This is a genomic window from Azospirillum sp. TSH64, from assembly GCF_003116035.1.
In the GTDB taxonomy this organism is placed as follows: domain Bacteria; phylum Pseudomonadota; class Alphaproteobacteria; order Azospirillales; family Azospirillaceae; genus Azospirillum.
Window position 1 is genome coordinate 3,301,658 of sequence record NZ_LGQW01000015.1, and the last position, 56,324, is coordinate 3,357,981.

The following is a 56,324-nucleotide window of genomic DNA, read 5'->3' on the forward strand; positions in this document are numbered from 1 at the left end:
AGGGAGATGGGACATTGCGGCTGCTCATTGCAGGGCGCCGCGGTAGACCGCGGCGGTGCGGGCGGCGATCACCGGCCAGTCGAAGCGGCTGCGGACCAGGGCTCGGCAGGCGTCCGCATCCGGCAGGCGGCGGACGCCGGTCAGCGCCTCCGCAAGGCCGATGCCGATGGAGCGTGCGTCGGTCCCGGCGAGCACGAGGTCGCCGTCCAGCCCCTCCACCACCTCCGGCAGGCCACCGACCGGAGTGACCATCACCGGGGTGCCGGCCGCCAGCGATTCCAGCGCGGTCAGGCCGAACCCCTCGAGCGCCTGGGACGGCATCACGCACAAATCGGCGGCGCGGTAGGCCAGCGGAAGATGCGCATCGGGTACGAAGCCCAGCAGCCGCACATGCTCCTCCAGCCCCAGCGCGCCGATGCGATCCTGAAGGGCTGCTGCCTCCGGCCCGCGTCCGGCGACGACCAGCAGCACGTCCGGCACCCGGCGGCGCAGCTCCACCATGGAATCGACCAGCGCCGTCAGCCCCATGCGCTTCACCAGCCGCCGCACCGTCAGCACCGTGGGGCGCCCCAGAGGCCAGCCGAGCCGGGCGCGCGTCCGCTGCCGGCTGTCGGGAAGGTCGTGGCGGTCGGCATCGACGCCGCCCGGCACCCGGTGGATGCGCTCCGGCGGCACGCCATAACGCTCGGCCAGGATGGTGGCGAAGGACCGGGACAGCACGACGAAGCGGGTGGCGCGGTGATAGACCAGCCGCTCCACCATGAATTTCAGCCGGACCGCCAGCGGGCTGGCCCCCTCCGCCGCACTTTCCAGCGCCCAGGGGCCATGGAAATGGACGACCATCGGGCGATTGCGCAGAGCCGGCAGGGCCCCCACCGTGTTCAGGGCGAAATGCGAGGCGACAAGGTCCGGCGCCTGCCGGCGCAGCGCCTCCGCGATGGCGGTCCGGGCCGCCACCATCCGGCGCGGCAGCGAGGCCGAGGGAGGCGCAAAGCTGGCGATGCGGGCGCCATTGTCCAGCGTTTCGGAGACGGTGCCCAGCACCAGCCCGGAGACGGCGATGCCCTGCTGCGGCAGATGGCGGGCGAGGTGGTAGAACATATTCTCCGCCCCGCCATGGGTTTCCGGAAACCAGCCCAGCCCAAGCTGGAGCACACTGGCCTCCCGCATCTCTTCCGGCAGGGTGCCGGGCAGGATCAGGCTTCCGTCCATTGCTTGTCCTCTTGGAATTGGCTTGCCGCGGGTTGCTGGACGGCGGCTTGCTGGGTGGCGAGCCCATGGTTCTTGGCGGCCATCGCCATGCCCAGGAAGAACCAGAATCCGACGCCCGTGACCTTCACCAGCGTGTGCTCGAACACCATGCAGATGAGGATCGTCAGCGCCGCCGTTTCGGCACAGCGGGCAAAGGGGTCGGGCGGCGCCCCGCCGCGGCGCAGCATGCCCACCGTCAGCGCGATGATCCCGGCGACATAGCCCAACGTGCCAGGCCAGCCCAGCTCGTAAGGCACGCGCAGGATGCCGCTGTCGAAGAAGGCCATGGCACCCAGCTGGCCGTCCTCGTTGGTCAGCTTGGTCGCGGTGTCGATGGTGCCGAGACCGGCGCCGCGCACTTCGGTCAGCGCCTGGATGAGGAAGCGGCCGTAGAATTCCTGCCGCTCCTGATAGCTGCGGTCGTTCTCCATCGAATTCAGCGTGTCGAAGCGGGAGACGATGGCCTGGTTGACCAACGGCACGCTGAGGAGCGGCAGGGAGCAGAGCACCAGACCGACGCCGACCGCGACCAGCCTCAGCCGGTGCCGGCCGGGCATGGTCAGCAGCAGCCAGGCGAAGGTGAACAGCCCGGCCAGCCACGCCGCCCGCACCAGACTGAGCAGCAGCGACCCCAGCGCCAGCGCGCCGGCGATCGGCACGAGGATGCCGCGTGCCGCCGGCAGCACCGCCAGCCCGGTCACCAGCAGGAAAGCCAGCGGGCCGGAGGAGTTCAACGTGCTGAACACCCGCACCTGCATCGGCAGCGGCATGCCCTGGTTGGTCATGCCGACATTGATCAGCCAGCGGGCATCCCAGGCCGGCATGAAGAAATACTGGATCAGTCCATAACCGCCGACCAGCGCCAGCCCCAGAACGAAGGCGCGCAGCACCGCGTCGCGGATCTGCGGGTAGAGCGGCCAATGCAGGGCGACATAGAGCCCCAGCGTCACCGGCACCAGCCAGTTGAGAAGCGCGAAGGTCGCCGCCGCCACACCGGCCTGGGTGATGCCGTTGAGGTAGGCGTAGAAGATGCCCAGCATCACCGGCACGAAGCCGAAATAGGCGCGGTAGCGCAGCATCGGCAGATATTGCGCGATCACGGCCCAAGTCATGGCGCCGACGGCGAAGGGCGTCACCATGACCGGGCTGATGACGCTCCAGCCAGCCTGGTAGTCGACCAGCCGGCGCACCTCCGGTGTCAGGAACCACAGCCACCAGGTGAAGGCGGCGAAACGGGCCGGGTCGCGCGTCACCAGCAGCGCGCCGACGGCCAGCGCCCCCACCGGGAAGATGATCTCCAGCAGGCCGGCCTTGCCGACCAGCACCGGCATCAGGACCAGGAACCAGAAGACCGGGGCTGCCAGCTTGCCCAGGGACGGCAGGCCGCCAGCGCCGTGATGGGTATGGGACAGTTGACTCTGGTCCTGGCCGGCTGTGGCGAAGGTCATGCCACCGTCTCCCGCCAGTCCCGCATTCCCGCCAGCCGGCCGCGCAGCGTGGCGCGCAGCTTCGCCCCGGCATGCCGGTCACCGCGCAGCCGCAGCCTCGCCCATTGCGCCAGCCCGGGAAACTCGCAGGTTCCCACCAGCATCGCCCAGGCGGCGAAGGCGGCGCGGTTGGCCGGGCCGAAATGGGCCATCAGCGCCAGCGTGTCGTTGAAGGTCGCGTTCTCCTGCGCCAACGGATGGAAATGGTCGCTGCCACGCTGGTCGATGTCGAAACGGACGGCCGGAAAATGGTCGACCGCGACCAGAGGATCGTAGACCAGCCGCCAGCCCTGGCGGGACAGGCGCAGGCAGAAATCCACCTCGTTGCGGACCTGGGCGCCGCTGCCGCGCAACCTCGTGTTCAGCCGCTGGCCGGCGATGGCCGTTCGGCGGAAGCTCCAGTTGGCCCCTTTCAGAACGTCGACTTCCTGCGCCGGGCCGACGCCCAGATGGTGGTTGCCGATGACGCGGCCGAACCATTGCAGCCGGCCGACGATTTCCGCCTCCCCGGTTTCCGGCACGTCACCGTGAAAGACATGGTCACGGCCGCCGACCCCGCCGATGCGGGGATCGGTGCGATACCAGGCTTCGATCCGCTCCACCCAGTCGGGATGCGGAACGGCGTCGTCGTCGGTGATGGCGACGATGTCCCCGACGGCATGGTCCATGCCGCGGTTGATGGCGGCGACCTGTCCCGGCACGTCGATGCCGACGACCTGGAGGGGAAGGGCGGGGCGGTAGCGGCGGGCGACCTCGGCGGACTCCGGATCGCTGTCGCGTACGGTGACGATCACCTGGACCGGCGCCAGGGTCTGGCGAACCAGCCCGTCCAGGCAACCGGCCAGCTGGTCCGGCCGGCGGTAGGTGGGGACGATCACGGTGACGCCCAGCCGCTCCGTGGCGGCGGGATCCACCGGCACCAGCGAGATCGGACGGGCCGCCATGGAAGGAGTGGTGCCGCCGCTCATGCCGGTGCCAGCTCCCGTCCGCGGTGGCTGATCGCCGTGGAGCGTTCGGGCGCCAGGGAAGCCTCCTCGCCGTTCATCCAGCTGTCGATGGTCTCGCGCAGGCGCGCCTTGAACACGTCGCGGTCGAAGCGGGCGGCATGGGCGCGGATGGCGGCAGGGTTGAAGCGTGACTCCTGCGCTTCGAACAGCTCCACCGCCTCGATCAGCCCCTCTGGCGTCTGCTGGTCGAAGAACAGGCCGGACAGGCCGTCGCGCACCGTCTCGGTGGCGCCGCCGCGGTTCAGAGCGATCACCGGCCGTCCGGCGGCCATCGCCTCTACCGGAACGATGCCGAAATCCTCGTTGGCGGTGAAGATCAGCGCCCGGCAGGACGCATAGTGGCGGTCGAGGTCGGCCGGGGAACAATGGCCGACCAGCTCCACCGTCGGTCCGGCCATCTGCTTCAGGCGCCGGAACTCCTCTCCCTCGCCGACGACCACCAGCTTGCGGCCCATGCGGTTGAACGCTTCGATGGCGATGTCGGCGCGCTTGTAGGAGACGAGCTGGCTGACGAACAGGTAATGGTCGCTCCCGTCGCCGCCGCCGGGGGAGGTGACGGTGGCGAAGCGCTGCGTTTCCACCGGCGGATGGATGACGGTGGCGTCGCGGCGATAGACCCGCCAGATGCGCTGCGCCACCGTGTGCGAATTGGCGATGAAGCGGTCGACCCGTGCCGCCGTCGCCAGATCCCATTGCCGCAGGCGGTGGATGGCATAGGGCATCAGCGGCCGGACGATCGGGCCGGCCGAGTGCAGGTAATCGTGATAGCCGCTCCACACATAGCGCATCGGCGTGTGGCAGTAGCAGACATGCAGCGCGTCGGGCCGCGTCAGCACACCCTTGGCCGGTCCGGATTCGCTGCTGATGACCAGATCGTAGGCGCTGAGGTCCAGTTGCTCCAGCGCCAGCGGCATCAGCGGCAGGTATTTCTGGTACATCCGGTGGGCCATCGGCAACCGGTCGATGAAGGTCGTGGTTACCCGATGGCTGCGGATGATCGGCGACATGCGTTCCGGCCGGTAGACATGGGTGAAGATGTCCGCCTCCGGATACAGCTCGCACAGGGCTTCGACGACCTTCTCGCCCCCGCGCATCCCAACGAGCCAGTAATGGACGATCGCGACTTTCATGGTGGGTTCTCCAGAAAGGGACCGGCGCTTGCCTGAGGCCAAGGGTTCGGTCTCAGGCGATGCGGCGCAGGCGATAGGAGCGGCCGCTGGGCGGGCGGGCGCCATATTCGAGATTCGCGTGTTCGCGGGCGTTGACCATCGACAGCACCGCCCCGCCGATCCGCCCGCCGACCTGCCGCACCTGCTTTATGCCGGCACTGGCGAGGCTGGAAGCGGTGCGCGCCCAGCGCACGACGTAGAGGACACGGTCGGCCAGCGGCGCCAGGATCAGCGCGTCCGACACCGACAGCACCGGCGGCGTGTCGAGGACGACGACGTCGTAGCGTTCGGCCAGCTCGACCAGCAGCGACAGCATGGCCTTGGAGCCGAGCAGGATCTGCGGGCGGTCAACCGGCCGGCCGGCAGCGATCACCGACACCCGGCGGCGGTCGTCGATGTGCAGAACCTGATCGAGCGTCGCGTCGCCTTCCAGCAGGTCGGTCAGCCCCTTGGGCGGGCGGACGCCGCCGAGAAGCCGGTGCACGGCCGGACGGCGGGTGTCGCAATCGACGATGACGACGCGCCGGCCGGTGTCGGAAAGGAAGGCGGAGAGTGCCACGGCCAGCGTCGTCTTGCCCTCTCCCGCCACCGACGAGGTCAGCATCACCACCTCGCCGCCCTTGACGCTGGCGGGCTCGGCCCCGGTGCGGACCAGATGCAGCCGGGCGCAGAGCCGCCAGACCGCCTCGGCGAAATCGCCGCCGCCGGTGTTGGAGTAGGGATCGCGGGCGTCTTCGCCACGCGCGGACCGCTTCACCCGGCCGAGCAGCGGCACGATGCCGACGGCAGGCAGGCCCAGCAGCGCTTCGACCTGATGGGAGCTGTAGACGCCGCGCTGCCGCATGGTCCGCACCAGGGCGACGCCGGTGGCGATGGCACCGCAGACGACCGCGGCCAGCCCGGCGAGCACCGCCTTGCCCGGCCCGACCGGGCCGCCGGGAACGGCGGCGGCTGACACGATGCGCACGTCCGGCGTCATCTCCAACGCCTGGAGCACCTGCGTCTCCTTCAGGCGGGTGACGGCGCGGCGGTAGTTGTCGTCCGACGCATCGGCCTGCCGCTGAAGATCGCGCAGCCGCACGTCGGCCTGGAGTGTGTCGAAGGATTCCGCCCTCAGACCCTCCAGCCGGCGGGACAGGTCCTGGATCTTGGCGACCTGCTGTTCCACCTCGCCCCGCAGGCTGCGGACCACGCGGTCGATTTCGGTGGCGAGGGTGGCGTTCAGCTCGCGCAGTTCCGCGGTCGGCCGGTTCAGCGCCGGGTGGCGGTCGCCGTACTGGGCCCGCAATTCCGCGAGCTGGGCGTTCAGCGCCGCCTGACGCTGGCGCAGGGTGGTGATCAGCGGATCGCCGCCGATGTCGGCGCCGGTCAGCGATTCCGGGTTGCCGGGCCTGACCGACTGCAACTGGCGCAGCCGGGCCTGGGCATTGGCATGGGCGGTGCGCGCCTCCGCCAGCTGCCCATTCAGGGCAGACATCTCCTCGTTCACCAAGGGGGCGTCGCGGCCCTTCACCATGCCGGTCTCGGACCGCATCGCCTCGACCGCGGCGCGGCCGGTGGTCGTCATGTCCTGGCGCAGCTCGTCCAGGCGGCTTTGCAGCCATTCGCTGGCGTTCTGGGTGGCCTTGCGCTTCGCTTCCACCTGGATGGCGAGATAGGCGTCGGCGACGGCGGTGGCGGCGCGGGCCGCAAGCTGCGGGTCCTTCGCCTCCACCGTGATGCGGATCGCGCGGGACTGCACGCCCGGGCTGATGCGCAGATTCTTCTGGAACGCCTCGGTCAGGCGGTCGGCTTCCCTGTCCTGCGCGTTGCCGGTCGGGGCGGCCGGGCGCGGCGGCGGCGTCAGCAGCACGGCCAGAGACTCAGGCAGCATCGCCGTCACCTCGGTCACCAGGGTACGGCCTTCCTCCATCAGCGGGCTGAACAGGCCCGGCTTGTTGGTGGGGGCGGCGTATTCGGGTTCCTGCCCCAGGTTCAGCGCCTCGACCACGCGGGCGGCGAGATCGCGGGAGCGCAGGATTTCGACCTCGGTGTTGACGGTGTCGAGATAGATCCCCATCGGCTCGGAAACGGAGGGGATGTTGATGACGCGGTTCGGATGCGGGTCGATCACCACGACGGTGGAGGAGCTGTAGAGCGGGGTCATGGCATTGATCAGCAGCACCGCCGGCAGCCACAGCACCGCGGTCAGCCCGAGGATCAGCCATTTCTGGCGCCACAGCATCTGCACCAGCCGGCTGACGTCGACCTTGTCGGCGCCCGTTCCGACCGGCGGCGCGACAAAGCCGGCGGCGAGACCGGCCGTGCCTGACGGCAATCGGTGTTCCGGTGCGTCCATGGGCTCAACTCCTTCATAGCGGGCGAACGGTGCACGGTTTTGCTGATGCGGCTGGGCGGCTCAGGCGACCTCTGCCGGGTCGCGGGTGGGCTGGCGGGTTTCCGGCGCTGCCTCCGGTGCCCGTTTGCCGCCGACCTCCGGCGGGCGCGCGGGAGGCGCGGTGGCGCCGTGTCCGGCCTTGGCCTCGGCCAGGATGCGGGCATAGCGGGCGACGGTGTTGGGGGTGACGTTGACCAGCGTCCCGGTCCCGCCGCCATTGGCGACGATCTGGGCGACCTGGAACAGCGCGCGTCCCTTTTCCAGAACCTCTCCGGGCAGCATCCACAGAATGGAATCGATGTTGGAGGCCAGCCATCCCGGCTTCCCGCTGCGCGTCAGGCGGCGTTCCGCCGACCGGACCTGCGCGGTGTTGCGGATGGTGTAGAAGGGCGACCAGCCGTCCCAATCGCCGGCGGTGAAGGGGAGCGCGACAAATCCGCCGTCCGTCACCACCGCCTCGGCGGCACCGAAACCAGACTTGGTCCACATGTAATCGAAGCCTGCGGAGCGGACGGCGGCGGCGACCTCAGGCCGCAGCGGACCGGGGCGGGCGCTGTCGTAGGGCCGCCACGCCTCGTAGAAGCGGTCGAGCCGGTAGCGGCGCAGCGCGTTCCCGATCAGGCGCCGGGCGTCCATCGCCGGCGCGCCGCTCCGCTTTGCCGTGCGCAGCGTGTCTTCCGGGGCCGCCTCGACGCTGGCTGCCGGAATTTCCGATGGGCGCGCGCGCGGGGAGATGCGCAGGACGGGGCGGCCCTCCTCCCAATGCAGGCGCGGGGTGTGTCCGGGCACCAGGGGGGAGTCGACCAGCGGCCACCAGCCGCGCGGCATCAGCCCTGGCGGCAGCATGGTGGCGATCTCCGCACGGGCATCGGCCAGCAGGCGGGTCAGCTCACCGCCCTGATTTTCGAGGCCCGGCATCTCTCCCTCGGCGCAGACGCCGCGGCCGGTGCTGCCCAGCAGAAGCTCCACCCGGCCCAGCACGCCGCCGCGCTCCTCCGGCACCGCCAGCAGGGCGAGGTCGGCGGGGCTGGACTGGGTCAGGCTGTCGACGGTGACCACCAGCCCGCAGCGCAGGCCGGTCGCCGCCACCAGATCGAGAATGCGCGGGATGCAGTGCAGCTCGCGGATCATGCCGGACCACAGGACCAGCGTGGTCAGCACCCGTCCCTCCGCCGCCCAGCGGCGCAGGGTGGCGTCGTCGGGCTCGAAGTCGGTGAAGGGGCGCGGCGGCGCGGCGATGCGCAGCGGCACCGCGGCGGTGCTGGCGAAGGGCGGATCGGGATCGACGATCTGCAAGCCGCGGCCCAGACGGCCGAGCGCGAAGAAGTCGTGATCGTCGAACTGCCGGCCATAGACCGGGTCCGCCCCGGCCTGGATCAGGTCGGCGGCTCGCTCGATCACGTCGGTCTGCGGCCGCCCATAGAGCGGCAGAAGCCTTTTGCTCGCAGCCAGCGGCAGTTGCGCCGCGATCAGGTCAGGGTCGCCCAGCAAGGTGCCGCGTCCCCATGCGGCGTGACGGCGGGCCAATGCCACGCTGAAGCTGGCATAGCTCTCCCCCGCCACCTTGCCCTCGACGGTGTCCAGACCGCCGGGAAAGGTGCGGGCGCGCACCGGGTCGACGCAGTGGCCGGTGAAGCGCCGGGCGCCCAGCGTCTCCAGCCGTTCCCGCAGCCCGGCATCGGCACTGGCGTCGATGCCCAGGCAGGGCTCCGCCATCAGCTGCGGATAGAGGAACGGTGCCGCGACGATGCCGAGCAGGGTCTGCGGCGCCATGTCCAGCACCGCGACCTCCTGCGGGAGCGGCTGCCCCAGCAGGCGGAAGGCGGCGTCATACAGGGCGGCCGGATCGGTGCTGCGCAGGGCGCATTCGCCGCCCGCCTCCACCACCGGCCAAAGCGGAGAGGCCGGGTCGCCCAGCGCCACGACGCGGAAGCAGGTCGTCAGCCACAGCGCATGGTCCAGATGCCGGCCGCCGGCCATCAGGCTGCCGGTGCCGGTCGCCTCGGTGCGGTTGCCGTCCTCCCAACCGCCGAAATGCCGGCCGCTGCGGCGTCCGTCATAATAGAGGTCGAAGGTCCATCCGGCGCGTTCCGCCGCGGCGGCCAGCACCGGCGCCATGGCGACGCGGTGCGGATCGCCGCCATGGGCGAGGAAGAGGAGAAGGGGCGGTTTGGTCACGACGCTTGGCCCTCCGTGCCGCCGCCGCCGCGCCGGCACCACCACAGGTGCCATTTCGCCACCCCCGGCGGGCCGAAGTGATCGGTCTTCTGCAGGGTCAGGCCGGTGGCGGCGATGGCCTTGCGCATCTCCGGCGCCCAATGATGGCGGACCAGCGCCTTCCATTCCGGCAGCACGCCATGGCAGCGCATGGTCGCCAGCAGCCGGTCGGGCCGCCAACGGTAATAGCGGGGATAGGCGATCACCCACAGCGGGTTGGCGTTGGTGGTGTCGCAGACGATCCGGCCGCCGGGCTTGACCACCCGCTGCAACTCGCGCACGCCGGCTTCCAGATCCGGCAGGTGGCAGAGCAGGTCCATGGCGATGACGAGGTCGAAGCTGTCGTCGGGGAAGGGCAGCTTGCGGGCGTCGGCCTGCTGGACGGTCAGGGCGGGGAAGCGCTCCTTTGCCTCCGCCAGCATCTCGTGCGAGATGTCGACCAGCGTCACGTCGTGACGGCCGGCGAAGGGACCGGTGATGCGGCCGTAGCCGCCGCCGACGTCGAGGATGCGCATCCGCGGCAGCCGTTCCAGCTCCGCCGCCACCGCACGCCGCTTCTCGTCATAGATGCGGTAGAAGGGGGTGGTGGGGTGGTCGGGGCGGAAATGGCGGCGGTAACCGTTGTTGTAGATGCCGGAGCCGGCGGCCTGGGTGCGTTCCGCCTTGGCATTCTCCAGCAGGACGGCGACCTGGGCGGCGACCGTGTCGACGTCGAACGTCTTCGCATGCTCCAGACCGGCCGCGGCGACCGCCTTCAGCCCCTCGCGGTCGGCCAGCCGGGCGATCAGCATGTCGCGCAGCGGTTCGGCTTCCCCCGGTGGTACCAGCCAGCCGGTGCGGCCGTGCTCGATGATTTCGGGGAAGCCGCCGCAGTCGCTGGCGACCACCGGCACGCCCAGCGCCATCGCCTCCACCACCACGAAGCCGAAGCTTTCCCACAGGGAAGGGACGACCGCCATCTCGGCCCGCGCCACCACGGCCAGCGCGTCGTTGCGCGGCAGGGCGCCGGTGAAATGGACTCGGTCGGCGACCGGGGCGACGTCGCGGCGGAACTGGTCGATGACGACGGCGCTCGCCGAATCTTCGCCGCCGATCATCATCAGGTGCAGGTCGGGGTTGGCGGCCAGGACGCCCGGGATGGCGCGGCCCAGTGTGGCGATGCCCTTGCGTCCCTCCAGCCGGCCGAAGAAGGCGATGAAGCGTTTCGGCAGCGGGATCGGTGGTTCGGCCGTCCGGTTCGCCGCCACCGCGGCGATGTCGATGCTGTTGGGGATGACCTGGATCAGCTCCGGCGCGATGCGCCAGTAATCGGCCACCCGCCGGGCAATGGCGCGGGTGGAGGCGTAGATCGCGGCGCTGCGCCGGGTCTGGTCGCGCTCCAGCGCGTTCAGCAGATGGGTGTGTGGAACCCAGGGTTGGCTGTTGGTGTCCATCACCAGCCCAGTCGGGGTCGCCAGCCGCGTCACCACCGGGATGGTGCTGAAGCGGGTCAGCCACCAGGCGTCTGCGTCGAACTCCGCCGCATGGACCACGTCGGGACGGAAGGCGCGGACGGCATCGGCCAGCCGGCGGTTGGTCCGGAAGCGGTCGACCACCGCATGCCTGTGCGGACCCGGATCGACGCGCTGCACCGTCACGCCGTCCTCGATGGAGGTGCCGGCCGGCAGGCCGCCGGCCTTCCATGGAGTCACCACCTGGACGGTATGGCCCAGCCGCGCCAGTGCGCGGGCCATCGTATGGGTGTGCGTGGCGATACCGCCGAGCTTTTCGCCGGGTGGGTATTCGGGCGTCAAGAGCGACAGTCGCATTGCGGTTTCCTCGATTCCTAAAGAATGTCCGGTGGGTTCGGTCACTTGGCCACGGGGCCGGCCGGGGTGGCATCCGGAGTAAGGGCCGGAGCGGCTGTCACCGGGGCCGGCTTGTCGAACAGGCGCCGCGGCAAGGCTGCAAGCATCGCCGGGTCGGGAAGGAAGACGCGCCAGGGCAGTCCGGTCGCACGGCGGTAGAGCGTCGCCGCGGTAGCGAACACCAGCGTGTAGGCGACGGTGGAAACGATGGCCGCCGCCAGGATTCCGCCGCCGCGCAGGAACAGCAGCAGCCCGGCCAGCGTGACCACCATTCCCAGCAGATTGGCCAGGGTGGCGGTGAAGGGCCGGTTCTCCGCATAGAGCCCGTTCAGCAGGATCGACGCGGCGGCATAGAGGATGGCGCCCGGCAGCAGCAGCCGCAGCGGCAGCGCGCTGTCGGCGAAGGACGGGCCATAGACCAGCCCGATGGCGATGTCGGCGAAGACGAAGAGCCCGCCGCCCAGGAGACCGCCGATGGCGAAGGTCGCCTGAAGGCTGTTCAGCACCAACTCGCGCCCCGACTGTCCCCGCCGGGTGGCGGCAGGCATGACGACGGTGGCGAGCGCGCCGGACAGGCTGACGATCAGCCAGGACAGGCTGGTCGCCAGCGCATAGAGCCCGACCTGCGTCGCCGACAGGAAGGCCGGGATGATCAGCAGGTCCAGCCGTTGCGTGATGACCCCGCCCACCACGTCGCCGTGGGTGCGCAGGGCATACCAGACGGTCTGCCGGCCGAGCGCCGGGTCGGGGCGGCCGATGCCGTGGCGGCGGACCAGCAGCCCGGTCGCCACCACCAGCACCAGCGTGCTCATCGCCGCCTGGACGATGACGGCGGCCTCCACCGTGAAGCGGCCGGTGGCCCACAGCGCGGCATAGACGATGGCAACACCGGCTGGTTGAAGGAAATTCAGTGCGTTGAAGCTGCGGAAATCCTGATCGCCGAGGATCAGGCCCAGCATCAGTTCGGACAGCAAGGCCATGGCGATCATCGGCAGGTAGAGCCGCGCCAGCGCCAGCGTTTCCGCCGGCTGTGCCGCCAGCAGCGTCGGCAGCAGCAGATAGCCGACGCCGATCGCCACCGCCGCAACCGGCAGCAGGATCAGGGTCCAGGTGCTCAGCAGGCGGCCGCCGGCGGCATGGTCACGCGACAGCGCATAGGTGACCGCCTTGCCGCAGCCCATGCCAAACAGCCAGCCCAGCAGTTGCACGGTGGTCAGCACCGCGGTCAGCGCTCCCCGGCCGTCCGGACCGATGGTGCGGGCGACCAGGATCCCGGTCAGCAGCCCCAGCGCCATCGTCGTGGCGGTGACGAGCACCGTCGCCACGCCATGCCGGGCGAAGCTGTTCCGCTTTGCCGCCGCCTTCCGTCCGGTCAAATCCTTCAACATCGCGCCGTCACCCCCGTTGATGGCCCTGAAACCCGCGCACTGCGTAACCTGCCGTTCTGGAACTCCTGTTTTGATTGCAGCCCCACTCCCGATTTGAAGCGGCTTTCACTTGCCTACTTTTGCCGGCGAAAAATAGTTCGCATCACCAACATTGTTCGACAAATTCAAAAGTTATCGGGAAGAGGAACAATCGTAAAATGCGGCCGTTATTTGATCCGACGCGCATTTTTGTTGTGCGTTGCAAACAGGACGGTAGTGGGGTGTTGGTCCAGGGTCAACGCCGCTTTCGGAACTGTTCTTCCCACACACCAGGGGAGTATTTTTCTTTGAACATCCGTTGGCGAGGACTGTCTGACCTAGCGTATCTTTCGGGCAGCGGTTATCGGCGACGCCCATTTTCCGGCATCGGGATTAGCCCGTTGCTGGGCCGGTCGCACACGGGAGGGGAGGGGGAAGCGCCGTTGCGCCCCGCCGCATGGCGTCGTCGGATCGCCGCCTGACGCCATTGATGTGCGTCTTCAGTCGGCCGCGGCCATCCGTGCGGCGGTGGAGCCGCGCACGATGCAGGTGCCGCCGAGAATGAGGCGGCGGCTGGGACGGTCCGGCGCATCCAGCCGTTCGAACAGAAGGGCCATTGCGGACTGGCCGATGTCCTGCACCGGCTGTTCGATGACGGTCAGGCCGGGACCGACCAGCTCCGTCCAGGGTTCATTGTCGAAGCCGGCGACCGCCAGACCGTCGGGAATCGGCAGATGGAGCCGGCGGGCTGCCTTGACCACGCCCATCAGGAACAGGCTGTTGCTGACAATGAAGGCCTCCGGCCGCTCGCGCTCCGACATCCACGCCACCACCGCCTCTTCCGCCGCATCGGCATGGGGGGCGAGAAAGCGGGCCGCCGGGGCGAGGCCGCGGGCGGTCATGGCGGCGCGGTAGCCCTCATGGCGCTCCTGGCCGGTGGTACTGGTGTTGCCGAACAGGCCGGCGATGCGGCGATAGCCCTGGCCATGCAGATGCTCCACCAGCATCGCCGCGGCACGCGGGTTGTCGAGGACCACGGCATCGTGACGGCCGGTCGGCGCGTTGCGGTCGATCAGCACGACGGGGAAATCGAGATCCAGCCCGTCCAGCCGGTCGAGCGTCGCCCGGGTGGGGGCGAAGATCAGGCCGGTGATCCGTTCCTCCTGCATCAGGCGCAGGTACAACTCCTCCCGTTCGGGATTCTCGTCGCTGTTGCACAGGATCACCCGCATGCCGGCGCGGTAGGCGGCATCCTCCACCGCGCGGCTGACGGCGGTGAAGAAGGGGTTGCGGATGTCGGACACCACCAGCCCGATGGTCTGCGAATGCTGCGAGCGCAGCCGCCGCGCCGACAGGTTGGGGCGGTAGCCGGTGGCGCGCACCGCATCTTCCACCCGCCTGCGCAGGGCGTCGCTTACCGGACCGTTGCTCAGCACGCGTGACACGGTGGCGACCGACACGCCGGCGGCCAGGGCCACGTCCTTGATGCCGACGGTTTTTCCCGAGACGCTCATGTCCAGACCGATCGTGTGGAAGGGTGCCCGATTGGGGAGGCGACCTTAGCCGCATGGGCCGAAGATGACCAGGGCGGGGTATTTTCTGAAAACGTTTCCAGTAGCCTCGGCAAACCATCCTTCATTTTTGTCCGACTGACAAGCCATTCATCCAGAAAAACCCATATGTTGCAACGCAACAAGCGTTGACAGCCGAACTGTAATCGTTTTCAATTGGTTCAACAGCACAAACAAAAGCCCGCGGAGGAGACGGTCGCCATGCTCACCGACACGCACCCCTTGAGCCTTCCCCCCGATCTGATCCGCCTCGGCGCCGCTCCGGCGGGCAAGGAGGCGGCGATCCGCGAGGCGGCGCAACTGCTGATCGCCGCGGGCTGCATCGACCCCGCCTATGCCGACAGCATGATCCGGCGCGAAACGGTGGCGAACACCTTCCTCGGACATGACGTCGCCATCCCACACGGCATGGTGGACGACCGCGATCTGGTCCGCCGCAACGGCATCGCGATTCTGCAGGTGCCGGACGGCGTGGTGTGGAACGACGGGCAGACCGCCCGTCTCGTCGTCGCCATCGCCGCCCAGTCGGACGCCCACATCGCCATCCTGCGCCGCCTGACCCGCCTGATGCAGGACGAGGCGCGGCTGACCGCCCTGTTCACCACCGGCAACCCCGCCGATCTCGTCGCCGCGCTGTCCGACGAGACCGCATCGCCGGCCCCCTCCACCGCCGATGCCGGCGACCTTGCCGAGAGCTTCGAGTGGGTGGTCGATTATCCGACCGGGCTGCATGCCCGCCCCGCTGCCGCCTGGGTCGAGAGCGCCCGGGCCGCGTCCGGCCGGGTCCGCGTCCGCCATGGCGGGGAAAGCGCCGACGGCAAGACGCTGGTGGCGCTGTTGCAGCTGGGCCTGCGTCCGGGCGACCGCATCACCGTGTCCACCGACGGACCCGACGCCCGCGCGGTGCTGAACCGGCTGCGCGCCACCATCACCGGGCTCAGCGCGCGGGAAAAGGCGGATGCCGCCGCCGCGGCGCGCAAGGCGAAGGCCGTGGTGCAGGGCTGGACTCCGCCGGTCTCGACAGGTCGCGAGATGCCCGTGGTTGCCGGCATCGGCGCCAGCCCGGGCCTGACCATCGGCCCGGTCCACGTGATGCCGAAGGCCGACCTGACCGTTCCCGACCGTCCGGCCCCGCTGCTGGAGGGCGGCAACCGCCTGCATGAGGCGCTGAACCTGACGCGCCAGCAGCTGAAGGCGCTGGCCGACGACACCGCCCGCCGGCTTGGACCGGCCGAGGCCGGCATCTTCGCTGCCCAGGCGGAGCTTCTGAACGACACCGACGTCATCACGCTGGCCTGCCAGCTGATGGTGGAGGGACACGGTCCCGGCTGGTCGTGGAACGAGGCGGTGGAGCGCAGTGCCGCCAAGCTCGCCGCCAACCCGAACCCGGTGCTGGCCGGCCGCGCTGCCGACCTGCGCGATGTTGGCCGCCGGGTGCTGACCCGCATCGATCCGGACCTCCGGGGCGGCTCCATCCGCGACCTGCCGGACACCCCCTGCATCCTGGTCGCCGACGACCTGTCGCCATCCGACACCGCAGCCCTCGACATGGGCCGCGTCATCGGTCTGGCGACGGCGCAGGGCGGCCCGACCTCCCACACCGCCATCCTGGCGCGCACGCTGGGCCTGCCGGCGATGGTCGCAGGCGGTGCGGCACTGACCGGGCTCGCCAACGGCACCACCGCCATCCTCGACGGCCAGTCCGGCCGCCTCTATCTGGACCCCTCCGACACCGACGTCGCCGCCGCCCATGGCTGGATCGAGGAGCAGCGTGTCAAAAAGGCCCAGCAGGAGGAGCGGCGCAGCCTGCCTGCCCGCACCCGCGACGGCCACACGGTGGAGATCGGCGCCAACGTCAACCGTCCCGATCAGGTGGCGATGGCCCTGTCGCAGGGCGGCGAGGGCGTCGGCCTGATGCGCACCGAGTTCCTGTTCCTCGAGCGCGGCGATGCGCCCAGCGAAGAGGAGCAGTATGAGACCTACCGCGCCATGCTGGAGGCGCTGGACGGCCGCCCGCTGATCGTCCGCGCGCTCGACATCGGCGGCGACAAGCAGGTGCCGCATCTGCAATTGCCGCATGAGGAGAATCCCTTCCTCGGCGTGCGCGGCGCCCGCCTGCTGCTGCGCCATCCCGAACTGCTGGAGCCGCAGCTGCGCGCGCTCTACCGCGCCGCCAAGGGAGCGAAGCCGGGCGCCCTGCTGATCATGTTCCCGATGATCACCACGCTGCGCGAGATCGGGACACTGCGCGCCGTCTGCGACCGCATCCGGGCCGAACTGGACGCCCCAGCGGTGCCGCTGGGCATCATGGTCGAGGTGCCGGCCGCCGCCATCCAGGCCGACGTGCTGGCCCGCCATGTCGATTTCTTCTCAATCGGCACCAACGACCTGACGCAATACGCGCTGGCCATCGACCGCCAGCACCCCGAACTGGCGGCGGAGGCCGACAGCCTGCACCCGTCGGTGCTGCGCCTGATCCGCCTGACGGTGGAAGGGGCGGAGAAGCACGGCCGTTGGGTCGGCGTCTGCGGCGGCATCGCCGGCGATCCGTTCGGTGCCGCCTTGTTGGCCGGGCTGGGTGTGCGCGAGCTGTCGATGACCCCGCGCGACATCCCCGGCGTCAAGGACAAGCTGCGCGACAGCGACCTCGCCGGCCTGCGGGCACTGGCCCAGCGCGCGCTGGATTGCGAATCGTCAGATGAGGTGCGGGCGCTGGAAGGGGAAGCGTCATGACGAAATCCGGCTTGAAGTCAGTCGTCACCGTCACGCTGAATCCGGCCATCGACCAGACCATCATGGTCGAGGCGCTGAAGCCCGGCAACGTCCATCGCGCCAAGGCGGTTCGCCACAATGCCGGCGGCAAGGGCGTGAACGTCGCCAGCTGCCTCGCCGATTGGGGCACGCCGGTGGCCGCGACGGGCCTGCTCGGCACCGGCAATGCCGCGCCTTTCGAGGCGCTGTTCGAGGCCAAGGGCATCGCCGACGCCTTCCTGCGGTTGCCGGGCGAGACGCGCGTCAACATCAAGATCGCCGACCTCGCGGCCAACGACACGACCGACATCAACCTGCCGGGCCTGAGCGCCGATGCGGGCGCCGTCGACCGCGTCCGCGAGACCGTGCTGGGGCTGGTGGAGCCGGGCACGCCGGTGCTTCTTGCCGGCAGCCTGCCGGAAGGCTTGCCCGCCGACACCTACGCCGCCCTAACCGCCGATCTGGCGGCAGCCGGCGCCCGCGTCGTGCTGGACAGCAGCGGGGCGCCGTTGGCGGCGGCGCTGGCTTCCACCGGTGCGCTGCCCCACTGCATCAAGCCCAACCGGCACGAGCTGGAGGATTGGGCCGGCCGGCCGCTGCCGACGAACGCCGACCTGCTCGACGCGGCCCGCGATCTGCATCGCCGCGGCGTGTCGGTGGTGGTGGTGTCGCTGGGGGCGGACGGTGCGCTGTTCGTCGGTAGCGATGGGGATGGCGCCCGCGCCCTGCACGGCCGGCTGCCGCCGGTCCAGGCGCTCAGCACCGTCGGCGCAGGCGACGCGATGGTCGCCGGACTGATCGCGGCCTTCCAGCAGGATGGTGGACTGGAGGATGTCGCCCGGCTCTCGGTGGCCTTCGCCGCCGCCAAGCTCGGCTGTTTCGGCCCCAACCTGCCCGATCCGTCGACGGTGCGGTCGCTGGCCGCCCAGGTGTCCCTGACCCCGATCGATTGAGATTTCCGGCACCATCGGACTGAAATCAACGCAGTGACAGGCGCGGGCTCGAACCCGCCAGGAGGAAACAATGGCGACCCTGTTGGCCGTGATCGCAGCGGGCGATCTTACCACCCAGGCCGTTCTGGCGGCCGAGGCCCTGCGCAAGGCGGCGGCAAAGGCCGGCCACCGCATCCAGGTGGAGACTCGCACCAGCCTCGGCATCCAGTCTCCGCTCGACGCCGCCGCACTGTCCGCGGCTGACGGGCTGATGCTGGTCGGCAGCGGCGACTTCGACGACGGACGCTTCGCCGCGCTGAAGCGCAGCACCGCCTCGCTCGACGAGGTGCTGGGCAATCCCGCCGCCGTGCTGGAAAAGGCGTTGTCCACATCCTCCGCGTCTGCAACTGCGGCAGCCGGTCCACGCCGGATCGTCGCCATCACCTCCTGCCCGACGGGCATCGCCCACACCTTCATGGCGGCCGAGGGCATCCAGCAGGCGGCGACCGCGCTCGGCCACAAGGTCCGGGTGGAAACCCAGGGCTCCGTCGGTGCGCGCGACACCCTGACCGACGACGAAATCCGCGAGGCGGACGTCGTTCTGATCGCCGCCGACACCCAGATCGACCTGTCTCGCTTTGCCGGCAAGCGCGTGTTCCTCAGCGGCACCAAGCCCGCCATCAACGACGGCAAGGCCCTGGTCAACCGTGCCCTGGCCGAGGCCAAGACCCATGGCGCCGCTGGCGGTGCGGTCCCGCTGGCCGATGCCGTCGCCGCCGGCAAGGCCGAGCGCTCGGCCCAGCGCACCGGCCCCTACAAGCACCTGATGACCGGCGTGTCGTTCATGCTGCCCTTCGTGGTGACGGGCGGCTTGCTGATCGCGCTGGCCTTCGCGCTGGGCGGCATCTACGTCTACGAGGAATCCAACGCCGGCACGCTGGGCTATGCCCTGTTCCAGATCGGCGCCAAGGGTGCCTTTGCCCTGATGGTGCCGGCGCTGGCCGGCTACATCGCCTATTCCATCGCCGACCGTCCCGGCATCGCCCCCGGCATGGTCGGCGGCATGCTGGCCGGCAGCATCGGTGCCGGCTTTCTGGGTGGCATCGTCGCCGGATTCATCGCCGGCTACGGCACCGCCTTCCTCAACCGTCACATCAATCTGCACCGCAATTTGGAAGGGCTGAAGCCGGTCCTGATCCTGCCGTTGCTGGGCTCGCTGCTGACCGGACTTCTGATGATCTATGTCGTCGGCACCCCGGTCGCCGAGGCACTGGCCTGGATGAGCGCCTGGCTGAAAGGCATGCAGGGCAGCAGCGCCATCCTGCTCGGCCTGCTGATCGGGGCGATGATGGCCTTCGACATGGGCGGTCCGGTCAACAAGGCGGCCTACGCCTTCTCCACCGGCCTGATCGCCTCCCAGGTCTACACCCCGATGGCCGCCGCCATGGCCGCCGGCATGGTGCCGCCGCTGGGTCTGGCGCTCGCCACCAAGCTGTTCGCCGACCGCTTCACCGCGGAGGAGCGCGAGGCAGGCAACGCCGCCGCGGTCCTGGGCATCGCCTTCATCACCGAGGGCGCCATTCCCTTCGCCGCCCGCGATCCGCTGCGCGTCATCCCGGCGCTGATGCTCGGCGGTGCGCTGACCGGTGCGATGTCGATGGCCGTTGGTGCCGAGCTGAAGGTGCCGCATGGCGGCGTCTTCGTCCTGCCGATCCCCAACGCGGTGACGCATCTGCTCGGCTATGTGGTGGCTCTGGTGGTCGGCACGGTGGTGACCGCCGTCGCCCTGCGCATCCTGAAGAAGCCGGTCGCCGCAGCGCCGAAGCCGGTGGTCCAGCAGGCCGGCGCGCACGCCTGATCCCTATTCCTTTCCTCTCGGGCGTCCTCCCGAAACTGGCCCCTTTCCGCTTCCGCGGGGAGGGGCTTTCTTTTTCTCTCCACCCGAAGAATCCGCGCCAGCTTTTGCGGTGCCGTCCGTGGGATCGGTCATGACATCGCCCGGAGTGACCGATCCATGCTCGACGAAAAGCCTGATGTGATGCTCGGCAACATGCTTCTGCATGTGAACCTGTTGGCCCTTGGCACGCTGATGACCAAGATGATGGCGGAGATGTTCCGCAAGGACGAGAATCCGGCCGGCAAGGCGGATGAATGGCTGCGCCTGTTCGAGGCGACCGCCGCGCAGATGACCTTCGCCAACGAGACGCCGGAATGGAGCGACCTGACCGCGCAGGAATTCCGCGACGTGCTGATGCAGCACATCCACTGCGCCCGCGCCATGGCGCTGGGGGAGGACTGCGACCCGCGTGCCTATCTGCGCCACCACGGCTGATCGGTGGCGACTGCCGTCCCAGTATTTACCCGTCATCTGCCCTCAGGCCGCCGCACCCTTCGGATGCCCGATCCTTCCATTCCCCCGATCACGGCCATGCGGCGTATTGCCCTATGAGCAATCTCGTCGGGTGTGATGGCCGTCACACGTCGCGGACACTCGCAAAAGCTATCATCCCTTTCACCTTTTTAAAGGTGAGATAGTATTATTCAATCGGGGGATGACAATGTCGGTAGTTTTTGGGACTTCGGAAGCAGATTTCTTGCGTGGTACAGCCAATGACGACGAACTTCTGGGGCTGGAGGGCAACGATACACTATTCGGTGGAAATGGCGCAGATATCCTACGGGGGGGAGACGGAGACGACCGTCTCTACATCGATGCGGCCGATCTGCTGATCGGCGGGGGAGCCGGTGTCGACACAGTTGTCGTGCAGGGGATGGCCGGCCTCACGCTGGATCTCGCCGCGACGGAAGTCGAGCGTGTCTATGGCAGCACTGGCGATGATGTGTTTGTGGCCACAAATGCGACCGCGGGTGTCTTCATCGATGGTCGAGACGGGAACGACACGATCACCGGCAGTGGCTTCAACGACCTTCTGCGTGGTGGTGCGGGTAACGATCTTCTCCAAGGCGGAGCCGGTGACGACACGCTTGTCGGTGGTGCCGGCTTCGACACGTTGTGGGGAGGGGAGGGGAGGGGAACGACCGCTTCTACATCAACGGCTACAGTGATTGGGTGAATGGTGGCGACGGATACGACACCATTGTCGTGCAAGGTAGCGAACCCGTTTACATCGACATGAATGTTTCAAACATCGAACGTGCCTTCGGTGGGGTCGGGAATGATTACATCTATAATGATTACGGTACGGTCGCCGTCGAGGTCAATGCAGGAGCAGGCAACGACTGGATGGTCGGAGGCTCCGCCAACGACACTCTGCGAGGCGGCGCCGGAAATGACTCCTTTGAGGGCGGGTCCGGTGCCGATGTGATCGTTGGTGGAGACGGTATTGATATGGCTTATTTTTCCCGTTCGGCTACAGGAGTTACAGTCAATCTAGGTACTGGCATTGGGAGTGGTGGAGATGCCGAAGGTGACCACCTAAGCGGGATCGAATTTATTCAAGGCTCTTATTACGCCGATACCCTGATCGGAAACGCGACGGCCAACCGGTTGGAAGGATGGGAGGGCAACGACACCCTTTCTGGCGGTAAAGGCGACGACATCTTGATCGGAGGAAACGGCAGCGATCTTCTGATCGGCGGCGCCGGCGCGGACGCTTTCCGTTTTTCGAGCTATGACAATGGCAACGACACCATTCAGGATTTCCAAAGCGGGGTGGATCGTATTGAAATCCTGGGCTGGTCGTACGGCGGTTTGCCTGACGGTGTGTTGAGTGCCGATCTGTTCGCACTGGACGCGCCAGCCGATGACAACGACCTATTCATCTTCAATACCACCACGGGCGTTCTATCCTATGATGCCGATGGCATTGGTTCCCGGGCAGGAGTCGCGATCGCTACGCTGAACGTCAGGACGCTGTCTGCTTCGAACATACTGTCGGTTCCCTTCGGATCATGATGTTTTTCGATAGGTAGGGGGGTGGCGGCGCACAGATGCTTTGTGCGCATGACGATGTGCGCTGCCATGGCTTGGCGGGGCCGCATACCCTCATCGATATTCCGCTCGCCGCGCCAGCCCGTCCTTCAGGTGCCGGATCGCCGCATGCACTTTCGCCGGAACATGCCGCTTCTGCGGATAGACCGCCCACACCGCCGTATTGGGCGGCCGGTGGCGGTCCAGCAGGGAAACCAGCCGTCCCTCGGCCACCGGACCTCTCACATAATAGTCCGGCAATTGGCACAGCCCAAACCCGCGCAGTGCTGCGTCCAGCACCGAGAAGCCGCTGTTGCAGCGCCAGCGGCCCCGCGGCCGGAACAGCCAGTCTTGGCCGTTGTCGTCGAACAGCCAGTGGTCGGAGGTGCCGACCAAACACTGGTGGCCGCCGAGGCTGGTCAGGCTGTCCGGACTGCCGTGGCACTCCAGATAGGACGGGGCGGCGCACAGATGCATCACGCGCGGGGCGATGCGCGTCGCCACAAGGCTCGATTCGCTGAGGCGGCCGAGCCGGATCGCCAGATCGTAGCCTTCCTGCACCAGATCGAGCTGCCGGTTGGTCAGTTCCACCTCGATGCTCAGCTGCGGGTGGCGCTCCATGAGGTCGTTGATCAGCGGCATGACGAACTGCTCGCCATAGGCGGTGGCGCAGGTCATGCGCAGCACCCCCTTCACATCGCTGTCGCTGCCGCCCTGCAAGGCGCCCACCGCCAGGAAGGCGTCGTCGCGCTGCTCCGCAAGCCGCCGGCAGCGGGCGAGGAAGGCGCGCCCGCTCTCGGTCAGGCTGACCTTGCGGGTGGTGCGGTAGAACAACCGGGCCTGGAGCCGGTCCTCCAGCCGCGCCACGCTGCGGCTGACATGGGAGGAGGAGACGCGCAGCCGCTCCGCCGCCCGGGAGAAGCTGCCGGTTTCGGCCACCGCCATGAATTCGTCGATGCCGTCCCAGCCGCTCATGGACATTCTCCCAGGGCCATTGGGCCATTATCCCCATACGGCAAAAATCTATTCCCGAAATCGCCGTTCTGGCAATGACCGGTCGCGGTCTACACTGCGGAAATCAAATGCCAATCCTCATTGGCAAACCCGCTTTCGGGGCAAACCCGTTCTCGGGACCAATCCGACTTGGGGAAGGAAACCCACATGGTTCTGTCGCGCGCCGCCGTCGCCTGGGAAGCCAACCGTCCGCTGGAGATCGAAGAGGTCGAGGTCGCGGCCCCCAAGGCCGGCGAGGTGATGGTTCGCATCGTCGCCACCGGTGTCTGCCACACCGATGCCTACACCCTGTCCGGCAAGGATTCCGAAGGCGTCTTCCCCTGCATCCTCGGCCATGAGGGCGGCGGCGTGGTGGTGGAGGTCGGCCCGGGCGTCACGTCGGTGGCGGTGGGCGACCACGTCATCCCGCTCTACACGCCGGAATGCGGCAAGTGCAAATTCTGCCTGTCCGGCAAGACCAACCTGTGCCAGGCGATCCGCGCCACCCAAGGCAAGGGCCTGATGCCCGATGGCACCAGCCGTTTCTCACTGAAGGGCAAGGAGATCGCCCACTATATGGGCACCTCGACCTTCTCCGAATACACGGTCCTTCCGGAGATCGCGCTCGCCAAGATCAACAAGGCGGCGCCGCTGGAAAAGGTCTGCCTGCTGGGCTGCGGCGTCACCACCGGCATGGGTGCGGTGATGAACACCGCGAAGGTGGAGCCGGGCTCGACCGTCGCCATCTTTGGGCTGGGCGGCATCGGCCTGTCGGCCATCATCGGCGCCACCATGGCGAAGGCCAGCCGCATCATCGGCATCGACGTCAACCCGTCGAAGTTCGAGATCGCCAAGCAGCTCGGCGCCACCGACGTCGTCAACCCGATGGACTTCGACCGCCCGATCCAGGAGGTGCTGGTCGAGATGACCGACGGCGGCGTCGATTACAGCTTCGAGTGCATCGGCAACGTCAAGGTGATGCGGGCCGCCCTGGAATGCTGCCACAAGGGCTGGGGCGAGTCGGTCATCATCGGCGTCGCCGGCGCTGGCGAGGAGATCGCCACCCGTCCGTTCCAGCTGGTCACCGGTCGCGTCTGGCGCGGCTCCGCCTTCGGTGGCGTCAAGGGCCGGTCGGAGCTACCGGAGTATGTGGAGCGTTATCTGCGCGGCGAATTCGAGCTGGACACCTTCATCACCCACACCATGGGCCTGGAGGACATCAACCACGCCTTCGACCTGATGCATGAGGGCAAGAGCATCCGCTCGGTCATCCTGTACAACCAGTGAGGTGACGCTGGCTCTTTCCCTCGCTCCCTTTATCTGGACCGGGGGAGGGAGCCTTCCGGCCATCGTTTTTCAAAAGGCGCTTCCATGACCGATCCCCTGACCACCCTGTCGGAAACCCGCGTCTTCGGCGGCCGGTTGAAGCGGGTGCGGCACCAGTCCGCGGCGGTGGATTGCGAGATGACCTTCGCGATCTTCCTGCCGCCTCAGGTGGAGTCCGGCGCCGCGGTGCCGGTCTTCTACTGGCTGTCGGGACTGACCTGCACCGACGAGAATTTCACCCAGAAGGCCGGTGCCTTCCGCGTCGCGGCGGAGCTTGGCCTCGCCATCGTCGCTCCCGACACCAGCCCGCGCGGCGAGGGGGTGCCCGGCGACCCCGACAATTCCTGGGATTTCGGGCTCGGCGCCGGGTTCTATGTCGATGCGACCGAACAGCCCTGGGCGGGCCATTACCGGATGCACGACTATGTGACGCGGGAGTTGCCGGCGCTGATCGAGGCCAATTACCCGGTCACCGACAAGCGGTCGGTCGCAGGCCATTCGATGGGCGGGCATGGCGCGCTGGTCTGCGCGCTGAAACATCCGGGCTTCTACAAGGCGGTGTCGGCCTTCGCCCCCATCGTCAACCCGGCCGCGGTGCCCTGGGGCGAGAAGGCCTTTGGCCGTTATCTCGGCCCCGACCGCGACCGCTGGCTGGAGTGGGACGCCTGTGCGCTGATCGAGACTGCCACCGAGCGGCTGCCGATCCTGATCGACCAGGGTGACCGCGACGGCTTCTTGGAAGCGCAGCTGAAGCCGGAGACGCTGGTCGCTGCGGCGGAGGCGGTCGGTCACCCGGTGACGCTGCGGATGCAGCCGGGCTACGACCACAGCTACTTCTTCATCAGCACCTTCATCGAGGACCATCTGCGCCACCATGCGGCGGCGCTGCTGGCATGAGATGCCGAACGGGCAGGTGGCAAAAGTCGCCCCCTGCCTCGAGGCCTTCCGTCAGGCCACGCGCCGCGTCAGGTGGTTGTCCCACCGGAAGGCCGGCGCCTTGCGCTCCGGTCCCGCCTCGGCACTCGCCGAGACCGGCTCGATCACGCCGAGACCGCTGGTCGCCAGATAACCGTCGCCGTTCGGCGCCAGACCGCAACCGTCGGCCAGCGCGGTGGAGCCCAACCAAGCCCCGCTCGCCGCATCCCACAGCCCGATGATCCCGCCCATCGGTGAACTGGCTGCCACTGTTCTGCCGTCCGACGCCACGCTGCCGATATAGCCCTGCATGCGCGACAGCACATCTTCCGGCGTGTCGAACAGGCGGATCGCGCCGCCGGGACGGTGGGCGCCGGTCAGCGGCTGAAGCATGCCGATGGGCCGTTCGTCCTGCACGCCGAAGGCGATCCCGCCATCGTCCAGCAGGGCGATGTGGCGCATGCCGAGGTTGCCGTGCTCCTCCGGTAGCCGCACCTTGTCGAGCAGCTTGCCCGTCGCCGCCTCGACATAGGTCAGCGAGCTGTCCATGCTGTCGAGGTTCAGCTTGGCCCGGCCGGTGTCGGGGTGGGTGATGACGCCGCCGTTGGCGACCGCCAGCGTCGTGCCGTCGCGCATCAGGATCAACTCGTGCGGCCCCAGCCCATGGGTGGGGATGGCGCCGATGCGGCGGTAATTGTCGGTGGCGTCATAGATGCCGATGGCGCCCTCTTCGCGCGGCACATCGTCCTCGGCAACGAAGAGGGTGCGACCGTCGGCCGAATAGTCTCCATGGCCGGTGAAGCGGCGGTCGTCCGGCGCCCGCACCACCGGGCCGGGGGTGCCGTCCGCCAGCGACAGCGTCTGGAACCAGCGGCCGGGCCGGCGGGCGAAGACGGCGGCCTCCGCCATGCCGGGCCGGGGCATGATGCCATGGGCGCGGCCGGGGGTGGCGGTGGTGAACAGCACCTTGCCGGTGCGGTCGAGTGCGGCGACGCCGAAGCTCGGCTCCGCCCCGGTGGTGGCATAGGCGTTGAGGTAGAGCGTGTCGGCGTCGGCGGCATGGGCCTTGCCCCTCAGCACCGCCAGCAGCCCACCCGACAGGCCGGCGCCCGAGAGCACGCGCCCACCGAAAACCCTCCCGGCCAGCAGACTCAGGATGTTCCTGCGGTCGACCGCCATCGTCAGTCTCCGTCCAATTCGTTGAAGCCGAGAGTGATGTCCAGCAGCGGCGCCAGCGTGCCCAGCATCTCCACCCGCGCCGCCTTGACCAACCGCAGCGCGCTCTCGGTCTTCTTGCGGGCGGCGGGATCGGTGACCGCCTTGTTCAGCGGGCCGGGGACCGCCTCGACAGCGCTGATGGCGGAGGCGAAACTTTCATCGATGGCTTGCTTGGCGGTGGCGCCGTCGTCGTTGGCGGGCAGCAGCGAGACGAAGCCCGGACCGCCATGCTCGCCCATCAGCAGGGCGCGCAGCCCCTCCAGGTTCAGCACGACATTGCGCAGCGACCGGCCGCTGCGCAGCGCCTCCACCACCGTCGGCTTGGCATCCTCGATGCTCGTGCCGAGCGGCGCCATCAGCTTCTGGTCGATCACCACCTGCATCGCGGTGATGGCGGAGGCATAGAGCGTGTTCACGGCTTCGGACGCGGTCGGACCGAGCACGGTCGCCTGCCCGGCGGCGAGCGGCGCCTCCAACTCCTTCCAGCCGTCGCCCGCATCGGTGGCGATGGCGGCGACGTTGCGGGCGGCGGCGGCGGCGAGCCTGGCGCGGTACTGCTTGGCATCGCTGCCGGTGAATCCGTCGGCGGTGACGCCCTCATCGAACAGCAGCCGCTCCAGCACGGTCAGCCCCTGGACGGCCGCACTCTGGCGGGCCAGCGCGCCGGGCTCCAGCAGCTTGGGGTCATGGTCGCGCAGGATCTGGCCGATCTGGCGCTGGACCACGCCGGGCCGTTCCGGCCAGAACGACATGCGGTCGGCCCGCAGATTCATGGTCAGCGGACCGGGGCGCAGATGCTGCACGGCGGCCCAACCGTCGGTAACCTTGAAATGGGCGGCGCGCGCCTCCTCAAGCCCGGCGGCGGTGGGGCCGGCGGCGAAGCGGTCGAGCGTATCGGCATAGGCGGTGGCTGCTGCCACCAGCGCATCGAAGCGGGGCAGGGCATGGGTGCGGACCATGCCGCCCAGGAAGGCGGCATCCTTGTCCGACTGGCGGGCGGCGAAGGCCGGCGTCCGCGGCAGCAGGGCCGCCACGGCGGCGGCGGCCGACATCAGTCCCAGCACTATGCGGCGTCGCATACGATCAATCCCTTCTGCCTTTGACGTGGAGCGAACCCCCCGCCCTTCCTTTACAAACCCAGCACGTAACGCACCAGACGTTTCCGGTCCTCGCCCGGCAGAGACTTGAAGCGGTCCTTCGCAGTTTCCGCCTCGCCGCCATGCCACAGAATCGCTTCGGTGACGCTGCGGGCGCGCCCGTCATGCAGAAGCGACAGCTGCCCATCCTTGGCCGCGAGCCGGTTCAAGCCCCACAGCGGCGTGGTGCGCCAGTCCGACCCGTTAGCCTCGCCCATCGGCAGCCGGTCGCCCAGCCCGGGGCCCAGGTCGTGGAGAAGCATATCGGTGTGCGGGAAGATGTCGCGGTTGGACAGCGACGGATGCTCCGCATCCTCTCCCGTGCGCCAGATCGGGCGGTGGCAGGCGGCACAGCCGGTGTCGGCGAACAGCGCGGTGCCGGCCTTGTCCTTCGGCGCCTCCAGGCTGCCGTCGGGCGGCAGGTCACGCAGATAGCCGTCGATCAGGCCGATGACGGTGCTGGGGATCTCGAGCCCCTCGAACTGCTTGGAATCGCCGTGGGGAGCGTTACGGCAGGCGGTCTGTGCCGGGGTACAGTCGCCCCAGGGCTCCGGGAAGGCCGGGGTCGACATGCCGATGTCCAGGCTGAAGGCTTCCGCATCCTGGTGGTCCAGGGTGGGGTGCATCGCCTTCCAGCCGAAACGGCCGACCTGCCGCTTGCCGTCCACCGTCACGTAATTCACCCGGCCGGCGACCGGACCGCCGGAGGCGGCCTGTCTGGCGGCTTCGGCTTCGATGGCATCGGCCGGGATGCGGTCGAGCAGGCCCATGCCATGGACGCGCGGCGGCACGCGGGCCGACATCACCGTCGCTTCGGCCAGCGGGCCATAGCCGAGATCCTCGACCACTGGCGTCGGGTGGCGCAGGCGGACGGTTTCGCCGTCGGGGAAGCGGACGGTTTCCTCGCGGTAGGTGACGCGGGGGCGGCCCTCGACCAATTGGCCCGGAATGGCGTTGGACTGGATCTGCCGGCCATAGACCGGATCGGCGTTCAGCTTGATCGCATAGCCGACGCCCTGGTCGTCCTTCACCGCCGGATCGGGCGGCCGGCCGCCGGCGCCACGCGGATGGCAGGTGGCGCAGGACCGCGCGTTGTAGAGTGGGCCGAGCCCGTCCGCCGCCTGAGTCGCGGTGGGTGCGGCGACCCACATGCGGCGGAACAGCGCCTCGCCGATGCGGTTGTCGAGGCTGTCGGCAGCCTGGGCGGTGACAGGAGTGGCCTGAGCTGCGAGAAGCAGCGCAGCGGTGAAAACGCTGCGGAAATTGATAAAATCAGGCAACGCGGATGTATCCCATCATGCCGGTGTCCTGATGTTCGATGATGTGGCAGTGGAACATCCAGTCGCCGGGATTGTCGGCCTTGATGGCGACGCGCAGCCGCTCCTTCGGCTCCAGCAGCACGGTGTCGGCATGGTGGGGGACCACCTTGCGGGCATCGGAGGACAGCACCTTGAAGGTGTAGCCGTGGATGTGGATCGGGTGCAGGTGCGGCGTCAGGTTGGCCAGCTCGAAGATGTAGCTCCGGCCCTTTTCCAGCGTGACCAGCGGCGGCGGCAGGCGTTCATGCCCGCCCTCCGGCCAGCTCTGCTGGTTGATCGCCCAAAAGGTCTTCGCCGACAGGCACAGCGCGTCGGCATAGGGCAGGCCGGGCAGGGCCGCCGCGTCGAAGCTCTGTGCCACCGCGGTGGCGGAAAAGGCCATCGGGATGATCGGCGCGTCCTTCAAATCCGGCTCCGGAATGGCGGAGGCGGGCAGGGCGTGCGGCTTGAAGCGCTTGTTGGGCCGGGCGGGGCCGACGGCGCGGAAGGTGGCGAGCGGCCGGGGTTCGGCCGAATAGACATTGGTCAGCCGCAGGGTCTGGCCGGCCTTGGCGGGTGCACGGAACAGCACGTCGATGCGCATTGCCGGCCCCATCGGCCAGCCATCCAGCGGGCGTGGCGGCAGCGGATTGCCGTCGACCGCGATGATCCAGGCCTCGGCCCCCTCAACCCGCAGATCGACCACGCGGGTGCTGTCGATGTTGTAAAGGCGGGCGCGGATGTCGCCATTGGCGGGAACCTCGATCACCGGCTCGATGGCGCCGTTGACGGTCGAGACGCTGCCGAAGGTGCCGGCGCGCGAGGCGCCGCGGTCGGTCATGAACGTGCCGAACGTGCCGGTCTTGTCCAACTGCCAGTCCTTGACCAGGCAGACGACGTCGGCATCGACCTTCGGCGCGTCCGGCTCCTCGACGATCAGAACGCCGGCAAGGCCGCGGCCCAGCAGTTCCACCGTGTTGCAATGGGGATGGAAGAAGAAGGACCCGGAATCGGGCGGGGTGAATTCATAGACGTGGCGCTCGCCCGGTTTGGTCGGCGGCTGGGTCAGATAGGGCACGCCGTCTTCCAGGTTCGGCAGGCGGATGCCGTGCCAGTGGATCGAGGTGTGCTCGTCCAGCCCGTTCACCAAGGTAGCACGCAGCCGCTGGCCCTTGCGCATGCGGATGATCGGGCCGGGAAAGCTGTCGGCATAGGTGATCAGCGGCGACAGTCCGGCCGGTTCCGGCAGGATGCGCAGCATCCGCTGCTTGGCGGCCAGCTCGACCTCAACCAGCTCGCCGGCGGCGGTGACCGGTGTCGGGCCGGCGAGACCGGCCTTCAGCGCACCGGCATCGGGGGCGGCAAGGCCGGTTCCGCCCAGCGCCGTCGCCGCGACAGCGGCGCCCCCGGCGCGCAGGAGGGTGCGACGGGACAGGGCGGGGGCGGGGCGATGCGGCATGACGGCGGTCCAAAAAACTTCAGGCAGGATAAAGACCGGCTCCGGTCCCTTTGCCATCCCCCGCCGGGTCGGCCCGGAAGGGAAGCTCGGGGGAAACGGTCCTGCGCGGGAGGGCGCGGGACCGGAGCCGGGCAGGCCGTGCTTACTTGCCGACCTTCGACGGGTCGTCGAGGCTGTCGGAGCCCTTGACATCGACCGAGACGCCCAACGCGGCGACGGCGCCTTCCAGCGCCTTCTTCTGGGCGACGAGGCCGTCGATGCCGGCGGACACCAGCTTGTTGCCCTCGTCGTTGTCGGCGGCGATCATCTGGTCGTAAGCCATCTTGCCGCTGTCGGCGGTGTCCTTGATCGCCTGCATCGCCTTCATGGTGTTGGCCATGGCGGTCTTGACCGCGGCGTCGGCATCGGCGGACTTGGCGGCGACCAGCTGCGACAGCGAGGCACCCGAGACGGTCTTACCGTCGGTGCGCTTGTAGCTGCCGTTGTAGACGTTCACCATGCCGACTTCGTCGTAATAGTGCGAGTTGTGGGTGTTGTCGGAGAAGCAGTCATGCTCCTCTTCCGGATCGTGCAGCATGAGGCCGAGCTTCATGCGCTCGCCCGCCAGTTCGCCATAGCTCAGCGAACCCAGGCCGGTCAGCATGCGGCCGACGCCTTCGCTCTCCGGAGCCTTGGCGATGGAGGCGCGCGCCTTGCCCTTGGCGGCCCAATCGGCAGTCATTTCCGACAGGTCGTCGACCAGCATCTGGGTGGCGACCTTCAGATACTGGATGCGGCGGTCGCAATGGCCGTTGGTGCAGTCCTTGCCCTTGCCGTAGTCGGTGGCCTTGCGCTCGCCGGCCCCCGGACCGGTGCCGTGCAGATCCTGGCCCCACAGCAGGAATTCGATGGCGTGGTAGCCGGTGGCGACGTTCGCCTCGACCTTGCCGGCGCCGTGCAGCTTGTCGGTCAGCAGGTCCTTGGTGATCTTGGAGGCGTTGATGGTCTTGCCGCCGGCCGTGATCTTCGGGTTGGCGATGACGTTCGCCTTGGCATAGGGGTTGCTCTCGCCGCCGGCATAGCCGTCGTCGACATAGTCGATCAGGCCCTCGTCCAACGGCCAGGCGTTCACCTTGCCTTCCCATTCGTCGACGATCGGGTTGCCGAAGCGGAAGGCTTCCGTCTGCATGTACGGAACGCGGGCGGCCTTCCAGGCGTCGCGCGCCTTCGCCAGATTGTCCTCGGTCGGGTTGGCGACCAGGGCGTCGACCGCCTTCTTCAGCGCCTTGGCGCCGTTGGTGGCGTCCTCATAGGCGGCATGGGCGATGTCGGCGTAGTTCTTCGCCACGTCCTTGTAGGCCGGACCGGCAGCCTGGGCACCGTACGGCAGCAGGGCAACGACGGCTACGGCGGCGAAGCCGGCAGCGCGCTTCGACATGGAGGTCTCCTCGAACGTCGGTGGTCGGTAATGACAGCAAGTGCGACTTATTCTCAGCGAATAACGTCGCGAATCATTCTCACTGTCAAGCCCTATCCGCGTTGGGGGTACTCGGAAATGCGCAGGCACCGCCATGCCGCGTCGATATGTCCCGCCGCCCCGTCCCATGGGCGGCGGGAGGTGGACGGTCCTCAGCCCTGTCCGAGCGCCTGCGACAGAACCTCATAAAGGTCGTCCGGCGACTCCAGCCCGACCGACAGGCGCAGCAGGTCGCCCGGCACCGGAGAGCTTGGCCCTTCGATGCTGGCCCGATGTTCGATCAGGCTTTCCACCCCGCCGAGCGAGGTGGCGCGGCGCCAGATCTCGACGCGGGCGGCGGTGTCGATGGCCGCCTGGGTGCCGCCCTTCACGCGGACGGACAGCATGCCGCCATAGCCGCCGCTCATCTGGCGCGATGCGATGCCGTGGCCGGGGAAGCCCGGCAGGCCGGGATAGAGCACCTCGGCCACCCGCGGATGGGCGGACAGCCGCTCGGCCAGGGCCATGGCGGCGTCGCTCTGCCAGCGGACGCGGGCGAACAGGGTGCGCAGGCCGCGCTGCAGCAGCCAAGCCTCGAAGCTGCCGAGGATGCCGCCCTGCTGGGTCTGCACCGCCTTGATCCGGGCCCAGAACTCGTCCTTGCGGGCGGCGGTCAGGGTGCCGGCGACGACGTCGGAATGGCCGTTGAGATACTTGGTCGCCGAATGCATGACGATGTCGGCGCCCAGTTCCAGCGGACGGGTCAGCACCGGGGTGGCGACCGTGCTGTCCACTGCCAGCCAGGCTCCCGCCTCGTGCGCCAGTTCGGCGACGGCGGCGATGTCGGTGACCGTCCACAGCGGGTTGGCCGGGGTTTCCACCCACACCAGCCGCGTCTGGCCGGGGCGGAGCGCCGCGCGCACTGCGTCGGTGTCGCTGGTGTCGACGCCCTCGACCTTCAGCCCCCAGCGGGTGGCCGGACCGTGCACCCAGTTGCGGAAGGCCCAGTACATCACGTCGGGCACAATCACATGGTCGCCGGGGTCCAGCGCCTGGAACACGGCGGTCGCAGCCGCCATGCCGGAGGCGAACAGCAGCGTGTCGACGCCCTTTTCCAACTCGGTGATGGTCCTTGCCGGAATATCGAAGGTGGGGTTGTCGGCACGGGCATAGACCCGGCCGCGGCCATAGCCGTTGTCGGGGTCCCGGACATAGGTGGTGGACGGGTGGATCGGCGGGATGACCGCGCCGCTGGCCGCATCCTCAAAGCCCAGGGCGCCGGCGGCGATGGTTTCGGGACGGTGGGGACGGTCGGTCATTGCCGGGGCACTCCGGGATCGGTCATGAAAGGGGGGGGTATCAAGGATACGTCTACCCGACACCGGGACGCAATGGCGCCGCGCAACCGTCAGGCGTAGCGTGCGATCAGGCGGGCGAGCGGCGGCCCGGACAGCACCACCACGAAAAGCCGCAGGGTTTGCAGGGCCAGCACCAGCGGCAAATCAACCCCGCTGCCCAGCGCGATCACAACCACCGAATCGAGTCCTCCAGGGCTGGTGGCGAGGAAGGCGGTCAGCGGGTCGGTCGGCAGCAGCGTGACCAGCACCCAGGCCGACAGGCTGCACAGGGCGATCATGAGCCCGGTCGACAGCAGCATCTGCGGCACGGCGCGCAGGGCGTGGCTCAGCACCTCGCGGGTGAAGCGCAGGCCGATGCTCCAGCCGATGACGGTGTAGGTGATGGTCAGCAGCGCATGCGGCAGTTGCAGGGTCACGCCCGCACCGGTCTGGACCAGTGCGCCCAGCACCATCGGCACCAGAAGGGCACCGGAGGGAATGCGGAAGCGGTGGCCGATCCAGCCGCCCGCCGCGGCGACCAGCAGCGTCGCCGCCAGCCCGCGCAGGTCCAGCGCCTCCACCGGGGCCACCGGGATGGCGGAGCCCTGCGAACTGGCGGTCAGCGCATGCGTCACCAGCGAGGCGCTGAGCACCACCAGCACGACGCGCAGATACTGCATCACCGCGACCAGCCGGACGTCAGCGCCATAGTCGCCGGCCATGGCGACCATGGCGGAGGCCGCACCCGGCGACACGCCCCAGGCCGCGGTGGTGCCGGGCAGGCTGCCGTAGCGGACGAACAGCCAGCCGACGATGCCGCTGACCAGCACCGTCAGCCCGACGGTTCCCAGCATCAGCGGCCAGTTTTGCGCGATGGACAGCAGGATCGACGAGGTGACGGCATGGGCGACGAGACAGCCGATGATCGCCTGCGCCATGGTGAAGCCCGAGGCCGGAACGCGGATGGTGGCGCCGCCGACGCCCAGCGCGATGGCGGCGATCATCGGCCCGATCAGCCAAGCCGCCGGCAGCCCGGCCGCATCGAGCCCCAGCGTCGCCGCCGCGGACAGGGCGAGCAGTCCCGCCCATTGTGCATTTTTCCGCAGGCGGAGCCCCCAACGGTCGCCGTTTCCGCCACCATCCTTTGCGCTGACCACGAAACCATACCTGCACGAATGAATCTCGACCGCCCCATGCTGCCCGCCGCCCCTCCGTCCGTCCAGCAGGCGAGGGGGCGCGGCAGCCATGCGCGGCCGACCAGCGGTTCAGCGGGCCGTGCGGATCCGGGTCAGGAAATCGTCGACGCCCCGGTTGAGATCGTCCGCCTGCCGGTGCAGAAGTCCTGCAGCGGCCAGCACCTCCTGCGCGATGCCACCGGTCTCCGACGAGGATTGCGTCACTTCGCCGATGGAGGCGGTGACCCGGCGGGCGCCGACCGCGACCTCCTGCACGTTCCGGGTGATCTCCTGCGTCGCGGCGGTCTGCTGCTCGACCGTCGCGGCGACGGTGGTGACGAGCTCGTTGATGTGGGTGATGGTGCGGCCCACTCCATGGATCGCTTCGGCGGCCTGGCCGGCGGCATTCTGCATACCGGCGATCTGGCTGGAGATGTCCTCCGTCGCCTTGGCGGTCTGGTTGGCGAGGCTCTTCACCTCGTTGGCGACGACGGCGAAGCCCTTGCCCGCCTCGCCCGCCCGCGCCGCCTCGATGGTGGCGTTCAGCGCCAGCAAGTTGGTCTGGCTGGCGATGTTGTTGATCAGGTTGACCACGTCGCCGATGCGCTGGGCCGCCTCCACCAGACCGCTGACGGTTCCCTTGGTCCGTTCGGCCTCATCGACGGCGGAGGTGGAGATGCGGGAGGATTCGTTGACATGCCGGCTGATATCGGAGATGGAACTGGCGAGGTGCTCGGTCGCCGCGGCCACCGTCTGCATGCTGGACGAGGCGAATTCCGTCTCCGTCGCCACATCGGCGGAGCGGCGGCTGGTCCCGCTGGCGATCTGCGACATGCGCTGGGCGTTGGCCTGCATCTGGTTGGAAGCGGCGACCGTGCCCTCCACGATGCTCTTCACGCTGTCTTCGAAATTCCCGGCGAGCCGGTCGAGGGTGGCGCGCTTGCTCTCCTCTTCCGCCAGCTTGTAGGTCTCAAGCAGCAGTTCGATGTCGAACCAGGCGATCTTGTTCAGCGTTTCCAGCTGTGCCAGCCGGTTGCGGCGGGCCGCGGCGCCGAACAGGCCGGCCCTCAGCCCCTCGTCGCCGGCGGTGAGCCCGAGTTCGCGAGCAATGTTGGAACTGACGATGTAATGGCAGATCGACACCGCATAAGCCGGGACGCCGTTCTTGTAGAACAGGGTCGCGAGCCGTGTGGCGGACTCGGAGAAGCCGGCATCGATCCGACCGGACACGGCCCGCATCCAATGATCCAGACGGGCGGCATGCACGTCCGGCAGTTGCAGCGCCGCCTGGATTTCCGGCCAAGCATCGAAATGCCGGTGCCATTCGGTCAGCAAAAGGGGAAGGCGCTGCTCCGCGAACTCCCGGTTGCCCCTGAGCCGGTCCAGATCGTCCTGGGTGATGGAAAAGGTGGAAAGTCTCTTCGCCTGCATATCTGTCAGCTCGACGGTCATCTTCTGGACGATCCTCAGTTCCGGGGGCCTCGCATGGATCGTTCTACGCTAACGATGCTCGTCCGGATCGCCTCTCGATGGCAACTCACCACCGCATTTTTATCATACCCACATATGTATAATAAGGAGAGCAGTGGCAGGTCATGCAATGCGGACGGCTGACCAGCTACAATACTTTCGGCCTAAGGTCGACCGGGGATCGGCGGTGGAGTCACCCCATGTCGGGACGCGGGCGCAGGCCGTTCAGCAGCAGGGCTATGGATTGTCGGGCGATCTCCGCCGGGTCAAGTTCCCCATCCGGGCGGTACCAGCGGGCGACCCAGCTGAGCGCTCCCGACAGCGTGAAGGCGGCGATCTTCGGATCGCAGGAAACGATGCTGCCCTCAGCGATGCCGCGTTCGATCAGAAAGCGGAACTTCAGGTCGATGCGGCGCTTCAGGCTGCGCAGGGTACGGCGGCTGTCCTCGGTCAGCGGCTCCTCGCCGACCCGGATCACGCACATGCCGAAGTCCATGGTGACGATGCCGACATAGGTGGTCATCACCGCCACCAGTTCCTCATAGGCGCTGCCGCCATGACCCGTCACCTCATTCGACGCGGTGTCGAGCATCTCCAGCCCGATCCGCACGCACTCGAACAGGATCTCCTCCTTGTTCTTCACATAGTAATAGATCGTCGGCTTGGTCACGTTCAGCCGCCGGGCGATGTCGTCCAGCGAGGTGGCGTGATAGCCAAGCTCGTTGAAGGCCTGCGCCGCGGTCCGCAGCACGGCGATCCGCTTTTCCTCCCGTTCGCTGCGGCGGTCGGCGGCGGTCTTCCATGGCGAATCCGACATGCGGTGCTGGCTCCCTTCGCTCATTCTTCCGGCCAATCGCTTTCCCATTTGGCTGTGCCCATGCCCAGGCCGGCAGACGGTCGGCTGGCGCAGCAAACCGGCTTACCGTTCTACTGTGAAGTAACTTTGGTTCCATGCAGTAAAAAAACGCCGGATACGCCCGAGAGGAAAGCAGCGGTCCCTCACGCGGCGGAGACGATCAGCAGGGCCGCGATCAGCGCCACCGCATCCTCCAGCAGAGCGGCGGGGCGGTCGCGGCCGAAGGCGGCGGCCATGCGCATGCGGGCGGCATAACCGACCAGTGTGCCCACCACGGCGCCGATGCCGCCGGCCACCAGACCGCCGATCCAGAATCCGGCATTTGTCCCGATGGCCGCTCCGGCGATGACGCCGCCGGCAATGCGGCTGGCGAAGGGGAAGGGCAGCTTGCGGCTGGGAGTGGTCGGCAGCTTGTCGACGACCAGCTCCACCACCGCCATGGCGGTGAAGACCCAGGGCGACACCGGGTGCCCGAGGAAGAACAGCCAGCTTCCCGATACGTCGAGCCAACCGCCGTAGGCGGCCCAACTGACGGCCGCCGGGGCGAGCAGGGTGCGCGAGCCGGCGACGGCGCCGATCAGAAAGGCAAGGGCCAGGGCAAGCATCCGGTCATCCGTGTTTCGTTGGGGTCAAAGTCAGCGGTGGGCTAACGATCGGCTGAAGTTTACAGTCATCCGGCGGAACGTCCGCGCACCGCCTGTACCAGCCGCCGCAGCGCCCCTCCGCGGGTGCCGGGCCCGCCATGGAACAGGCGCAGTGCGGCCAGCATCAGCGCCTCGTCACCGGCGCGCGGCTGGTCGAAATGGGGGCGGAGCCGTCCCTTGCGGACCGAGACGGTCTTCACCTGCGTCATCTCCAGCAGCCCCTCGGCGCCACGGGTGACGCCCCAGCCGCTGGCGTGCCGCCCGCCGAAGGGCAGGCGCGGGTCGGCGGTCGGCACGATGAGGTCGTTGATCGTCACGGTTCCGGCGTCGATCCGTCCGGCCAATTCCCGGGCCTGCGCCTCCGGCCCGAACACGGACGCCCCCAGCGCATAGGGACTGCCGGACGCAACCGTCAGCGCCTCCTCCATGTCCCGCACCGGCACCAGCGACAGCACCGGGGCGAAGATCTCCTCGCGCAGCAGCGCCATGGAGGGCGTCGCATCGGCAAGGATCAGCGGCGCCATCGCCGGGCTGTCCACCTCCGGCAAAGCGCCCAGCGCACGGGCTCCGCCGGCAACCGCGTCCCGGGCAAGGGCGGCGAGCCGGCGTCCGGTCGGCGGGGACACCGGCACGGCCGGAATCTTGCCGGCATGGCGGAGGAGAGCGGCCTCCAGCCCCGCCGCCATGCCCTGTGGGACGAACACCCGCCGCGGCGCGATGCAGGTGGCGGAGCCGTTGAGCCGAAGTCCGAAGGCCAGCGCGCGGGCGACCCGCTCCAGATCCGCACCCTGCAGGACGAAGACGGCGTCGTTGCCCGACAGCTCCATCGTCGAGGGCACCAGATGCCGGGCCAGTTTTTCCGCCACCACCCGTCCCGTACCGGCCGATCCGGTCAGCACCAGCTTGTCGATGCCCTCCTCGATGGCCTCATCCACCGCGGCGGCGGATTCGTCCAGCACCCGGTACAGCCCCGGCGGCAGTCCGGCCTCTTCCAGCCAGGTTCCAAGCAGGATCATCGGCGCGCTGCATCCCGGTGCCGGCTTGACCAGCACCCTGTTTCCGGCCGCGAGAGCCTGGATCGCCTGAACGCCCGGCAGCAGCAATGGGTAATTGGACGGACCGACGATCAACACAGTACCGACCGGCTCCCGCCGCACCTCCGCCTCCACCCCGAACAGCCAGACCGGACGGCCGCGCCGGCCCAGCCTCCTCGGCGCCAGCAGCCTGGACGCTTCCCGTTCCAGAAACCGACAGGCCTCCGCCAGTGGCAGGATTTCGGCGCTGACGCTCTCGGTGGCGGTCCGTGCCGGGCGCGTTTGCAATGCTTCGACGAGGTCTTCCGCACCGACGGCGATCCGATGGCGGAGTCCACGAATAGAGGAAAGGCGTATGGAAATATCCCGTTCGGACCAGGACGTAGAGCCGACCGCCTCCCGAAGGATCGCTTTTCTTATCCATGGAGATAGGACGTCAGGAGGAGGGCTGTTGTTGCGATCCATTTCCGACCCAGCTTCGTAGAGATCACGACTGAATTCGGCAGCGCAGGAGCGTTTGGCAAGCGGATGGAACGACAAGTCGTGATCATCGGCGCGGGACCGGGCGGATTGGCATCCGCGATGCTCCTGGCGCTCACCGGAGCGAAGGTGACGGTGCTGGAACGGCAGGACCGCATCGGCGGCAGGTCGGCGGGCTTTTCGCTCGACGGCTACCGGTTCGACAGCGGCCCGACCTTCTTCCTCTATCCCCGCATCTTGGAGGAAATCTTCGAGGCCTGCGGACGGCGCCTGTCGGACGAGGTCGACCTGATCCGCCTCGACCCGCTCTACCGGCTGGTGTTCGAGGGCGGCGGGGAGTTGCGGGTCCATGCCCAGTTGAAGGCGCTGATGGCGGAGATCGCCAAGCTCAGCCCGGGCGATGCCGACGGGCTTCCCCGCTTCCTGGCCGACAACAGGGCGAAGATGGAGCGCTTCCGCCCGGTTCTGGAATCCGATTTCTCCAGCCCCTGGGCGCTCGCCTCGCTGCCGATGCTGAAGGCCCTGGGCAGGCTGGCGCCGCACCGCTCGGTGGACCGCGACCTGTCCCGCTATTTCCAGGATCCGCGCATCCGCCTCGCCTTCTCGTTCCAGAGCAAATATCTGGGCATGTCGCCCTTCCGCTGCCCCAGCCTGTTCACCATCCTGTCCTTCCTGGAGCATGAACACGGCATCTTCCATCCCCGCGGCGGCACGGAATCGGTGATGGAGGCGATGCGCCGGGTGGCGGAAAGCCTGGGCGTCACCGTCCGGCTGAACGAGACGGTGCGCCACATCAAGTTCCAGGGCCGCCGCGCCGTCGGTGTGCGCACGGACGCCGGCGATTATCCGGCCGATGCCTTGGTCATCAACGCCGACTTCGCCCGCGCCATGACCACGCTGGTGCCCGACGATCTGCGCCGGCGCTGGAGCGACGCCCGCCTCGCCACCAAGAAATTCTCCTGCTCCACCTTCATGATGTATCTCGGCATCGAAGGCAAAGTGGACGGGCTGGACCACCACACCGTCTATCTGGCGGAGGATTACGCCCGCAACCTCGCGGAGATCGAGGAATGCCGGGAGTTGCCGCGCCGGCCGTCGATCTATGTGCAGAACGCCTGCGTCACCGATCCGGATCTGGCGCCGCCGGGCGGCAGCACGCTCTACATCCTGGTACCGGTCGGCCACCAGCGCGGCCACATCGACTGGAAAGCGGAGGCGCCGCAGTATCGCCGTCTGGTGCTCGACCGGCTGGCCGCCTTCGGCCTGACCGATCTGGAGCGCCGGATCCGGGTGGAGCGGGTGGTGACTCCGGCCGACTGGGACAGCCAGTTCGCCGTGCACCGTGGTGCTACCTTCAATCTGGCGCACAGTCTGGACCAGATGCTTCACCGCCGGCCGCGCAACCGGTTCGAGGATCTGGACGGCGTCTATCTGGTGGGTGGCGGCACCCATCCCGGCAGCGGCCTGCCGGTCATTTTTGAAGGCGCACGCATCACGGCGCGGCTGCTGGCCCAGGAACTGGGCCTGCCGACGCCCTGGCGCACAAAAACCATTGGTTTGTCCGGCATGCTGCGGCAAGCCGTTGCAGGGGGAATGGCATGACGGATCGGATTGCGGTGATCGGCGGGGGCCTGGGCGGACTGGCGGCGGCGGTGGTGCTGGCGGCGCGCGGGCATAAGGTGACCCTGCTGGAAAAGAACGATTGGGTCGGCGGCAAGGCGGCCGTTCTGGAGGAAGGCGGCTTCCGCTTCGACATGGGGCCGACCATCCTGACGGTGCCGCGCGTCCTGCGCCGCATCCTGGAGGAGGCCGGCTGCGATCTGGACCGGGAATTGGAGATGGTCCGGTTGGAGCCGCAATGGCGCTGCTTCTTCGACGACGGCACGGTGCTGGACCTGTCGGAGAATGTCGGCACCATGGCGGCGGAGTTGGACAAGCTGGCGCCCGGCAGCGGGGCGGGGGAGGGCTACCGCCGCTTCCAGGCGATGTCGGAACGGCTGCACGGCATTTCCGAACGCTTTTTCTTCTGGAAGTCGGTGGAGGATCTCGGCGACACACTGAACTTCCGCAACAGCTTCAACGCTAGCACCCTGTCGGACGTGCTGGCGCTCCGCATGGGCAGCACGGTGGCCGGCACCATCCGCGGCCATGTGCCGGATGCGCGGGCGGCGCAGATGCTGGACCATTTCACCCAGTATGTCGGCTCCTCGCCCTACGGCTCTCCGGCGGTGCTGTGCGCCATCGCCCACATGCAGACCAACGACGGCGTCTGGTATCCGATGGGCGGCACCCGTGCCGTGCCGGCGGCGCTGGAGCGGGTGGCACGGCGGCTCGGCGTGGAAATCCGCACAAACACCGGCGTCCGCCGTCTTCAGGTGGAACGTGGCCGCGTGGTGGCGGTCGAGACGGACGGCGGCGAGCGCATCCCGGTTTCGGCCGCCGTGTCGAACATGGATTCGGTCCGCACATATCAGGAACTGATCGGCGGCCCGCCGGCAAAGCGCTTCGCCAAGCGCCGCAGCTACGAGCCGGCCTGTTCCGGGGTGGTGTTCTATCTGGGCCTGGACCGCGCCTACGATCACCTGCTGCATCACGACTTCGTCTTCTCGCGCGATCCGGAGGAGGAATTCGACTGGATCTATCGTCAGGGGGAACCCGCGCCCGACCCGACCTGCTACATCGCCGCTCCGGCCCGCACCGAGCCGGGCGTCGCACCGGCGGGTGGCGAGGCGCTGTATGTGCTGGTCCACACCCCCTATCTGCGCGAGCGCCATGACTGGAACCGCATGCTGCCGGCCTATCGCCGCGTGGTGTTCGACAAGCTGAAGCGCACCGCCGGCATGCCCGATCTGGAGGACCGTATCCGCGTCGAGCATGTGTTGACGCCGAAGGACATCAACGACCGCTACAATGTGCTGAACGGCGCCATCTATGGCTTGGCGAGCCATGGCCGCTTCATGGGCGCCTTCAAGCCCGGCAACCGCTCCCGCGATGTGGAGGGGCTGTATCTGGCCGGTGGCGCCGCTCATCCCGGACCGGGCATGCCGATGGTGCTGATGTCGGGTTGGATCGCCGCCGACAGCCTCGACCAGGACATGCGCGACGGCGCCCATGACGGTGCCGGTGCAGGCTCCGCGCGCGCCGTGGCCTGACGGAAGGCGGCGGGAGGATGACGGACGATCCGGTTGCGTTACGGTCCCGGCTGCTCTGCTGGTTTTTCGGCGGGGTCATGGCCCGACGGCTGCGGCGCGGCTTCCACGCGGTGCGGCTGGCGCGGCCGGGCTGGCCCGCCCTGCCGCCGGATCGTCCGGTCATCGTCTATCTGAACCACCCATCCTGGTGGGATCCGGCGCTGCTGATCGTGATGGGCACCACCCGTTTCCGCGGCCGGCCTGGCTACGGGCCGATCGATGGGGAGATGCTGCGCCGCTACCGCTTCATGCGCCGCATCGGCCTGTTCGGGCTGGAGCCCGGCCGCGCGGGCGCCGTCTCCTTCCTGCGCAACGCCGAACGGATCCTGGGCAACCCGCGCGCCATGCTGTGGATTACGGCGGAGGGTGCCTTCACCGACCCGCGCCGCCGCCCGGTGACATTGCGGCCGGGAATCGCCCATCTGGTCCGCCGCATGCCCACCGCACTGGTGGTGCCGCTGGCGGTCGAATACCCGTTCTGGGACGAGCGAACGCCGGAGGCGCTGATGCGGTTCGGCCAACCCTTTGAAGCCGCCGCTTTCTCCGCTCTTCCGGTGCAGGACATCGCGGCGGAATTGGAAGGGCGGCTGGAGACGGAGATGGACCAGTTGGCGCTCGATGCGCAGAGCCGCGATCCAGCCCGTTTCCTGACGCTGATCGAGGGAACGGTCGGGGTCGGCGGCATCTACGACCTCTGGCGCCGGCTGCGCGCCCTGGCCAGTGGACAGGGCTTCTCTCCGGCCCATGGCAGCCGGGAGGAGGACGGCCGGCAAGGTCCGGCCCGCCAAGAGATGCAGCAGGAGATCAAGGGGCCATGAGCGTCATCGTCCTGATCGCCGCGCTGTCGCTTATCCTGGCCCTGTTGCCGCTGGGGCAGGGGATTGTGAACCTGTTCCTCTATCGCCGCCCGACCGCCGAGCCGCCGCCGGGCACCGCCGTCAGCATCCTGATCCCCGCCCGCAACGAGGAGGCCGGCATCGCCGCAGCCGTCGATGCCGCCCTGCTCAGCCGTGGCGTCGATGTCGAGGTGGTTGTGCTGGATGACCACTCCACCGACCGCACGGCGGAGATCGTCCAGGCCATCGCCGCCCGCGATCCGCGTGTCCGTCTGGAGAGCGCGCCGCCGCTGCCGCCGGGCTGGTCGGGCAAGCAGCATGCCTGCCAGATGCTCGCCGGGCTGGCGCGCTACCCGGTGCTGCTGTTCCAGGACGCCGATGTGCGTTTGTCGCCGACGGCCGCCCGCCGGGTCGGCGGCGCCCTGCTGGCGGGTGAACGCGGCTTGGTCAGCGGCTTCCCCCGCGAGGAGACCGGGACGCTGGCGGAAGCCCTGGTGATCCCGCTGATCCATTTCCTGCTGTTGGGCTACCTGCCGATGGCGGCGATGCGGCGCTCGACCGACCCGCGCTTCGCTGCCGCCTGCGGCCAGCTGATCTCGGTGCGGCGGGATGCCTATCTGAAGGCCGGCGGCCATGCGGCCATCGCGACGTCTCTGCACGACGGGGTGACGCTGCCGCGCGCCTTCCGCCGGGCGGGGCAGGGAACCGACCTGTTCGACGCCACCGGCTTTGCTCGCTGCCGCATGTACCGCGGCTGGCGCGAGGTCTGGTCCGGCTTCTCCAAGAACGCGACGGAGGGGATGGCGACCCCGGCCGCCCTGCCGGTCTGGACGCTGCTGCTGTTCGGCGGCCATGTGCTGCCCTGGATTCTGCTCGGCTGGGCGGCGCTCCATCCGCTGCCCGTTCCGGCACTCGTGCTGGCAGGGCTGGCGGCGGGTGCCGGGCTGGCCTTCCGCCTTCTGCTGGCCGTCCGCTTCCGCCAGAGCGTCGTCGGTGCCCTGCTGCATCCGGTCGGCGTGCTGATCATGCTGGCGATCCAATGGACCGCCCTGCTGCGCGCCCGCCATGGCAAGCCGTCGGAATGGCGCGGCAGGGCCTATCCAGCTGCGACGGGGAGTGGGCTGGGGCCGGGAGACGGTGCTCCATGACACCGTGGCTGCGCCGCCACGGCCACCGCATTTTCCACCCGCTGGCCGGAGCCGATGCCGCCACGCTGGCGACAGTGCTGCGCGATGGCGGCGGTGTCGGGCCGCTGCACCTGCATCGCGTCGCGACCGCTCTGGGCGCCGCCGCGATCCGCGCACCGCTCGACCTGCTGGAGCGGCGGCGGGTGGCGGGGCTGGTCGGGCAGGGCAGGGCTGCCGGGCCGCCGCCGCTGTTCATTCTCGGCCACTGGCGCAGCGGCACCACCCATCTGCTGAACCTGCTGGCGCAGGATGCGCGGTTCGCCGCCCCCGATCCGCTGGCGGTTGGCCTGCCCTGGGGCTTCCTCGGCCTGAATTCCTTCTGGCGCGCGCGGCTGGAGGAGTGGCTGCCGCCCGACCGCATCATCGACGCCATGCCGGTCGATCCGACCTCTCCGCAGGAGGACGAACTCGCCCTGGCCCTGATGCAGCCGCTGTCCTACTACCACGGCATCTTCTTCCCCAGGCACCTGCACCGCGCCTTCCGCCAGGGCGTGCTGTTCGAGGGGTGCCGGCCACAGGCCGTCGCGCTGTGGCGGCGCCGGATGGACCATTACCTGAGCAAGATGCAGATCTTTTGCGGCGGCCGGCGGCTGCTGATCAAGAACCCGGCGCACACGCCGAAGCTGGCGGAACTGCTGGCGTTGCGGCCCGATGCCGTTTTTGTCCACATCCATCGTGACCCTTACGAGGTCTTCAGCTCCACCCGCCGCATGCTGCTGACCCTGCTGCGGGAGTTCTCGCTGCAATCCTACGATCCGCAGGCGGTGGACGATCTGGTGCTGGATCTCTACCCGGCGATGATGGCCCGGTTCGACCGCGACCGGGCGCTGTTGCCGCCCGGCCGGCTGGTGGAGATCCGCTACGACCGCTTCATCGCCGATCCGCTGCAGACGTTGGCCGGCATCTATGACGGGCTCGATCTCGGCCCCTTCGCACCGGTTCAGCCGAACATGGAACGCTATCTGGCAAGCGTGCGTGGGTATCGCCGGGCCCGTCACGATCTGGAGGACCCGGCCCGCCGCGCTGTGCGCCGCCGATGGGCCTTCGCCTTCGACCGTTGGGGCTACTGAGGCGTCAGGCTCCGCCGCGCTCCTCGCGCTTGGCCTGCTGCCACATGGCTTCCATCTCGTCCAGCGTGGCATCCTGCGGCTTGCGCCCCTGGGCGGACAGCAGCGCTTCGATCCGGTGGAAGCGGCGTTCAAACTTGGCGTTGGTGCCGCGGAGCGCCGTTTCCGGCTCCACCTTCATCCGGCGGGCGAGGTTGACCAGCGCGAACAGCAGGTCGCCCAGCTCGTCCGCCACCCGCTCCTGCGCCGAACCGGCGTCCATCTCGGCTCGCAGTTCCCGCACCTCCTCCTCGATCTTGTCGAGGATGTCGCGGGCGTCGGTCCAATCGAAACCGACCCGCGCGGCGCGGTTCTGCAGCTTCAACGCCCTGGTCAACGCTGGCAGCCCGGCGATGACGCCCTCCAGCGCCGACGGCGCCCGGCCTTCCTCTGCAGCCTTGGCCGCCCGCTCGGCCGCCTTGTGGTCCTCCCAGCGCGAGGTCTGCTGGTCCGACGACTTCACCTCCTCCGGCCCGAAGACGTGGGGATGGCGGCGGATCATCTTGTCGGTGATGACGCCGGCGACCTCGTCGAAATCGAACAGCCCCTCTTCGCGCGCCATCTGGCTGTAATAGACGACCTGGAACAGCAGATCGCCCAGTTCCTCGCGCAGGGCGGCCTTGTCGTCCTTCTCGATGGCGTCGGCGACCTCATAGGCTTCCTCGATCGTGTGCGGCGCGATGGTGCGATAGGTCTGTTCCAGATCCCACGGGCATCCGCCGTCGGGATTCCGCAGCCGCGCCATCACGTCGAGCAGCCGGTCGATGTTGCGGGTCATGTCGTGCCGTCTCCGATTGCCGGAAGGTAAAGGTCCGCGACGATAACCGAGCGGAGCGGGCGGTGGAAGCGGCGAGGGGGGACGCCATGAGTGTAAGACCGGGCAACCCCTAGGCGGAGCCAGCGCCGGCTGCATCGACCGACGCCGGAACCGGACGCCCATGCAGGCCGACCTGCCCGCGTCCATTGCGCTTGGCGGAATAGAGGGCTTGGTCGGCATAGCGCAGGACCGTATCGAAATCCGTGTCGTCGACCGGCCACAGCGCCATCCCGATGCTGCACCCGATGCCGATTTCCGCTTCCTCCATCCTTATCGGCGCCGACAGCGAGGCGATGATGCGGGCCGCGACCTCCTGTGGCGTCAGCCAGTCGGCCTGTGGAAGCGCCAGACAGACCAGGAACTCGTCGCCACCGAGCCGGATGACCTCGTCGCCGTCACGCACGCAGTTGAGCAGCCGGCGCCCGACCTCCGCCAGCACGGCATCGCCGACATGATGCCCGTGGCGGTCGTTCACCGGCTTGAAGCCATCCAGGTCGATACAGAGCGCCGCCACCGTCGGGCGCCTGCCGGGCGGCAGGTCGGCCAGTTCCCGAACCCTGGCTTCGAGGTAGCGGCGATTTCCCAGTGCGGTGAGCTGGTCCTTGTAAGCGAAGCCGTGCAGGGTGGCGCCCATGTCGTGGATCGCCTGCGCGGCGTTGCCCATCTCCCGCGTCTGGAATCCGGCTGCGGCACTCTTCGCGACGGAATCGATCCGCCCCGCCGACAGGTCGGTGGCGGAGCGCTGGAGATCACGCAGCCCGCGCAGGACAAGGATGTCAAGCAGGAACCAGACACCGGCAACGATCGTCGCGACGACGCCGGCCAGGATCGCGATTCCCCACATGATCTTGCCGTTCACTTCGTCGAGGACGAGATCGCGTGGCACCCCGACAGCGATCCGCCCGCCGGTGTCCTCCAAAGTCGCGAAGCCGATGATCAGCGGCTGATTTTCGAAACCGGGACGCTCGATGATGCCGCGGTCGGCCCGGAAGATCGCGCGTGTGACGGGATGGTCGGCCATGGGCTGGCCAATCAGGGCGCGGGGCCCCGGTTCGCGCGCCAGGATCGTTCCCTCGCCGTCGAACAAGGTCACCGTGGTTCCGGGAGCTTCCGCGGCCTCTCTCGTCAGGTCGCCCAGCCATTTCAAATCCAGTCCGGTCAACAAAACCGCCTTGACGGCACCGTCCTTATCGAGAAGGGGCAGGGCGGCGGCCAGAAGAGGCTTGCCGGAGCCTCGCCCAATGCGGAAATTGCTGGTGCTAAATGACTTCGTGGCCAGCGCCAGCGTGAAGTAATCCTGATCCGCCACTGTCGTCACCGGGCTGCCGCCAAGTCCCGTCCGGCAGAGAATCCGGCCGTCGGGGGCGGCTACGGCAAAGCCGGTGCTCCAGGTCTGGAACGACATGGCCCTGCGCAGGGGCGGGCCGCAATCCTCGGACCTGTCCCCCCGGACCTCGGGGATCAAAGCCAGCGTCTGCAAGGTCTCGCGAACCCGCGCGATGGCATCGGCCTGCTGGGATGCGCCTTGCTCGGCAAGCATCAGAACACGTTGACGGGCATGCTCGATGTCGGCGTTCCATTGCTGCAGGTAGAGCGACAGAACAAGACCAACCAATGGCAAGAATGCGGTTATGATGAAAATTTCGAGTCGGACACGCAGACCCATACCGTCCCAGATATTCATTATGGATTTTCTTATAGACCCAATGAACATGTCAGTTCCAGAACGGCAGGAGTATCTCGATGACGCAGGTTCAAAACACCACAGGTAAGCGGTTGAGCAAAGAGACTGGAGCTACAGTTGCGCTGAAGCGTCCGCGTTCCGAAGGGACGCACCGGAACCATCCATAGTGCCGGTTGGAGAGACCGTATGCCTTCGGGATTTCAAAAATGCCAGTTCTTCTTGTTAAATGTGCTCATACTTCTCGCAACCCGGCCATGCTGTCGAGCCCCGGCCGATCATTGGCATCTTTGAGTTGCGATAAAGTGCATCGTTTAGCTCTTCACGATTAAAACACATAATCTGCATTATGGAAATTATATTGGTGAGCCGGGCGATCTGTTGCGTGCCGCCCCCGGCGGTTGTCCAGTCACCCGTTTGAAGGCGCGGCTGAAAGCGGCCTGCGAGCCGTAGCCCAAGCGGTATGCAGCGGTCTCTATTGGCATGTTCTCGCGCCCGATCCATTGCGCGGCAAGCCGCATCCGCAGTTCGGTGACATACTGGAGCGGGGTCATGCCGGTGACCGCCAGAAAGCGTTCGGCGAAGACCGACCGCGAACTGCCCATTTCGGCGGCCAACTGGGCGACGGTCCAATCGCGGCCGGGATCGCGGTGAAGCGCTGCGATGACTCGCCCCAGCCTGGGATCGCGCAGCGCTTCCACCCAGCCGCGGGCGTCGCCGCAGCCGCATTCGACCCAGCCGCGCACGATGAAGGCCGACACGACGTCGGCCAGCCGCGCCAGGATTCCGGCAAAGCCGGCACGTTCGGTCCGCGCCTCCCGTTCCATCGCCTCCAGCATCGGAAGGATTTCCGGATAGCGGTCGAGCAGGGTGCCGACCAGCATCACCTCCGGCATGAGGCCGATCAGCGGATGCATGGCGCCGAGGTCGAATTCCATGCAGCCGCTGAAGATCACCGTGTCCTTGCTGCGGCAGGTGTCCGCCGGGCAGGATTTGATGCTGCCGACCGTTTCACACAGCGCCGCTTCGTCGAAGCCGCCCAGATCCAGACCCTGCCCGTCTGCATCGGAGACCAGATCATGGGCACCGCCCCGCGGCAGCAGGACCGCGTCGCCGGCATGCAGTTCATGCAACGTCCCCATCCTGGCGCGCAGGATGGCGGTTCCGCAGGCCACGAAATGGAACTGCGCCCTCCCCTCGTCCCGGCCGAAGCTGATGCCGAACGGCGGAGCGAACTGCATCCGGCGGTACCTGACCCCGTAAAGCCGCATGCCGAGCAACAGCTCGCTGACAGCATCGCGCAGCGGAGGTGCCGAGGATTGTCTGGGGACGGGTAGGGACATGCCCAGACTTTCGATCAAAAACTCCGGACGGTATGGCATGGATCGTCCGGCGCTTCAAGCCTACCCTGCAACGCAGCAAAAACACCTTCAAACGAGGGGAAAGAGACATGAGTGATGTGACGAAGCCGGCCTGGGGCGCGGTTTTCGCGATGTCCATGGGCGTGTTCGCGCTGGTCGGAGCGGAGTTCCTGCCCGCCAGCCTGCTGACGCCGATGGCGGCCGATCTCGGCGTTTCGGAAGGGCTGGCGGGACAGGCGGTTACGGCCACCGCGGCCGTTGCGCTGGTGACCAGCCTGTTGATCGCCACGGCGACCCGCAGGGTCGACCGGCGGATCGTGCTGATGGCATTTTCCATGCTGCTGATCGCCTCCAATCTCGCAGTCGCCTTCGCGCCTAATCTGCCGGTTCTCCTGGTCGGGCGCGTGCTGCTGGGCATAGCGATCGGCGGATTCTGGACCATGGCCGCGGCGACCGCGATGCGGCTCGTTCCACCCGACCTGGTGCCCCGCGCCCTGTCGATCATCTTCAGCGGCGTGTCGGCGGCAACGGTGTTCGCGGCTCCGCTCGGCAGCTATGTCGGCGGGTTGATCGGCTGGCGGCCCGTCTTCCTGCTCGGCGCCGTCCTCGGGCTCCTTGCCCTTGCGGCACAGGCGGCGACGCTGCCGCGCATGGCGCCGACCGGACATGCGCGGCTGCGTACCCTGCTCGACGTGCTGACGCGGCCGGGCGTCGGCATCGGCATGCTGGCCGTGGTGCTGGTCTTCACCGGGCATTTCGCCTTCTTCACCTACATCAGGCCGTTCTTGGAAACGGTGACCAGCGTCGGGCTCGACGGCGTTTCCGGCATTCTCCTGGGCTTAGGACTCGCCAACTTTGTCGGAACCGCGCTGGGCGGCATGCTTCTGGAGCGCAACATGCGCCTGACGCTGGTCGCCATGCCGTTGCTGATGGCGCTGCTCGGACTGGGGCTGGCAAGTGCAGGCGGTTCGCCGGCCATCGACACGGTTCTGGTGACGCTGTGGGGTCTCGCCTTCGGGGCGGTTCCGGTGGCGTGGTCGACATGGATCACCCGTGCCGTGCCCGACGAGGCGGAGAGCGCCGGCGGCCTGATCGTCGCCGCTGTGCAACTCGCCATCGCCACGGGAGCCGCAGCCGGGGGAGCCATCTTCGGTGTCAGCGGCGTGACCGGGGTCTTCACCATGGCCGGAGCGGTGCTGCTGATCGCCGTCCTGACCATCCTGCTCGGCGTCCGCACCCGGACGGTCGAGACCGCCTGAACATCGCGTCCCCAACCGATAAGCCCGGAAGGGAACTGTCTCCCGGCCCGCCGGTCGCCTACATGGCGACGGCGGGCCAGCGTGTTTTTGCACTGCGGCAATCCAGCCATGCGGCGAACGGGGCCTCAGGACCGCATCGGCCTCTTGCCGGATTTAGATAGCAAACCTATTAAATAGGGATGCTACAAGATAAGGCTCTGCGCCTTCCCCCGAATTTTGGCCTGCACCTGTTCCGCGCCTCCCATCTGTGGCGGCGGGCGGCGAACAAGGTGCTGGCGGACAGCGGCTTTTCCGCATCGGCCATCACGCCGCTGATGCTGCTGGCCGAACTTGGCGACGGCTTGCGCCAGCGCGAGCTGGCGGAGGAGATGGGCGTCGAGGGCCCCTCCCTCGTGCGGGTTCTCGACGGGCTGGAAGGTGCTGGATTGCTGGAGCGGCGCGAGGATCCCTGCGACCGCCGTGCGAAGACCCTGCACATGACCGATGCCGGCCGGCACCTGCTGGTGCAGGTGAACGAGGCGCTGAACGATGTCCGACAGCGCCTGATGGCAGACGCGGCGGAGACCGACGTCGAGGCCTGCTACCGCGTGCTGTCCATCATCGAAACCAACGCCAAGCGTGAACAGACCTGATCGTGCCGTGTTCTCCGGGGATGCGCGCCATGGCCGGTTCCGGCCGCGGCGACCTCCGGTCGCATCGGTGCGGTGATTGAGGAACCAAGACCGTGACACTCTTTCCTTCCTTCCGGACGGTGGTCCGGATCGCCGTGACCCTGTTGGTGACCGTGGCGGCTGCCGGCGGCGGACTGTGGCTGTGGGATTACTACATGAACGAGCCCTGGACCCGTGACGGCCGCGTGCGTGCCGACATCGTCCAGGTGTCCTCCGACGTCGCCGGTCTGGTGACCGACGTCCGCGTGACCGACAACCAGTTGGTCCACAAGGGCGACCTGCTGTTCGTCGTGGATCCCGGCCGCTACAAGCTGGCGGTGGAACAGGCCCAGGCCAACCTCGACAGCGCCAAGGCGGAACTGGCCTATCGCACCGCAGAGGCGCGCCGGTACGAGCAGCTGGGCACCAACGTCGTCTCGACCGCCCAGAAGCAGGAGGTGGCGTCCGCCATGTCCAAGGCCGCCGCCGCCGCCAAGCAGACCGAGGCGGCGCTGGACCTCGCCCGCTTCAACCTGGACCGGACGGAGGTCAAGGCGACGGTCGACGGCTATGTCACCAACCTCCAGATGAAGACCGGCAACTATGTCGCCGCCGGTCAGGCGGTGGTGGCGCTGATCGACAGCCATTCCTTCTATGTCATGGGCTATTTCGAGGAAACCAAGCTGCCGCGCATCCATGTCGGCGCCCCCGTCTCGGTCCGCATCATGGGAGCCGGCGCCGATCTGCGCGGCCGGGTCGACAGCATCACCCGCGCCATCGTCGACCGCGACCGGGCGGAGGGCACCGGGCTGGTCGCCAACGTCAACCCGACCTTCAACTGGGTCCGGCTGGCCCAGCGCATCCCCGTGCGCATCGCGCTGGACGAGGTGCCGGACGGCCTGCAGCTGGTCGCCGGCCGCACCGCGACCGTGTCGGTGGTCGGATCTCCCGACAGCGCGCCGAAGGTTGCCCAGCTGCCGGCCGGGCAGTGAGCGCACGGCCATGCCAAAGGCATCTTCCTGGGCCCCATCCCTGAACGAGCTGGTCTTCTCGCTGAAGTCCTTCGCCGCCTCCATGCTGGCGCTCTACATCGCCTTCGGCATGGGCCTGCCGCGGCCCTTCTGGGCGATGCTGACCGCCTATGTGGTGTCGAGCCCGCTGTCGGGAACCGTGCGATCGAAGGCGGTGTACCGCGTCGCCGGCACGGTCGTCGGCTGCATCGCCGCCATCGTCCTGACGGTCGAGCTGGTCAATGCGCCGGAATTGCTGTCGCTGGCGGTCGGGCTGTGGGTCGGCGGCTGCCTGTTCATCTCGCTGCTGGACCGCACGCCGCGTAGCTATGCCTTCATGCTGGCCGGCTACACCGCCGGCCTGATCGTCTTTCCCGGCGTCGCCAATCCGGAGGCGATCTTCGACACCGGGCTGGCCCGGGTCGAAGAGATCATCCTCGGCATCGTCTGCGCCACCGTCATCCACAGCGTCATCCTGCCGCGCGGCATGGGGCCGGTCCTTCTCGGCAAGCTCGATGCCTCGCTGCGCGATGCGGAGCGCTGGACGCTCGACGCGCTGGAGCAGGTCGCCACCGACGCGCGGCTGCGCGACCGCCACAAGATGGCCACCGACCTGACCGAATTGCGGGTGATGACCACCCACCTGCCCTACGACACCTCCGACCTGCGCTGGATGACCCGGCCGATGCGGGCCCTGCAGGACCGCATGGTCTATCTGCTGCCGGTGCTGACCGCCGTGCATGACCGGCTGGGGGCGCTGCGCCGCCCGGATGGCGCGATGCCGCCGGACCTGGCGCCGGTGGTGGCCGCGGTCCGCGATTGGATTGCCGCCGGTGCCGCCGCCGATCCTGCGGACGCCGCCCGGCTGATCGACCGGATCGACCGGCTGGAAGCGGCGGAGTCCCCGCAGTCGGCGGACGGCTGGGAGGCCGCGACGCGCTTCAGCTTCATCCGCCGCCTGCGGTCCCTTGTGGAAATCCATCGCGATTGCCGGGATTTGCGGGCGCACCTGGCAACCGGCGACAAGGCCCTGCCCGACCATCTCGACCCGCTGGCCCGCAAGCGCTCGCGCGGCGTCTTCCATCTGGATCACGGGATGGCGGCATGGTCGGGGGCGGCGGCCCTGCTGGGCATCACCAGCGTCTGCGCCTTCTGGATCCTGACCGGCTGGTCGTCCGGATCGGCGGCGGCGATGATGGTGGCGGTCTTCACCTGCTTCTTCGCATCCTTCGACGATCCGGTGCCGGGCATCCGCCTGTTCCTGGTCTATACGATGGCCTCGCTGCCGTTGTCCGCCTTCTATCTGCTGGTGGTCCTGCCGTCCTTCGACAGCTTCCCGATGCTGGTGCTCTGTCTGGCACCAACCCTGGTGACGCTTGGCATCTTCGTTGCCCGCCCGGCGACGATGGGCAAGGCGATGGCGCTGATCTTTGGCGTCGGCGGCTCGCTCAGCCTGCTCGATACCGGCAACGGCGATTTCGCCTCCTTCCTGAACAGCAGCATCGGACAGATCGTCGGCATCGTCGGCGCCATGCTGGTCACCCGCATGTGCCGGTCGGTCGGTGCGGCATGGAGCGCGCGGCGCCTGCTGCACATCGGCTGGCGTGAGATCGCCGACATGGCCCGGACACGCAAGGTGCCGGCGAATGACGGCTTCGAAAGCCGCATGCTGGACCGCGTCGGCCTCTTGTCCGCCCGGCTGGCGCAGGCCGGCGGGTCGGTGGATGTCGACGCCATCGACGCGGTGCGCGACCTGCGGGTCGGGTTGAACATCGTCGAGCTTCAGCGGGCGCGCCCGGTGCTGGGCCGTGCAGGCGGAGAGACGTTGGACAGGTTGCTGGGCGGCGTCGCCGTCCATTTCCGCGCCCTGTCGGCCAAGCGGCCCGACCCGGCGCCGGCCGAGCTGCTGGGCAGCATGGACGAGCTTCTGTCCGCCATCGGCGCCGCCCCGCCCTGCCCCGAGCGCGACCGCGCCGTCGTGGCGCTGGCCTCGCTGCGGCGCAGCCTGTTCCCCGGCGCGGCATTGCTGCCGCCGCCTCTGGCCAACGAGGAGGTCCCTCCGACGATGCATCAGGAAAGGGCACGCGCATGATCGGCGAAATCGATGTCTACGGCCTGTTCCTGCCGCCGCTGCTGATCATGGCCGTGGTCGCCTGGGCGGTGTCGGCGCTGCTGCGGCGGGGATTGCGCGCCATCGGCGCCTATGGCTGGGTGTGGCATGCGCCGCTGTTCGACTCCGCGCTCTATGTGCTGGTGCTGAGCGGGCTCGCCGGCCTGTGGTCGGTCTGGTCGGCCTGACCGGTTCCGGCTGAAATCATCCACACTGCAAGCCATCCGGCGTGCTAGTCTGCCCGGCATGACCGCCCCGCTTTCGCAGCCCTTCTCCATCCCCGGCATCCCGTCCGATGCCGACGCCGAGAGCGCCTGGATCGACGTGATCCGGAAGATGGACGAGACCTACGCCAATCTGGTGACGCAGCAGGTGGAGCTGGAGCGCAAGAACGCGGAGCTGGAAGAGGCGCAGGCCTTCATCGCCAGCGTTCTGGGCTCCATGACCGACGTCCTGATCGCCTGCGACCGCGACGGCCGGATCGAGCAGACCAACCCGGCGGCCGAACGGGCGCTCGGTTGCGCCGGGCGCGACCTGACGGGGCGTCCGCTGCGCGATTTCCTCGACCCGGCTTTCCATCCCGCCTTCGCCCGGCTGTGCAGCGCCGCCCTCCAGCGCGAGGAGGTCAGCGATGTCGAGCTGTCTCTGCGTGGCCCCACCGGCCCCTTCCCGGTCGCGGTCAACAGCACGGTACGCTACGACCAGCGTGGCCATGCCATCGGGCTGGTTCTGGTCGGCCGGCCCATCGGGGAATTGCGCCGCGCCTACCGCGACCTCGCCGCCGCCCATGAAGGGCTGAAGCAGACCCAGCAGCAGCTCGTCCATTCGGAAAAGATGGCTTCGCTCGGCCGGCTGGTGGCCGGGGTGGCGCATGAACTGAACAACCCGATCTCCTTCGTCTACGGCAACGCCCATGCCATGCGTCGCTATGTCGACCGGATGACCGCCTATCTCGACCGCGTGCATGACGGTGCCGCGCCGGAGGAGCTGGCAGGCTTGCGCAAGGACCTGCGCATCGACCGCGCCCGGGCCGATGCCGCAGCGACGCTGGACGGAATGCTGGAGGGGACGGAGCGGGTGCGCGACATCGTGGCGGAGCTTCGCCGCTTCTCGTCGGAACAGAAGCACGCCTCGGAGCGCTTTGATCTGACGGGACTTTTGCGCTCCGCGGTCACCTGGGTCGCCAAGGCGCAGATGCCCGACCTGACCGTCGTTTTCGACCTGCCCGACACGCTGGACATCGCCGGCCATCCCGGCCATCTGCATCAGGTCGCGATGAATCTGGTCCAGAACGCCATCGACGCCATGTCCGGTGCTGCGGTCAAGCGGCTGGAATTGCATGGGCGGGAGGAGGCCGGAAAAGTCATCGTCACAATCCGCGACACCGGCCACGGCATTCCCGATGCGATCCTGGCCCGCGTCTTCGATCCCTTCTTCACCACCAAGCCGGTCGGCAAGGGCACCGGCCTCGGCCTGTCGATCAGCTACCAGCTGGTGCACGACCATGGCGGCGCGCTGTGCGCCGCCAACCATCCGGACGGCGGCGCACAGTTTACCCTGACTTTGCCGGCCGCCGGTCAGCGCGAAGGAGCCACAAGATGAGAGAGCGCCCGCTGTCGGTGCTGTGGCTCCAGTCGGGCGGCTGCGGCGGCTGCACCATGTCGCTGCTCTGCGCCGAATCCCCGGATTTGCTGCTGCTGCTGGAGACCGCCGGCATCCGCCTGCTCTGGCATCCCAGCCTGTCGGAAGAAACGGGGGCGGAGGCAGTCGAGCTGTTCGAGCGCGTCCTGTCGGGGGCGGAGCCGCTCGATGTGCTGTGTGTCGAGGGATCGCTGCTGCGCGGCCCCAACGGCACCGGGCGCTTCCATGTTCTGGCGGGGACCGGCCGGCCGACCATCGACTGGGTACGCGATCTGGCCGCCGTCGCTGGCACCGTCGTCGCCGTCGGCACCTGCGCGGCCTTCGGCGGCATCACGGCAGGCGGCGAGAACATCGCCGACGCCTGCGGCCTGCAGTATGAGGGCACGCAGCGCGGTGGCGCCTTGGGGACGGAGTTCCGCGCGCGTGGCGGCTTGCCGGTGGTCAATGTCGCGGGGTGCCCGACCCATCCAAACTGGGTGACCGAAACGCTGATGCTGCTGGCCGAAAACGCCCTCGCCGCTTCCGACCTCGATCTCTACCAGCGCCCGCGCTTCTATGCCGACCATCTGGTCCACCATGGCTGTCCGCGCAACGAGTATTATGAGTACAAGGCGAGTGCGGAGAAGCCATCCGATCTCGGCTGCCTGATGGAACATATGGGCTGCCTTGGCACACAGGCGCATGCCGACTGCAACACCCGCCTGTGGAATGGCGAAGGCTCCTGCACCCGTGGCGGGTACGCCTGCATCAATT

At 68.3% G+C, this 56,324-nt stretch carries 44 protein-coding genes; 20 read left to right on the plus strand and 24 right to left on the minus strand.

The window, feature by feature from the left end:
- Positions 1–24 precede the first annotated feature (24 nt).
- From TSH64_RS16520 to TSH64_RS16560, 9 genes are all read right to left on the minus strand, one after another.
- Positions 25–1,212: a glycosyltransferase family 4 protein gene (locus TSH64_RS16520; RefSeq protein ID WP_247872981.1), complete on the minus strand. Its 1,188-nt coding sequence runs from the start codon at positions 1,210–1,212 to the stop codon at positions 25–27.
- Positions 1,197–2,699 (minus strand): O-antigen ligase family protein, encoded by a 1,503-nt coding sequence (locus TSH64_RS16525; RefSeq protein ID WP_109446498.1) that lies wholly within the window; start codon positions 2,697–2,699, stop codon positions 1,197–1,199. The genes TSH64_RS16520 and TSH64_RS16525 overlap by 16 nt, the downstream gene beginning before the upstream one ends.
- Positions 2,696–3,706 (minus strand): glycosyltransferase family 2 protein, encoded by a 1,011-nt coding sequence (locus TSH64_RS16530; protein WP_199237575.1) that lies wholly within the window; start codon positions 3,704–3,706, stop codon positions 2,696–2,698. The genes TSH64_RS16525 and TSH64_RS16530 overlap by 4 nt, the downstream gene beginning before the upstream one ends.
- Positions 3,703–4,875: a glycosyltransferase gene (locus TSH64_RS16535; protein ID WP_109446500.1), complete on the minus strand. Its 1,173-nt coding sequence runs from the start codon at positions 4,873–4,875 to the stop codon at positions 3,703–3,705. Before TSH64_RS16535 ends, TSH64_RS16530 begins: the two co-directional genes overlap by 4 nt.
- A gap of 52 nt (positions 4,876–4,927) precedes the next feature.
- Positions 4,928–7,252 (minus strand): Wzz/FepE/Etk N-terminal domain-containing protein, encoded by a 2,325-nt coding sequence (locus TSH64_RS16540; RefSeq protein ID WP_109446502.1) that lies wholly within the window; start codon positions 7,250–7,252, stop codon positions 4,928–4,930.
- A gap of 60 nt (positions 7,253–7,312) precedes the next feature.
- Positions 7,313–9,469, minus strand: a complete 2,157-nt coding sequence (locus tag TSH64_RS16545; protein ID WP_199237576.1) for a hypothetical protein — start codon at positions 9,467–9,469, stop codon at positions 7,313–7,315.
- A complete protein-coding gene (locus TSH64_RS16550) occupies positions 9,466–11,316 on the minus strand; it encodes a glycosyltransferase (protein WP_109446504.1) in 1,851 nt (616 codons plus the stop codon). The genes TSH64_RS16545 and TSH64_RS16550 overlap by 4 nt, the downstream gene beginning before the upstream one ends.
- A gap of 41 nt (positions 11,317–11,357) precedes the next feature.
- Positions 11,358–12,743: an oligosaccharide flippase family protein gene (locus TSH64_RS16555; protein ID WP_109446506.1), complete on the minus strand. Its 1,386-nt coding sequence runs from the start codon at positions 12,741–12,743 to the stop codon at positions 11,358–11,360.
- Positions 12,744–13,261: 518 nt separating this feature from the next.
- Positions 13,262–14,275 (minus strand): LacI family DNA-binding transcriptional regulator, encoded by a 1,014-nt coding sequence (locus tag TSH64_RS16560; protein WP_109446508.1) that lies wholly within the window; start codon positions 14,273–14,275, stop codon positions 13,262–13,264.
- A gap of 258 nt (positions 14,276–14,533) precedes the next feature.
- On the opposite strand from TSH64_RS16560, the gene ptsP reads away from it, so the two are divergent.
- The 6 genes from ptsP (at position 14,534) to TSH64_RS16590 (ending at position 21,931) form a co-directional block, all read left to right on the plus strand.
- Complete coding sequence (gene ptsP / locus TSH64_RS16565; RefSeq protein ID WP_109446510.1) at positions 14,534–17,065, plus strand: phosphoenolpyruvate--protein phosphotransferase; 2,532 nt, start codon at positions 14,534–14,536, stop codon at positions 17,063–17,065.
- Positions 17,062–18,036 carry a 1-phosphofructokinase gene (gene pfkB, locus TSH64_RS16570; protein ID WP_109446512.1) on the plus strand — a complete coding sequence of 325 codons (975 nt, stop codon included), beginning with the start codon at positions 17,062–17,064 and terminating at the stop codon, positions 18,034–18,036. The genes ptsP and pfkB overlap by 4 nt, the downstream gene beginning before the upstream one ends.
- A gap of 70 nt (positions 18,037–18,106) precedes the next feature.
- Positions 18,107–19,873 (plus strand): fructose-specific PTS transporter subunit EIIC, encoded by a 1,767-nt coding sequence (locus tag TSH64_RS16575; RefSeq protein ID WP_109446514.1) that lies wholly within the window; start codon positions 18,107–18,109, stop codon positions 19,871–19,873.
- Between the two features lie 156 nt (positions 19,874–20,029).
- The gene (locus tag TSH64_RS16580; protein WP_109446516.1) at positions 20,030–20,347 is read left to right on the plus strand and encodes a hypothetical protein; all 318 of its coding nucleotides are present in this window, start codon (positions 20,030–20,032) and stop codon (positions 20,345–20,347) included.
- 226 nt (positions 20,348–20,573) lie between these two features.
- Positions 20,574–21,089: a calcium-binding protein gene (locus TSH64_RS16585; protein ID WP_199237577.1), complete on the plus strand. Its 516-nt coding sequence runs from the start codon at positions 20,574–20,576 to the stop codon at positions 21,087–21,089.
- Positions 21,086–21,931 (plus strand): calcium-binding protein, encoded by an 846-nt coding sequence (locus TSH64_RS16590; protein ID WP_109446520.1) that lies wholly within the window; start codon positions 21,086–21,088, stop codon positions 21,929–21,931. The genes TSH64_RS16585 and TSH64_RS16590 overlap by 4 nt, the downstream gene beginning before the upstream one ends.
- A gap of 90 nt (positions 21,932–22,021) precedes the next feature.
- Here the strand turns inward: TSH64_RS16590 and TSH64_RS16595 are convergent, their stop codons facing one another.
- Positions 22,022–22,921, minus strand: coding sequence for a LysR substrate-binding domain-containing protein (locus tag TSH64_RS16595; protein ID WP_109446522.1), 900 nt, complete (start codon positions 22,919–22,921; stop codon positions 22,022–22,024).
- 186 nt (positions 22,922–23,107) lie between these two features.
- On the opposite strand from TSH64_RS16595, the gene TSH64_RS16600 reads away from it, so the two are divergent.
- Both TSH64_RS16600 and fghA read left to right on the plus strand, forming a co-directional pair.
- On the plus strand, positions 23,108–24,226 hold the full coding sequence (locus TSH64_RS16600) for an S-(hydroxymethyl)glutathione dehydrogenase/class III alcohol dehydrogenase (RefSeq protein ID WP_098738560.1): 1,119 nt from the start codon (positions 23,108–23,110) through the stop codon (positions 24,224–24,226).
- An 84-nt stretch (positions 24,227–24,310) separates the two neighbouring features.
- Positions 24,311–25,162, plus strand: coding sequence for an S-formylglutathione hydrolase (gene fghA, locus TSH64_RS16605; RefSeq protein WP_109446524.1), 852 nt, complete (start codon positions 24,311–24,313; stop codon positions 25,160–25,162).
- Positions 25,163–25,213: 51 nt separating this feature from the next.
- Here fghA and TSH64_RS16610 read toward each other — a convergent pair whose 3' ends face one another.
- From TSH64_RS16610 to TSH64_RS16660, 11 genes are all read right to left on the minus strand, one after another.
- Positions 25,214–26,359 carry a DUF1513 domain-containing protein gene (locus TSH64_RS16610; protein ID WP_109446526.1) on the minus strand — a complete coding sequence of 382 codons (1,146 nt, stop codon included), beginning with the start codon at positions 26,357–26,359 and terminating at the stop codon, positions 25,214–25,216.
- 2 nt (positions 26,360–26,361) lie between these two features.
- Positions 26,362–27,477: an imelysin family protein gene (locus TSH64_RS16615; protein ID WP_109446528.1), complete on the minus strand. Its 1,116-nt coding sequence runs from the start codon at positions 27,475–27,477 to the stop codon at positions 26,362–26,364.
- A 50-nt stretch (positions 27,478–27,527) separates the two neighbouring features.
- Positions 27,528–28,814: a di-heme oxidoredictase family protein gene (locus TSH64_RS16620; protein ID WP_247872982.1), complete on the minus strand. Its 1,287-nt coding sequence runs from the start codon at positions 28,812–28,814 to the stop codon at positions 27,528–27,530.
- The gene (locus tag TSH64_RS16625) at positions 28,807–30,291 is read right to left on the minus strand and encodes a multicopper oxidase family protein (RefSeq protein WP_109446530.1); all 1,485 of its coding nucleotides are present in this window, start codon (positions 30,289–30,291) and stop codon (positions 28,807–28,809) included. Before TSH64_RS16625 ends, TSH64_RS16620 begins: the two co-directional genes overlap by 8 nt.
- A 142-nt stretch (positions 30,292–30,433) precedes the next feature.
- Complete coding sequence (locus TSH64_RS16630; RefSeq protein ID WP_109446532.1) at positions 30,434–31,708, minus strand: imelysin family protein; 1,275 nt, start codon at positions 31,706–31,708, stop codon at positions 30,434–30,436.
- Positions 31,709–31,899: 191 nt separating this feature from the next.
- Positions 31,900–33,045 carry an aminotransferase class I/II-fold pyridoxal phosphate-dependent enzyme gene (locus TSH64_RS16635; RefSeq protein WP_109446534.1) on the minus strand — a complete coding sequence of 382 codons (1,146 nt, stop codon included), beginning with the start codon at positions 33,043–33,045 and terminating at the stop codon, positions 31,900–31,902.
- Positions 33,046–33,134: 89 nt separating this feature from the next.
- A complete protein-coding gene (locus tag TSH64_RS16640) occupies positions 33,135–34,220 on the minus strand; it encodes an AbrB family transcriptional regulator (RefSeq protein WP_199237578.1) in 1,086 nt (361 codons plus the stop codon).
- Positions 34,221–34,328: 108 nt separating this feature from the next.
- Positions 34,329–35,690, minus strand: coding sequence for a globin-coupled sensor protein (locus tag TSH64_RS16645; RefSeq protein ID WP_109446536.1), 1,362 nt, complete (start codon positions 35,688–35,690; stop codon positions 34,329–34,331).
- A 211-nt stretch (positions 35,691–35,901) separates the two neighbouring features.
- On the minus strand, positions 35,902–36,525 hold the full coding sequence (locus TSH64_RS16650; protein ID WP_109452738.1) for a TetR/AcrR family transcriptional regulator: 624 nt from the start codon (positions 36,523–36,525) through the stop codon (positions 35,902–35,904).
- A gap of 182 nt (positions 36,526–36,707) precedes the next feature.
- Positions 36,708–37,169, minus strand: a complete 462-nt coding sequence (locus TSH64_RS16655; RefSeq protein WP_109446538.1) for a DUF4126 domain-containing protein — start codon at positions 37,167–37,169, stop codon at positions 36,708–36,710.
- Positions 37,170–37,234: 65 nt separating this feature from the next.
- Positions 37,235–38,707 carry an aldehyde dehydrogenase family protein gene (locus tag TSH64_RS16660; protein WP_247872983.1) on the minus strand — a complete coding sequence of 491 codons (1,473 nt, stop codon included), beginning with the start codon at positions 38,705–38,707 and terminating at the stop codon, positions 37,235–37,237.
- Positions 38,708–38,824: 117 nt separating this feature from the next.
- Here TSH64_RS16660 and crtI (TSH64_RS16665) point away from each other — a divergent pair, with 117 nt between their 5' ends.
- The 5 genes from crtI (TSH64_RS16665) to TSH64_RS16685 are packed head-to-tail and all read left to right on the plus strand — an operon-like array spanning position 38,825 to position 45,006.
- On the plus strand, positions 38,825–40,324 hold the full coding sequence (crtI, locus tag TSH64_RS16665) for a phytoene desaturase family protein (RefSeq protein WP_247872984.1): 1,500 nt from the start codon (positions 38,825–38,827) through the stop codon (positions 40,322–40,324).
- A complete protein-coding gene (gene crtI, locus TSH64_RS16670) occupies positions 40,321–41,874 on the plus strand; it encodes a phytoene desaturase family protein (protein ID WP_109446542.1) in 1,554 nt (517 codons plus the stop codon). The genes crtI (TSH64_RS16665) and crtI (TSH64_RS16670) overlap by 4 nt, the downstream gene beginning before the upstream one ends.
- Before the next feature lie 17 nt (positions 41,875–41,891).
- Positions 41,892–42,731: a lysophospholipid acyltransferase family protein gene (locus tag TSH64_RS16675; RefSeq protein ID WP_109446544.1), complete on the plus strand. Its 840-nt coding sequence runs from the start codon at positions 41,892–41,894 to the stop codon at positions 42,729–42,731.
- Complete coding sequence (locus TSH64_RS16680; protein WP_109446546.1) at positions 42,728–43,897, plus strand: glycosyltransferase family 2 protein; 1,170 nt, start codon at positions 42,728–42,730, stop codon at positions 43,895–43,897. The genes TSH64_RS16675 and TSH64_RS16680 overlap by 4 nt, the downstream gene beginning before the upstream one ends.
- The gene (locus TSH64_RS16685) at positions 43,894–45,006 is read left to right on the plus strand and encodes a sulfotransferase (protein WP_109446548.1); all 1,113 of its coding nucleotides are present in this window, start codon (positions 43,894–43,896) and stop codon (positions 45,004–45,006) included. Before TSH64_RS16680 ends, TSH64_RS16685 begins: the two co-directional genes overlap by 4 nt.
- 4 nt (positions 45,007–45,010) lie before the next feature.
- On the opposite strand, the gene mazG is transcribed toward TSH64_RS16685, so the two are convergent.
- The 3 genes from mazG to TSH64_RS16700 form a co-directional block, all read right to left on the minus strand.
- Complete coding sequence (gene mazG / locus TSH64_RS16690; protein ID WP_109446550.1) at positions 45,011–45,820, minus strand: nucleoside triphosphate pyrophosphohydrolase; 810 nt, start codon at positions 45,818–45,820, stop codon at positions 45,011–45,013.
- Positions 45,821–45,929: 109 nt separating this feature from the next.
- Complete coding sequence (locus tag TSH64_RS16695) at positions 45,930–47,543, minus strand: GGDEF domain-containing protein (protein ID WP_247872985.1); 1,614 nt, start codon at positions 47,541–47,543, stop codon at positions 45,930–45,932.
- A 353-nt stretch (positions 47,544–47,896) separates the two neighbouring features.
- The gene (locus tag TSH64_RS16700; protein ID WP_199237579.1) at positions 47,897–48,883 is read right to left on the minus strand and encodes an AraC family transcriptional regulator; all 987 of its coding nucleotides are present in this window, start codon (positions 48,881–48,883) and stop codon (positions 47,897–47,899) included.
- A gap of 107 nt (positions 48,884–48,990) precedes the next feature.
- On the opposite strand from TSH64_RS16700, the gene TSH64_RS16705 reads away from it, so the two are divergent.
- From TSH64_RS16705 to TSH64_RS16735, 7 genes are all read left to right on the plus strand, one after another.
- Positions 48,991–50,160, plus strand: coding sequence for an MFS transporter (locus TSH64_RS16705; protein ID WP_109446556.1), 1,170 nt, complete (start codon positions 48,991–48,993; stop codon positions 50,158–50,160).
- A gap of 179 nt (positions 50,161–50,339) precedes the next feature.
- Positions 50,340–50,792 (plus strand): MarR family transcriptional regulator, encoded by a 453-nt coding sequence (locus tag TSH64_RS16710; RefSeq protein WP_109446558.1) that lies wholly within the window; start codon positions 50,340–50,342, stop codon positions 50,790–50,792.
- A 92-nt stretch (positions 50,793–50,884) separates the two neighbouring features.
- Positions 50,885–51,802 (plus strand): HlyD family secretion protein, encoded by a 918-nt coding sequence (locus TSH64_RS16715; protein ID WP_109446560.1) that lies wholly within the window; start codon positions 50,885–50,887, stop codon positions 51,800–51,802.
- A 10-nt stretch (positions 51,803–51,812) separates the two neighbouring features.
- Complete coding sequence (locus TSH64_RS16720) at positions 51,813–53,912, plus strand: FUSC family protein (RefSeq protein WP_109446562.1); 2,100 nt, start codon at positions 51,813–51,815, stop codon at positions 53,910–53,912.
- Entirely contained in the window at positions 53,909–54,118 is a 210-nt protein-coding gene (locus TSH64_RS16725; RefSeq protein WP_109446565.1) for a DUF1656 domain-containing protein, read from the plus strand. The genes TSH64_RS16720 and TSH64_RS16725 overlap by 4 nt, the downstream gene beginning before the upstream one ends.
- A 58-nt stretch (positions 54,119–54,176) precedes the next feature.
- Entirely contained in the window at positions 54,177–55,532 is a 1,356-nt protein-coding gene (locus TSH64_RS16730; protein ID WP_109446566.1) for an ATP-binding protein, read from the plus strand.
- Positions 55,529–56,324, plus strand: a 796-nt coding sequence (locus TSH64_RS16735; protein ID WP_109452742.1) for a HupU protein, incomplete at its 3' end; no start/stop codon positions are given. The genes TSH64_RS16730 and TSH64_RS16735, both read left to right, overlap by 4 nt.

Bases quoted from the DNA above. Each gene is read 5' to 3' on its own strand.
- TSH64_RS16520 (WP_247872981.1), bottom strand. From the start codon at position 1,212: ATGGACGGAAGCCTGATCCTGCCCGGCACCCTGCCGGAAGAGATGCGG.
- TSH64_RS16525 (WP_109446498.1), bottom strand. From the start codon at position 2,699: ATGACCTTCGCCACAGCCGGCCAGGACCAGAGTCAACTGTCCCATACC.
- TSH64_RS16530 (WP_199237575.1), bottom strand. From the start codon at position 3,706: ATGAGCGGCGGCACCACTCCTTCCATGGCGGCCCGTCCGATCTCGCTG.
- TSH64_RS16535 (WP_109446500.1), bottom strand. From the start codon at position 4,875: ATGAAAGTCGCGATCGTCCATTACTGGCTCGTTGGGATGCGCGGGGGC.
- TSH64_RS16540 (WP_109446502.1), bottom strand. From the start codon at position 7,252: ATGGACGCACCGGAACACCGATTGCCGTCAGGCACGGCCGGTCTCGCC.
- TSH64_RS16550 (WP_109446504.1), bottom strand. From the start codon at position 11,316: ATGCGACTGTCGCTCTTGACGCCCGAATACCCACCCGGCGAAAAGCTC.
- TSH64_RS16555 (WP_109446506.1), bottom strand. From the start codon at position 12,743: ATGTTGAAGGATTTGACCGGACGGAAGGCGGCGGCAAAGCGGAACAGC.
- TSH64_RS16560 (WP_109446508.1), bottom strand. From the start codon at position 14,275: ATGAGCGTCTCGGGAAAAACCGTCGGCATCAAGGACGTGGCCCTGGCC.
- ptsP (WP_109446510.1), top strand. From the start codon at position 14,534: ATGCTCACCGACACGCACCCCTTGAGCCTTCCCCCCGATCTGATCCGC.
- pfkB (WP_109446512.1), top strand. From the start codon at position 17,062: ATGACGAAATCCGGCTTGAAGTCAGTCGTCACCGTCACGCTGAATCCG.
- TSH64_RS16575 (WP_109446514.1), top strand. From the start codon at position 18,107: ATGGCGACCCTGTTGGCCGTGATCGCAGCGGGCGATCTTACCACCCAG.
- TSH64_RS16580 (WP_109446516.1), top strand. From the start codon at position 20,030: ATGCTCGACGAAAAGCCTGATGTGATGCTCGGCAACATGCTTCTGCAT.
- TSH64_RS16585 (WP_199237577.1), top strand. From the start codon at position 20,574: ATGTCGGTAGTTTTTGGGACTTCGGAAGCAGATTTCTTGCGTGGTACA.
- TSH64_RS16595 (WP_109446522.1), bottom strand. From the start codon at position 22,921: ATGAGCGGCTGGGACGGCATCGACGAATTCATGGCGGTGGCCGAAACC.
- TSH64_RS16600 (WP_098738560.1), top strand. From the start codon at position 23,108: ATGGTTCTGTCGCGCGCCGCCGTCGCCTGGGAAGCCAACCGTCCGCTG.
- fghA (WP_109446524.1), top strand. From the start codon at position 24,311: ATGACCGATCCCCTGACCACCCTGTCGGAAACCCGCGTCTTCGGCGGC.
- TSH64_RS16610 (WP_109446526.1), bottom strand. From the start codon at position 26,359: ATGGCGGTCGACCGCAGGAACATCCTGAGTCTGCTGGCCGGGAGGGTT.
- TSH64_RS16615 (WP_109446528.1), bottom strand. From the start codon at position 27,477: ATGCGACGCCGCATAGTGCTGGGACTGATGTCGGCCGCCGCCGCCGTG.
- TSH64_RS16625 (WP_109446530.1), bottom strand. From the start codon at position 30,291: ATGCCGCATCGCCCCGCCCCCGCCCTGTCCCGTCGCACCCTCCTGCGC.
- TSH64_RS16630 (WP_109446532.1), bottom strand. From the start codon at position 31,708: ATGTCGAAGCGCGCTGCCGGCTTCGCCGCCGTAGCCGTCGTTGCCCTG.
- TSH64_RS16635 (WP_109446534.1), bottom strand. From the start codon at position 33,045: ATGACCGACCGTCCCCACCGTCCCGAAACCATCGCCGCCGGCGCCCTG.
- TSH64_RS16645 (WP_109446536.1), bottom strand. From the start codon at position 35,690: ATGACCGTCGAGCTGACAGATATGCAGGCGAAGAGACTTTCCACCTTT.
- TSH64_RS16650 (WP_109452738.1), bottom strand. From the start codon at position 36,525: ATGTCGGATTCGCCATGGAAGACCGCCGCCGACCGCCGCAGCGAACGG.
- TSH64_RS16655 (WP_109446538.1), bottom strand. From the start codon at position 37,169: ATGCTTGCCCTGGCCCTTGCCTTTCTGATCGGCGCCGTCGCCGGCTCG.
- TSH64_RS16660 (WP_247872983.1), bottom strand. From the start codon at position 38,707: ATGGATCGCAACAACAGCCCTCCTCCTGACGTCCTATCTCCATGGATA.
- crtI (WP_247872984.1), top strand. From the start codon at position 38,825: ATGCTCCTGGCGCTCACCGGAGCGAAGGTGACGGTGCTGGAACGGCAG.
- crtI (WP_109446542.1), top strand. From the start codon at position 40,321: ATGACGGATCGGATTGCGGTGATCGGCGGGGGCCTGGGCGGACTGGCG.
- TSH64_RS16675 (WP_109446544.1), top strand. From the start codon at position 41,892: ATGACGGACGATCCGGTTGCGTTACGGTCCCGGCTGCTCTGCTGGTTT.
- TSH64_RS16680 (WP_109446546.1), top strand. From the start codon at position 42,728: ATGAGCGTCATCGTCCTGATCGCCGCGCTGTCGCTTATCCTGGCCCTG.
- TSH64_RS16685 (WP_109446548.1), top strand. From the start codon at position 43,894: ATGACACCGTGGCTGCGCCGCCACGGCCACCGCATTTTCCACCCGCTG.
- mazG (WP_109446550.1), bottom strand. From the start codon at position 45,820: ATGACCCGCAACATCGACCGGCTGCTCGACGTGATGGCGCGGCTGCGG.
- TSH64_RS16695 (WP_247872985.1), bottom strand. From the start codon at position 47,543: ATGAATATCTGGGACGGTATGGGTCTGCGTGTCCGACTCGAAATTTTC.
- TSH64_RS16700 (WP_199237579.1), bottom strand. From the start codon at position 48,883: ATGTCCCTACCCGTCCCCAGACAATCCTCGGCACCTCCGCTGCGCGAT.
- TSH64_RS16705 (WP_109446556.1), top strand. From the start codon at position 48,991: ATGAGTGATGTGACGAAGCCGGCCTGGGGCGCGGTTTTCGCGATGTCC.
- TSH64_RS16710 (WP_109446558.1), top strand. From the start codon at position 50,340: ATGCTACAAGATAAGGCTCTGCGCCTTCCCCCGAATTTTGGCCTGCAC.
- TSH64_RS16720 (WP_109446562.1), top strand. From the start codon at position 51,813: ATGCCAAAGGCATCTTCCTGGGCCCCATCCCTGAACGAGCTGGTCTTC.
- TSH64_RS16725 (WP_109446565.1), top strand. From the start codon at position 53,909: ATGATCGGCGAAATCGATGTCTACGGCCTGTTCCTGCCGCCGCTGCTG.
- TSH64_RS16730 (WP_109446566.1), top strand. From the start codon at position 54,177: ATGACCGCCCCGCTTTCGCAGCCCTTCTCCATCCCCGGCATCCCGTCC.